This is a genomic window from Dyadobacter sp. CY326, from assembly GCF_021390515.1.
Classification (GTDB): domain Bacteria; phylum Bacteroidota; class Bacteroidia; order Cytophagales; family Spirosomataceae; genus Dyadobacter.
Genome location: NZ_JAJUXI010000014.1, coordinates 1 through 57671, shown reverse-complemented (window position 1 = coordinate 57671; position 57671 = coordinate 1). Strand labels below are relative to the sequence as shown.

The window sequence follows — 57671 nt, the reverse complement described above, 5'->3', positions numbered from 1 at the left end:
CCTTACTTTTATTGAAAAGCTGATTCGTTACGCCAACAAAGCACAAGGTGGCGGCGTGGTTGATTTGTTTAGTCATTCAGGTGGCGGGGCTGAAATTGCAAAACCAAAAGCGCCCGATGTTATGGCTTGGGACGATCTTGCAAAACTTCGTTATGAGCAGGAAGTCGTCGGTTTCTATATTTCGGGCCACCCGCTGGATACATTCCGGGTGGAGCTGGACAATTTCTGCAATTGCACGGTCGATAAGGTGATGGAGATTGGGGAGAATGAAAAAGCTCCGAAATATTTTGGAAAGGAAATCAGTGTGGGCGGCATTGTTACGAGTGCGCAGGAGCGCATGTCGCGCAATGGCAGCTTGTTTATGATCTTCAAAATCGAGGATTACCGCGGCTCGATGGAAATGCTTTTGGGCGGAGAAGATTATATCCGGTTTAAAAATTACTTGCAGATTGGGCAATTCCTTTACATCAAAGGCAAAGTGCAAAATCGCTGGAAACAAGAAGATCAATTTGAATTCAAAATTTCTCAGATTCAACTGCTTACCGAGATCCGCGAGAAAATGTGCCGGAAGATTCGCATTAACCTGACCTTGGACCAGATCGATGCGCAATTCATCCATTTATTGAACGAAACCTTTGGGAATCACCCTGGTGCGTGCGCCGTTAATATGACTGTTATTGACCCCGAAACGCATTTGGAAGTGGAAATGGTGTCCCGCGGTTACAGGGTTGCGCCAACCAACGAATTGTTTAAAGTGCTTAATGGATTTCATGGCGTGAAATTCTTTCTAAACTGACCGGATGACAAGGAAATCAGGAACTTTTAGATAGCAATAATCCTTATTACATCAGATTTATAAAATAACATTAGACATTTTTTCAACATGGGAAAAGCACTTGAAATTACCGATAGCACCTTTGAAGACCTTATTCAGGGAGACAAACCAGTACTTGTAGACTTTTGGGCTGAGTGGTGCGGTCCTTGTAAAATGATCGGACCGGTTGTAGAACAATTGGCTGGCGAATACGAGGGCAAAGCAGTTATTGGTAAAATGGATGTGGATATGAATTCGGCTGTGCCAGCAAAATTTGGCATTCGCAGTATCCCCACATTGATGATTTTTAAAGGCGGACAATTAGTAGACAAAGTTGTAGGCGTTGTGCCAAAAACAACTTTGGAAGATAAATTAAATGCGCAGATCGAAGCTACGGTTTAAATTTTTGCCGGCAAATAATTGAGAGCCTCCGTTCGGAGGCTTTTTTTGTGACTACTTTATAAATGGTATATAATTGTATACTTTTATAATTAGTCACGCACTATGAAATATTCAGAGTTTCATCGTTTGATACGGCGAAATGGGTGGTTGCTTGCCAGAACGCGCGGCAGTCATTGCATTTATAAGAAAGGAAACACAACTTATGCGGTTGCCAATCACGGTTCCAAAGAGATGCCCGAACCTACACGGTTGGCGGCAATCAAGATCATGGGTTTAGATAAAAAACAAGATGAAAATCATTAAGGTAGTCATTGCTCGAAGCAAAGATTTTTTTGGGGCTCATTCCGAAAATGTAAGAGGAATTAATGGCGGCGGAGAGACGATTAAGGAAGTAAAGGAATCGATTTTGGAATGCATTGAAATTATCAAAACTTTTGACGAAAAAAACATTCCTGCCGCATTAAAAGGAGAATACGAAATTGAATGGAAACTGGATGTCGGAAGTTTCTTGACATATTATAAAGGCATTTTCAGCCAAACCGGCATAGCACGTTTAACCGGGATTAACGAGAAGCAACTCAATCACTATGCTTCTGGTTTGAAAAAGCCCCGCCCAGCGCAAGCTAGGCGGATCGAAGCTGCATTGCACCAACTGGGCAGTGAGTTGTTGGCGCTTAAATTATAGCGCGTTTGATCATTCATTAATCTCAATCACAAACTTGGCCTCGAAGGAATCGCCTGCGGCGAGTTTCATAATTCCTTCCTTCGTTTCAAAATTCTGATCCGAATCTGCGTTGTCGGCTAAGCCTAGCCAGGGCTCAATGCAGACGAAGTCGCCGGCGGGCTTTGCCCAAATTCCCAGATATTTGAAATCATCGTAATGCACGGTGATAACTTGTGGAGATTTTGTGCTGCGGAGGCTTACTTGTTTGGAAACTAAGTGTTTGAAAATCAGCGCGTCGTTGTCAAACAAATGTCTGTTCAAATGCAGGACATTAGTGTTTTCTAAAATTGGTTTTGTAGTTTTACCTACTAAGCCGTCTTTTTCCAAAAGCCACGTAGAGTCATTTTCGACTGCGTAAAATTCAAGATAATAATCTTCATAGGCTTCGTCGTCATGGAGCGGACATTGGAACGCCGGGTGCCCTCCCAATGAGAACAACATTTCCGTGTCCCCATGATTAATTACCTTATGATCAACGACTAATTTGTTTGCATCCAGTCTGTAAGTGATCAGAAATTCGAATTCGAATGGATAAATCTTCAATGTTTTGTCGCTGAATTTCAGTCCGAATGTGAGACTATCATCCGTCTCCCCCACAAATTTCACATCAGTGTTATTGCGGATAATGCCGTGACGCGGAACTTCGTATTGCTGGCCTTTATATTTGACAAACCCATTTTTAATCGCGCCAATGACCGGAAATAAAACGGGCGCATGGCTGGGCCAAATGCTCGGATCAGCATTCCATAGAAAATCTTTTCCTGTAACGGTTGATTGGATCTGGGTAAGTTCGGCACCAGTTTCCCGGACAGCAACTTTCAAATATTGGTTTTCAATCGAATGGTTCATTGTTATGCTTCGTTTAAAACTGCTAAAATAATTTCACAAGCCTCTCTAATCTGCGTTTCTGAAATGATTAACGGCGGTGCGATGCGCATGGCATTGTCGCAAAACAAAAACCAGTCCGTAACCAAGCCGCGCTCAATGCAACGGTCAATCGTGTGTTTCAATTTTTCGAAAGATTGCATTTCTGCCGCGAGCATCAAACCTCTTCCCCGGAATTCTTTAATCGCAGGATGCACCAATAATGACTTGAAAAGTGCTCCTTTTTGAATGGCTGAGCCCGGCAAATCTTCTTCCAGTGTGACTTGCAATGCGGCAAGTGAGGAAGCGCAACTGACGGGATGACCGCCGAAAGTGGTGATATGACCCAGGATTGGGTTGTTTTTAAAAACAGCCATGATTTCCTGAGAAGCCATAAATGCGCCAATCGGCATGCCGCCGCCCATTCCTTTGGCACTCAACAAAATATCCGGATAAATGCCAAACTGCTCAAACGCCCAGAACGATCCGGTGCGGCCGTAACCTGTTTGGATTTCATCAAAAATCAGCAAAGCACCAACTTCCGTGCATTTATGTCGCAAAGCAGGAAAATAATCTTCGGAAGGAACGCGAACGCCGGATTCTCCACCGATAACTTCAATGACGACTGCGGCAGTTTTATCGGTAATTCTTTCAAGATCAGGTAAATAGCCGTGATTAATGTGTGTTACGCCCGGCAAGAGCGGACGAAAGTTTCGCTTAAAAAACTCAGCTCCTGCCAGACTAAGCGCACCCTGCGTCGCTCCGTGATATGCATTGAAACAGGATACAAACCCGTCACGTCCGGTAAAACGCTTTGCCAGTTTCATCGCTCCTTCAACTGCCTCTGTGCCTGAATTGGTAAAATAAACATTGTTAATCAGACCATAGGGAGACGGATGTGGCGATTGGAGATTGAGCGTTTTGGTTAATGCTTTGGCCAATTGCACTTGCGCACTTTGCACATATTCGCCGTAAACGAGCAGGTGCATGTGTTTGTCCAATTGCTCATGAACTGCCGCAAGCACCTTCGGATGCCTATGCCCAACATTACTTACGGCAATGCCGGAAATCAGGTCCATATAACTTTTCCCGTCAGGACTATACATGTAAATGCCCTCAGCTTTCTCAATTTCTAATGCAAGCGGATATTCTGAGGTTTGTGCTAGGTGGTCGAAAAAGTGCTGGCGATGTGATATATGCATTCTAAAAGATAAATACTTTTGAAAAGTATTTTATTTATTGAATTGGTAAAATGTATTAAACTTTATATTTCGAAAAACACTGCACTGCCACCAACCCAGGTGAAGTCCTTGTTGTAGCGCACACCGATCATCTCACCGCGACTCAGTCTGCTCAGTCCGATAAGGAGTTCCGGTTTATCACCATTGTCGTTCCAGCCGTACATCATGCGGATTTCACATTTGACCAGGCCGTCCGGTGCTTGAATTACTGGCGCATAGACAACTTTTTTCTGCAAAATGTAATTTTCCGGATCGGGCAGGGAGGTTAGATCGGATTCCTTGATATGCAACTGCACACCTGCGCCTGCAAATGAAAATAAGGGTTTGAGCACATAATTTTCCAAGTCTTGCGGAAAATCACCATTGTAATCACTCACAAATCTCGTTTCTGGAATGTATTCACTTTTGAGAAACGGGATAGAAAATTTGCTGATCCTGAAAAACCAGTTTGGATGCCCAACCCAAGCCACATTTACGTCGTCGGTGAAATGATAACTCGTTTGCAGATCCGGATAATTGAGCAAATCATCAAAAATCAGGCGGTTATAGATGCGTTTTACCTGGATTTTTCGGCCGTCTTTTTCATAATAAAGCGTCCTACCTTCTTTGATTAATTTGGTGTAACAAACCGCTTTAATGCCCAGCATTGCTTCTGTTACTGCAAAATCAATTCTTGTCTTTTGTTTCTCCGGAAAGATTTCAAGCAGGATAACATTCTCGGGATTTTCATCGGCAATGATCAGTTCTTTCAGCTTTTGAATGTAGGCTTCATATGACTCCGATCCAAAACCATAATGAAACTGCTTAGGAATGTCGAAGTGCTTTTTGAACAATTCAGAAAGATAGGCTTGATAACCAAATACAGAAGGAAATCCTTGCAGCTCAATGAGTTGTGGCGTGAAATCGCCCGCCTCGTCTTTGCAAATGGCATAATCAATGGCCAGAAACGATGTGTGACCGTTTTCATTCGGCACGCTTTGGCCAGCGGGAACAGCTCTTTCCGTATTTGAAATGAATTTGGGAAAACGCAATGTCTTTATAATCTCCTTCGAAGCAATGTTAATTTTTTCCAACAAATCTTTTGGCACAAAAACGGGTGTTTCCGCAACGCGAAAATCCAGTTGTCCCGGGAAATCTTCTTCGAACGAATTGACAAACGCTTTGTATTTGCTGTCTGTGAAAGAGCTGTTGAATGCTTCTCGCGCTTGCTTATGCATAGGCAGGCTGAAAATATTTGGTCAATGCATTTTTAAGAAAGGCGGGAATAACCACCGACTCGGTCATCATGATTTTATCGGGATCATTCAAATTTGCGATCATGTCATTGTATTTTGCTTCGCCATGGTTGGCAATGATGCCTGCTTTTTTATCCTCTCGTAAAAAGTAACGCAGCATGCCTTCCGCATCGGCTTCCGGGTGAAACTGCGTTCCAACAATCTCTTTTGAAAACCGAATGGCCATCACAGCTCGCTCCAAACGAACATGAGGCCTTATTTTTTCGAGACAAAGCAGTTTGGCACCCATATTGTCCATCGCAAATTGGTTGGGTTGCGTAACCTGAAAATCGCGCGAATCGACAATCCAAAAAGGATCAGCCAATGCATTAAGCATTGCATCTTTCCTTCCGGAGGCCGTTTTGTGCACAGGAAATGTGCCAAACGACGTCTTTCTTCGTTTGCTCACACCAGCAAGTTGCCAGTGAATGCACGCCATCTGAAACGAATGGCAGATCAGAAAAAGATGCTTTTTTGTCTTGTTATGGCGGTTTAGATTGAACTGGAAAATTTGATCTAAAAAACCAAAAAACCGCTTTTCCCACGCTTCACCAACAGGCGACGGATTTCCCGGGCCGCCAGTAGAAATATAGGCATCGAAGTCCATTCCGGGCACTTCAAGTTTTTGTCTCACATCAAAAATAGTGTAAGTCACGGCCACAGATTCCCGCTCACCAAATGCTGTCACAATCTTTTTAATGCAACGCATTCCCTCATTTTCAAAGCCGTCGTACATGTCCAGAATTGCAATCCGGAAATGCTTTTTGTTATCATTCATTTTATTGAGGCCGTCCGTTAGGAGCTAACCATTAACTGATTATGTATCAAACCAAGGTAAAGTGATTTAACAACCTGGTGGGCTATTAGTTCGTGCCGCGCCGAAAATATAAACATTAAACGAGGCCGATTTTGGTTTCAGCCACAATATAGTCCACCACCGCGCTCATACTGCCAGTTTGTTCAAAAACAGCCAGTTGCCGGTCAGCGCCCGTTCCCATTTCCATAATCTGATGAATGTAATCCACCTCTTTCCTGCTGCCCAGGTCATCAATCACGTCGTCAATGAATTCAAGCAATTCTCCGACAAGATGTTTGTATTCAACTTCTTCCTGTTTTCCAAAGTCTATGAGCTTGCCATGAATTCCGTAGCGCGCAGCACGCCATTTATTTTCATTGATCAGCATGCGGTGATACGGCCTGAATGTCAAGTTCATGCGATGCAATTTGTGAATTTTCGCGACAAGCGCCTGCATGATGGCGGCCAGACAAATGGTCTCATCCGTACGCATGGGCACGTCGCACATGCGGAATTCAATGGTGTCAAAAAATGGGTGAACGCGAATGTCCCACCAGATTTTTTTGCCATTGTCAATGCATTTTGTTTTTACCAGCAGGCTCACATATTCATCATATTCGGCCGCGCTCGAAAAGGAGTCGGGAATTCCGGTTCTTGGGAATTTATCAAAAACCTTTGACCGATAGGATTTGAAACCCGTATTTCGACCGCACCAGAAAGGCGAATTTGTAGACAATGCATAAATATGCGGCAAAAAATACCGGACCGCATTCATGATTTGAATGGCCTCATCGCGGTTTTCAATGCCAACGTGCACGTGCAACCCAAATATCAAATTGCCTCGCGCAACGTCGCGCATTTCGTCAATGATCTCGTCGTAGCGCGGATCAGGCGTGATGAGCTGCTCCACCCAGTCCGCAAAAGGATGCGTTCCGGCAGCTGCAACTTGCAGATTCTGCTTCTCAGCCAGATCCAGGATCATTTTGCGCAAATAAGTAACCTCCTCGCGTGCCTCCTGAATGTTGTGACAAATGTTTGTGCCGACTTCTACAACGGCTTGATGCATTTCGGCTTTCACCCGTTCTTTCAGGGTAATTTTTCCATCCTCGACGAGCTTGGACATGTGCGACCGCAGATTCCGTGTAACCGGATCAATGGTCTGAAATTCTTCCTCAATCCCCAGCGTGAAAGTGGCCATAAGTGCGCGTAAACGAATTAATTAAGGTTTTTTAAGTTTGGAATTTGCTGCTGGAAATTTTGTCGCAGCAGCCTTTTTGGTCGGAATTTTAGGCTCCGGCTCGCTTGGAACGGGTTCCGCGCCTTTGTCTTCGACCAATTTCGATGTTTTCTTAGGTGTAACCGTTTTGACCTTGACTTCCTTGGCAGCAGCAGGTGCAACAATTGGCTCGAAGACAGCAGGCGTCTCGATAGCAGCGGAAGACGTGATTGCTGCGTTCGTTGCAGCTGGAATGCCGAGTGCGTCCTTCACAAATGTTCCCCAAGTTAAGTTAGTCTGGCCAGGAATCGCACGCTGTGCGCGCTCGATCGCCATATTTGCGGCTGCTTCTACAACCCATTCGAAATTGTCACGGCCCACGGAATATATATCCGCGTCGGGAGCTGGATTGCAGAAATCGATCGCAATTGGAATGCCATCCCGCACAGCAAATTCCACTGTGTTGAAATCGTAGCCGAGCGCAATATTCAGTCTGAGCGTGTAATCCTTGATCGTTTCCAAAAGCTTTTCGCCAGCCTCACCTGTCGCCTTCATCTCTGCTGCATAGCGCAGATGATGCGGATTCCTAGGTTCGTAAGGCATGATCAGCACTTCTTTTTGACCAGTGCAATAGCAGCGGAAATAGTCTGTAAACTCGATCTCTTCTTGCAGCATCATCACCAACTGGCCCGTTTCCTCATGCTTATGCCACATATCGTGCGGGTTAACCACTTTGTAAACGCTTTTCCAGCCGCCGCCATCGTGCGGTTTCATGTATGCAGGAAAACCAATATATTGGAAAATCTCTTCCCAAGCCATTGGAAAAGCCAGGTTGCGGAATGACGTTTCCGACGTATTTTCTGGTCGCACTTTTGAAGGCAACAGAACCGTTTTTGGAACAGGAACGCCTATTTTTTCTGCCAATGCATTGTTAAAAAATTTTTCGTCGGCACTCCACCAAAAAGGATTATTGATGACAGCCGTGCCGGAAAGTGCGGCATTTTTCAGGAATGCTCTGTAAAACGGAACGTCTTGTGAAATTCTATCAATTATAACGGCATATTCTGTGGGGTCAGCCTGAACAACTTTGTCAATGGAGACTGCTTCCGCGATAAAACCGCTGTTTTTACTGTTGACTCTTTCAATAAATGCGTTCGGAAAAGTGTTTTCCATTCCAAACAAAATTCCAATCTTTTTCATAATGAGGTTTTTGTTTTGTTTTTATAAAATCCTGGATAAATAGTCAGGAAACATTTTATTCCAAAGCGGCCAGTCGTGTTTTTCCCAGCCGCGAATATCCAGCCAATGTTCAATGCCCTTTTCACCGAGGATCGTTGACATTTTCAAATTGCTATCGAGACAAATATCCCAATCCGAAGTGCCCAACACGATCTTCATATGGCCATAACGCCAGCCCTGCTCGTTGCGCATGAAGTCCATCGGATTATTGAAATAGACGGTGTCATCGTAAAATCCGTCTGTAAAGCTCCGGATGTCAAAAGCCCCGCTCATGCTGATCATGTAAGCAACTTGCTCGGGATGTTTGAATGCAAAATTAGCCGCGTGAAATCCGCCAAAACTACACCCGGCAACGCCTATTTTTTCCACATTGCACGATTGCCTGATAAATGGCACAAGCTCATTGTTCAAAAACTTGTCATATTGAATGTGATTCAACACGCGATATTGCGGGTTCAAATGCTTGGCATACCACGATTCGGCATCAATGGAATCGACACAATAAATCTTGTATTTCCCAGACTCAACCAGCCAGCGAGCCGCCTCGATCAGGCCCATATCCTTGGCCTGATAATATCTTCCGAGTGTTGTGGGGAAGAGTAAAATGGGATATCCCCAGCTTCCGTAGACGAGCATGTCCACTTCCCGGTCCAGGTGATGCGAATAATATTTGATATGCTTCTCTTCCAAACTGCACTGTTTAACGAAATACCATTGATATTGAAATATACAAAACAAATTATCGGAAGCAAATTATCGTGTTTGAATGTTCCTGTGCCCAAAAACGGCTTGCGACGATGCTTTTGAATTAAACTCAGGCTTTTATAACACTCCCGATTGCTCTAACTTGCGCGGCTTATTTATAAAATTATTCTCTTTTACATTTGACCGGGTCCCACGAATCTGTTTTGCAAATCACTAAAAATCTGTTTTCACTATCATTAGAAAGGGAAGTGGTTATTTCCATCATTCCGCCCATCAACTTTAATCCTGACATGGCTTACAAGCTCGTGCTTTTTAATGATGGACAGGATTTTGACCGGCTTCGTATGGAAGCGATTGCGGGAGAAATGCAGCTTGCAAATGAAGTTCCGCCGATGCTCATCGTCGGGATTCACGCAAATGATGAGCGGATTTTTGAATATGGCGTGGCTGCCGAAGCGGATTATGCAGGCCGGGGCAACAAAGCTGGCAGGACAACGAGCTTCGTAGTCAATGAATTGCTCCCGTCTCTTTTGACCGATTATCGAATTCAGGAAGGCATTGTGTATGCGGGTTTCTCGCTTGGTGGATTGATGGCGCTTGATGCAGTCTGGAACAATCCGGAAACCTTCTCAAAAGCAGGCGTTTTCTCCGGCTCGTTATGGTGGCGCAGGACTGCATTGAACGACGGATATCAGCATTATGACCGCATCATGCACGCACACATTGCCAGTTCAGCGAGAAAAAATGGTCTTGGATTCTGGTTTCAATGTGGCTCACTGGACGAATATGATGACCGCGATGGTGACGGCGTCATCGATTCCATTCAGGATACGCTAGAATGCATTGCGGAATTGGAAAAGAAAGGTTATGTCTGGAACCGGGACGTTTTTTACACGGAAATTGAAATGGGGGAGCATAATCCGGAAACCTGGTCAGCGGCTCTTCCCGCATTTTTCAAATGGGCATTAGCCGAATCACAACATTAGAATTTTGCTAAAAAAGCCATTGTGTCCACGGCGTCAGCATAATCATTCAAGGTTGGTTCCTGCGTTTTGCCAAATGCAATGAGGCCGGATGCGTTGAGCGGCGTGTCTGTAACCACACATTGAATCTTTTCCGCCTGTTCTTGTAACGGCTGCTCAATCTTCCCAATCGATTCATAAGTCTCATAATGCAGCACGCTGATGGCTGAAACGAGGGTTTTGCTTTCCGTCAGGATCAAAAAGCCGTTATCGAAATGCGGCACGCGGTTGACGAGAAATATAGACTTGTTGTATTCGTAATTGTTAAAGTATTTATGATGATGCAGATAGGTTTTATCCAGGTCTTGAATGGATTCGTAAAACTTGGTAAAATCATATCCAGCCGGCACGTAAAGCTTGGATACATTCCTGCATCCCAGGCCAAAATATTGCAGCACATCTCTTCCTAATGCACGCAATTCTTCAACACTTTCCTCACCCGAAAGCACCGCCACAGAAGTCCTGTTTTTGCGGATTATGTTTGGTTTTTTGGCAAAATAATAATGAAAATAACGCGCAGTGTTATCACTTCCCGTGGCAATGTAGGCGTCCGCATCATTGAGCCTTTCGACAAACTGAATATAATCGCCAAAAGCCGGTTCGATCTGCACAAGTGTATCCAGCAGCGCATGAATGAGAAACTGATCATCTGAGCTGGGTTTCGCCATTAAAATATGACCGCTCACCAGCACGGAAAGCGCGTCATGGAAGCCAACTGCAGGGATATTTCCAGCCATCACAACGCCAATTTTCTTGGAAGAACCGGGCTCCGGATATTGCGCTGCCCAGGCGGTCAGCTTGTCTGCATTTAAAAATTGCGTCGCAATCGCGCCCAGGGACCGGGCCACATTTTCAGGTGTAAACCAATTGTTTTTGCTGTTGGCGCGCGCGATCCATTCCGCAATTACGGGTTCGTTTTGAGGGTTTGTGATAAATTTTCCAAGATCTATAAATGCATTTATTCGCTCAATTCTTGATATCATTCTAACGGAACTGTAAAAAGTTAAATTACGGTATTCATTTTATTTTTCTGATTGTTGGGAAACTATAAATAGTTATATTTGTTACTCTAGACAGAAGAAATAGCAACAAATATAAACAATCCGGCGATATGGCTATAATGATAACCGATGAATGCATAAATTGTGGGGCGTGTGAGCCAGAATGCCCTAATACAGCAATTTATGAAGGAGGTGTAGAGTGGACTTGGGGGGACGGAACTAGTTTGGATGAGGTGGATTTTGGTGACGGAACCGTGGTTAGCGGTAAAGAAAAACAGTCGCCTGTTTCAGATGAATTTTATTACATTGTTTCCGACAAATGCACCGAGTGTGTTGGCTTCCACGAAGAACCTCAGTGTGCGGCTGTTTGCCCGGTAGATTGCTGCGTGCCTGATCCCGACAATGAAGAAGAACAAGATACATTACTTGCTAAAAAAGCATGGATGCACGGTGAATAGCACCTGCTGACCAAATAAGATTTTGCAGTTGATTGCAAGCCCCGCCACAAGCGGGGCTTTTTTTGTGCCTTTGCTACTCGGAATGTCATTATAATAATAAAATTTCTTATTAAATCCGCTACTTGCTCATTTATAAAATTTTGTATAAATGCGGTTATACAAAATTTAAATTTTGAATGATATTTTGCTCAAAGAGGATATTTATGTTTATAAAACAATAAAAAAGAGTAAAAAATAATGAAAATTGTGTTTTTTTGGATAATTTTTGGCTGGCATATTTGATTAATACAATTTATGTACAATATTTGATTCAACAATTCAGCCGGAAAGTAATATTAACTTAAACAGAATATAATTATGAAAAAAGTCTATTGCACAGTATTATCTTTGATGGTTCCTTTTTTGGGTTTTGCAAAGTCAGATGAGGAGAAAAAAGCTGCCAAAGCGGATACAATAGTTGTTACTGAGGCGAAGGACGAAGAAGAGGCCAAAGGTGCGTTTGCATTTTCCGGTTATCTTGATTCTTATTACATGGCGAATTTCAATAAACCTGCTTCCCGCTCTAACCTTGGCGCAAGGGGAACCGCACGCGTTTTCGACCGCAAATCAGGCCAGTTTTCTTTGGGATTGGTTCAGGCAAAAGTTGCTTACACCAATGCAAAGTCAGAAGCCGTTGTAGACCTTACATTCGGTCCTAATGCAGATTATGGTAACTACGGAAATTTGCTGAGCCCGCTCGACGGAACCAAAACCAGCACGGCACTTGCCATCAAACAGGCTTACTTCACTTACAAATTCACAGATAAGTTTTCCATGACTGCCGGACAGTTTGGAACGCATATCGGGTATGAGGTGATTGACGCGCCTGCTAACTTCAACTATTCGCTATCGAACTTGTTTAACAATGGCCCGTTTTACCATGCTGGTTTGAAAGCCACTTATGCATTCTCGGACAGAGCTTCCTTAATGGTTGGCGTTGTTAACAATGTGGATGCGCTAGGTGATAACAACCGCGCGAAAGGGATTATCAGCCAGCTTTATTTCAAGCCGGTAGAAAACTGGAATGTGTATCTTAACTACATCGGAAGCAACGAAGCAAACACTGACACGCTGGGTAAACAACCAGAAGGTCTTTACCAGGTTTTTGACTTGACGACGAGTTTCCAGATTACTGAGAAATTCCTTCTTGGTCTTAACGCCGCTTACGGAAGCCAAAAAGGAGATTACCAAGGTTATGGAGGTCCAGTTGACACGGAATCATGGGGTGGAGTTGCCGTGTATGCCAACACAGCGATCACTGACAATTTCGGAATCGGAGCGCGTTACGAGTATTTCAACAATGACAATGGAGTTCGTGGACTGTTGACCGCCGCAGGTCTCGGAACAAGCGTTAATTCTGTTACACTTACAGGTAACATCAGCCTTGCCGACGGACACATTCTTGTCAAGCCTGAATTCCGCCTGGATGCCTATCCAAAAGTTAACGGGGCCACGGAATTGCAGCAGTTTGAAGATTCGGACGGTGAATTCACAAAAAACAGCCAAACTACTTTCGGGCTTGCATTTATTTACAAATTTTAATCTTTTATAACATACCTTCTTAATCTACCTATAATAACAATTTACAAAAATGGAAAAACGTAATTTTATCCCACTGATTATCCTGCTCGCAATCAGCATCCTCGGTGCATTTATTCCCAACGTTCCGACGCAGATCGTTACCGAGGGCATTAATTCCGGAGACACAGCATGGCTGCTTGTATCCTCAGCGCTTGTTTTGCTGATGACTCCTGGTTTGGCCTATTTTTACGGCGGAATGGTGAACAACAAAAACGTTATCTCGACAATGCTTCAAAGCTTCATCGCAATGGGCGTTATCAGTGTTCTTTGGGTTGTTATAGGTTTCAGCATCGCATTTGGAGATGACATCGGCGGATTCATCGGAAATCCAATGACTCACTTCATGTTCAAAGGCGTTTTGGACGGCCCGGTTTGGGGAACAATTCCTTTCGCACTTTTCGCAATGTTCCAGATGAAGTTTGCGGTGATTACGCCTGCGCTTGTAACTGGTTCAATGGCTGAGCGTGTTAACTTCCGTTCTTACGTTTTGTTCATTATTTTGTTCTGTATATTCATTTATTCGCCACTTGCTCACATGACATGGCATGCGGATGGCATCCTTTTCAAAATGGGTGTGCTTGACTTCGCTGGTGGAACGGTTGTTCATATGTCTGCGGGCTGGGCTGCATTGGCTGGTGCACTTTATCTGAAAAGACGCAAGTCACTATTGGAAGATCACGTTTTGCCTCCTGCAAACATTCCATTTGTTCTTTTGGGAACAGGCTTACTTTGGTTCGGCTGGTTCGGTTTCAATGCAGGTTCTGCGCTTACAGCTTCTCCTTTGGCGGTTTCTGCTTTCGCCACTACAAATACTGCTGCAGGTGCTGCTGGTCTTTCATGGGTTTTGTTTGATGTTGCAAGAGGCAAAAAAGTTTCAGCGCTTGGTTTCTGTATCGGTGCAGTTGTAGGTCTTGTGGCAATCACGCCTGCTGCTGGTTTCGTAACAGTTCCTGCTTCCCTGTTCATTGGAACAATTGCTGCTGTAATCAGTAACTATGTTGCTCACCTGCGCACACGTTCTACATTGGATGATACATTGGACGTGTTCCCTTGCCACGGTGTAGGCGGTATGGTTGGTATGTTGATGACTGGCGTGTTCGCAACAAGCGGTGTTAACTCACTGGTTACGGATCAAGGTCTTGCTTTCGGCGAAACAACATTGTTTATCAATCACGTGATTGCTTTGGTGGGTGTGTCTGTTTTCGCCTTCGGAGGTTCATTGTTATTGCTTAAAATCACCGACCTTATTTTACCACTGCGTGTATCTGAATTGGATGAGAAAGCTGGACTGGATATCAGTCAGCACGATGAGTTTCTTGTAGAAGCGTAATTTTTCTCAACGTTGTATAAATGCAAAGTCCGCCTCGGGTAAAACCGGGGCGGACTTTTTTTATTGAGCAAATAAAAAGATTAGATCAAGACAGGCGCAAATTCTTCAACTTCTGTTACTTCCATCAAACCCGATTCATTAATGTAGCTATAACGCACTGCCTTGGTTTCATTGATCAATAAAGGATCATATTTCACAGCCACGCGCACATAATTATCGGTAAATCCAAGCATTTGTCCATTCTGGATTTCATCTTCAAACAGCACAAGGCCTCGCTTGTCAACTTGCTGCTCGTAGAAAAACCGCTTTTTCTTTTCTGAAAGAATATGCAGCATTTTCGAGCGATCCGCCCTAATATTTTTAGGGACAATTGGCCTGATGTTCAATGCAGCCGTATTTTCTCTCTCGGAATAAGTGAAAACGTGCAAGTAAGAAATATCAAGCTCATTCAGAAACTGATAACTTTCTTCAAACAATTGCTGTGTTTCGCCCGGGTGGCCCACAATGACATCAACGCCGATGCAGCATTCCGGCATTAAAGATTTTATTTTCAAAACCCGCTCTGCATATAACTCACGTTTATAACGACGCTTCATTAGTCCTAAAACAGCATTCGAACCCGATTGCAGCGGAATGTGAAAATGATGCGCGAAACGTTTTGATTTTGAGACAAATTCAATGATCTTATCCGTGAGCAAATTGGGCTCAATGGACGAAATACGGAATCGTAAAATGCCCTCAACCTCGTCCAATGCTTTCACCAGGTCTAAAAAAGTCTCTTTTCGCTCGCCGTTTTGCAAACCAAAATCGCCAATGTTGACACCCGTCAAAACAATTTCCTTCACATCTCTCGCCGCAATTTCCCGCGCAGCTTGCACAATTTTCGCGATGCTGTCCGACCGGCTCTTGCCTCTTGCCAATGGAATGGTGCAGTAGGAGCACGGATAATCGCAACCGTCCTGCACTTTCAGAAAAGTCCGTGTGCGATCATTGAGGGAGTAAGAGGTGTGATATTCAACCGCGTGATCAATGCTGGAAGCGATCACTTGTGCAGGTTGGCCCAGCGGCGTTTTCTCAAATGTGTCAATCAATTCAACCAGACGAAATTTTTCAGCCGCGCCCAAAACGGCGTCAACGCCCGGAATTTCGGAAATCTCTCTCGGCTTCAATTGCGCATAGCAGCCGATAATGGCCACATAACCATCCGCATTGATTTTTTGTGCTTCCCTTACGATTTTACGACATTTTTTGTCCGCGTTTTCCGTAACCGAGCAAGTGTTAATGATAAAAATATCAGGCGTTTCGTTAAATTCAACTTTTGTATATCCCTTTTGCTCAAACATTCGCCCGATTGACGACGTTTCGGAGTAATTCAGTTTACAGCCTAATGTATAAAAAGCGACTTTTTTCATTGTTTTCAAATATCCTGCAAAATTACATCTTTATTATCAACGCTTTAAATAATCGCTGAAAGAAGACTGTAAATATGCCTTGCCAAATTTCTCTTCGTCCGGACCGGGATTCCCTTTTCTCTCGATAATGTTCCCGCCAATGTTATCCCTTACCAAATATCCGGCTGGCTTCATCCAGCCCAAGCCATTATTAAATGCGAAATAGGCGAATGGAGTCCTGTTTTTGCCAAAAACATCATTGCTCCAAGTAAATGAACCAGAAGGAAGGTGCAACTGGTTCAATAATGTTGCCGCGAGATCGGTTTGCGATGACAGGGAATCAACTTTCGAGGCCTGCTTTTCCAACGCGCCGCCTAGCCATAGCATGGGAATTTTGAACTCAGCAGGTTTACTTTTATCGGTCTCGGGCAACGGATGTCCATGGTCTGCAATGATGATAACCAGCGTGTTATCCCACCAGGGTTTCAGTTTTGCTTTTCTGATGAATTCACCAATTGACGCATCTGTATAATGATGCGCATTCAAAAATAAATGTTCAGCGTCAGAGCCGGGAATTTCGGTTTTCACTGGCACTTCGAATGGCTCGTGGCTGCTTAATGTAAATAATGTTGAGAAAAACGGCTGCCTTTGGTTGTCCAGATCAGTCAGAAGACGGTTCAAAACAATGTGATCATGCGCGCCCCATTTCGAATTCATATTTTTTTTATCAAAATCATTTTTATCAATAATCTGATCGAAATCCTGTTGCAGGAAATAGGATTTCATGTTGGCAAACTCTGTTTCACCGCCATAATAAAAGGTTGTATGCCAGCCGTTTTGCCTGAAAACCTTTGGCAACGATGGCAGCGTCATGGTCTTTTTTGGAATTTTAATAATGGAATGCGTCGGCTGCGCCGGATAGCCGCTCAATATTGCGACCATTCCTTTGTCGCTGCGGTTGCCGCTGGCGTACACATTCGTAAAGAGCATTCCCTCTCTTGCAAGCTGATCAAATTGTGGCGTTACATTTTTGACACCATTCAAACCTCCCACAACTTTCGATGTAAAGCTTTCCCAAATGATTACAACCACATTTATTTTGCCCGATTTTACAATCAGGGTTGATGTTGAATCAGACTTGTAAAGCGAATGCGTCATCCGATCCGCTTCTTTTTCGTCAAAATACAGAAACGGGTTTTTCTTTGAATAGGTCGCATTCAGCAGGGAGCTCATGTAATTCCACGGCACATTGACTGCGGCGTAATTGGCAAAACTCTTGTCACTAAAAAACACGGCACTCTCGTTCATAGGCGCAAGCTGCAATCCACCGCGGATGGGAATGATCAAGCTGGCAGTTAGGATCAGAAAAACCGGGATTGTGTAAATGAAACTTGTCTTATCAAATGCAGCCGTGCTGCGCTTCACGATCGTTTGCAGCAACTTCAAAACCAGGAAAAACAGGCAGGCGAAAAGTAGCAGCAGCGGAACAACGGGAGCGGCGCCCATGGACGCAAACGCTTCGGTGGGCGTTGCCAGATAATGCAAAGAAGTGCCGTCAATCCGAAATCCCCACGCCTTGAACAGTTCCAGATCGGTTACGACCAATAACGTGATCACAAAGGCAATGACAGTGCTAAATATGGCAAGCGTTCTTCCATACCAGGCCCATTTCCTGGCCGTGAACACCATCAGTAAACCGGGGATCAAGAGAGTGTATGCCGCAAAGGAAATGTCCATTTGCAATCCGTGCATTGCGCTTTTTACCCAAAGCGCTGGCGGCAATTCGAGCGTTTTTTTGTAATGATAAGCAAGAAATATAATCCGGAAAAACTGGAAAAGAACAACCCAGCTGATTCCATAGAGGGCAATGAATTCTAATCTTTTACGCATTGATGTCTTGGTGAATTTACAAAGTTCCGAAAAATGCACCAACCGCCGTATTGAAAGGAGTCAAAAAATGAAAATGTCTCGCAGAATTGTTGTTCGTACCTTTAAATAAATAATTTTGGGGAGAATTAATATAAATCCGATTATAAAATGACATTTCGTTCCAAAGCTTTTGAGATTGCTCAAGGCCGGGTTGCTCCCTCACTTACTCCTCCATCAGAAAAAGTAGCCGACTTATATGGCAGCAATACATTCAGCGAAGATGTGATGAAAACATTGCTTTCCGCTGAGGCATATACGAAGATTTCCAACGCCATTCGATCAGGTTCGACGATTGACCGGGAAGTCGCTGACGAGGTTTCGGCGGCAATGAAATCGTGGGCAATTTCGAAAGGCGCGACGCATTATACGCACTGGTTTCAGCCGTTAACAGGCACAACCGCGGAAAAGCACGATTCATTTTTTGACCTGACCATTGACGGGAAAGCCGTTGAAAAATTTAAAGGAAGTGCATTGGTGCAACAAGAACCGGACGCTTCATCATTCCCAAGCGGAGGCCTGCGAGCCACATTTGAAGCGCGCGGTTACACGGGCTGGGACCCAAGCTCACCGGCTTTTTTGATGGATAATGGGGCGGGAGGGAAGACACTTTGCATTCCGTCTGTTTTCATTTCCTACACCGGCGAAGCATTGGATTACAAGGCTCCATTGTTGAAATCTTTGGTTATGCTGGACAAGGCGGCGACGTCTGTTTGCCAGTTTTTCAATCGCGATGTCGATAAAGTGACGCCCACCTTAGGCATTGAACAGGAATATTTTTTAGTTGATAAAGCTCTTTATTATGCTCGTCCTGACTTGCTTATGGCGGGCAGAACGGTTTTTGGACACAGTCCGGCGCGAGGCCAACAACTTGACGATCATTATTTCGGATCAATTTCACCGCGCGTAAATGCATTCATGGTCGATTTTGAATTTGAAGCATTGAAGCTGGGCATTCCCGTTCGAACACGGCATAACGAGGTTGCACCCGGACAATATGAATGTGCGCCGACATTTGAGGAAGTGAATCTGGCCATTGACCACAATGCATTGCTGATGGATTTGATGCAAAAAGTGGGAGATCGGCATAATTTCCAGGTTCTTTTTCACGAAAAACCATTTGCAGGAATCAATGGAAGCGGAAAGCATAACAACTGGTCGCTTTCTACGGACACAGGCATTAACCTCCTCGCTCCGACTTCCAAACCCAAGGAAAACCTGCGCTTTCTGACGTTTTTGATGAATGTTGTAAAAGCTGTTCACGATCACGCGGACCTTCTGCGCGCCTCCATTTCCTCTGCCGGAAACGAGCATCGGCTGGGAGCAAATGAGGCGCCTCCGTCCATTGTGTCCGTTTTTCTGGGAAATGAGCTGACCAATATGCTTGAAGAATTGGTTAATAAAGGTGAGATCACATTGGAAAAAGGTGAAAACTTCTATTACAAACTCGGCATAACCCGCATTCCCAATCTGCAACGTGACAACACGGACCGCAACCGCACGTCGCCGTTCTGTTTTACAGGAAACAAATTTGAATATCGCGCCGTAGGAAGTTCGCAAAACAGCGCTTCGCCAATGATCGTTTTGAACACCATTGTGGCAAATCAGTTATTAGAATTTAAAAAGGAAATGGACGAACGACTGGCCGCCGGCGAAGAAAAAAAGGTGGCGACGGTGGAAATTTTGAAACGCTATTTTACAGAGTCAAAAAACATTCTTTTTGAAGGAAACGGTTATTCGGATGAGTGGGTGGAAGAGGCAAAAAAGCGCGGACTTAGTAACATTCGCGAAACTTACGACGCCTTGTTTGCCTACACAACCGATCGCACAATCAGCGCATTCGAGCGGATGGGCGTGCTTACGTCACGCGAATTGCATGCTCGTTATGAAATTGAGCTCGAAAATTATGTGAAAAAATTGCAGATCGAGTCGCGTGTGATTGGAGATTTGGCATTGAATCACATTGTTTCCACCGTTGTAAAATATCAATTTAAACTGGCACAAACGGCAAGAGCGTTGACGGATTTGGAAATGCTTGAAGAAGCAGAGCCTATTAAGGAGATCATTAAAGATATTTCTTCCCATATTGTGGTGATCAAAAAACTCGTTCATGAAATGACGGAGCAGCGGAAAACCGCCAATAACATTGAGGATCTGTTTGAGAGGGCTAAAATGTATGGCTCGGAAGTAAAAGGGTTTTTTGAAGAGATCCGTTATCACGTTGATAAACTCGAATTATTGATTGACGACGAAGACTGGCCTTTGGCAAAATACCGTGAAATGTTATTTTTGGAATAATTTTAGAAGCGAGCGCTTTATTTAACAAACTATCAAAACTATGAATCCGGGATTTGATCCAGAAGAGATTGCGACACTGAAACAAGAATGTAAGGCGGAGCGATCAAGCTTTATACACGTTGACGACGAGTTGGAAGAGGATGATGAGGAGAACAATGAGCATGCGCATGTGCAGTTTGTGGGTTTCTACAAGGAGAAGGAATGCATTTACGACGCGCTGATTTACACATTGAGACTTCATCATTCGACATTGGTTTACGATGCTGCTTTGGAAAGGCTTAAAAAGGAAATGCCGGACTACATTTCTCTTGACGAACGCCCGGAAAATTATGTTGCTGACGAGGAAAAGGATGAGGAAGCAGAGTTGCTTCTGACCGAATTCATCGAGGAAATCGAAGAAAATGAAGAGATCACCGTTCGGGAGCACATTGAAACAGATGACGAGTTTGACTACGGCGTTGGTTTGGAAGTTGGCTTGAACAAGACAGAGATTAACGATAAGATTATCAACGATTTCATCCTCCGCTTCAACGCCGGTCGCATCCAGCTTGATCCAACACTTTATTCATTTTCCGGAAGCGAAGAGCAGGATTGACAATTTGGTTGCCCAGTGAAGTCCCGGAGGGGCGCAACATTGGTAGCAATGAAAACAATGGAACATTTTAATTTCCGGAGGGATGCAATAACATGCACGTCGCATCCCTCGGGAACTTTAACACGCTTTAATGCAAAAAACCGCCGAAAGGCGGTTTTTTGCATTTTATAGTACATTCTGCGGATATCAGATAACAGCAGATTTAACAGTCTTGATAATACGGGCTGCAACTTTATAAGGATCAGCAGCCGAGTTTGGACGACGATCTTCCAGGTAACCATTCCATCCTTTTGCGGGAACTGTAACCGGTATACGAATCGACGCACCGCGGTCAGAAACGCCGTAGCTGAAATCGTGGATAGAAGCAGTTTCGTGCTTTCCAGTCAAACGCAGGTGATTATCAGCGCCGTAAACTTCAATGTGTTCTTTAACAACCGGACGGAAAGATTCACAAATCTTGTCGAAAGTTTCTTTGCTGCCTGCTGTTCTCAAAGTTGAGTTTGAGAAGTTAGCGTGCATTCCGCTTCCGTTCCAGTCAAGTGTTCCGAGTGGTTTTGGATGCCAGTTGATAGAAACACCGTATTTCTCGCCAATTCTTTCCAAAAGATAACGTCCAAGCCAGATTTGGTCACCTGCTTCTTGTGCTCCTTTTGCAAAAATCTGGAATTCCCACTGACCGGCAGCAACTTCTGCATTGATCCCTTCAACATTCAAACCAGCTTCAAGACAAGCATCAAGGTGTTCTTCAACGATGTCTCTTCCGTATGCATTGCTTGCGCCTACTGAGCAGTAATATGGGCCTTGTGGTGCTGGATAACCATTTGCAGGGAATCCAAGCGGCTTGTTAGTTTCGTTATCCCAAAGGAAATATTCTTGTTCAAATCCGAACCAGAAGTCATTGTCGCCATCTTCGATCAAAGCACGACCATTAGATTCGTGAGGAGTTCCGTCAGAATTCAACACTTCGCACATTACTAGGAAGCCGTTTTTACGCTGCGGATCCGGAATAATATAAACAGGTTTCAGCAAGCAGTCAGAAGAACCGCCCGGAGCCTGCTCAGTGGATGAACCATCAAACGACCACATTGCGCAATCTTCCAGTTTTCCACTAAAATCGTTTTCAATTTTGGTTTTGCTGCGTAAACTTTGGGTCGGCTTGTAGCCATCCAACCAAATATATTCCAGCTTGGATTTTGACATAATAGTACTAGATAAAGTGGTGACGAATAATTATAACGGCACAATATTAATGCAAAAATGTATTTCCAAAAAATAAAACCTAAGAAATATTAACCTTACGCAGAATATTATTGTGTTTGTGGTAGTATTGTCAGTAAAAAATGCACTATTCCGATAAATGAGCCAGATTTGTAAATTAATGCTCGCTACGAAATATTTTGTAAAACCTGTAAAAATACGTTCGTTTGAAGGGCTGTGTGGTAAGAATTATTGTCAAAATGCAAAAAATGCGTGTTTTGAGCGGTGCAGAATAATATAAGGAAAACATGGCGTTTAATTACAAACAGGTCACTAATTTCAAGCCTATTTTGAAAATGACGACTGTTTTTTTATCTTATTGAAATTTTTTAACGCATGCATTTATTTTATCAGCCGAACGCCAATGTCTATGAATTGGATGAGGAAGAAGCCCGGCACAGCTCAAAGGTTTTACGCTTAAATTCGGGAGACATTATATATGTTACCAATGGCAAAGGCATTCTTCAAAAATGCGTTTTGAATATTCAGGGAAAAAAGACTGCTTACGAGGTTGTGGAATCAAAAACGATTGAACGGCGGCCGTTTGCTGTAAACCTCGCAATCGCGCCCACGCGCAAGGCCGAGCGCAATGAGTGGATGGTTGAAAAAATGACCGAGATAGGCGTGGAGCGCATCGATTTCATCATCACTGAACATACGAATGCCGACACGATAAACCGCGTCGTAAATCTCACGCGGCTCAACCGCATTGCAGCAGCTGCCATGAAGCAGTCGCAGCAATATTATTTACCGATGATTACGATCGGAAATAAATTCGAACAATATGTGAAAGGAGTGGGGGATTCTGTAAAATTAATTGCCTATGTTCCAGAACATAACAAGGTCGAGCACGTTTTCAGTAGGGTAAAAAAGGATGTAGGCACAACTTTATTAATAGGACCCGAAGGCGATTTCAGCGAGCGTGAAGTTTTGCTCGCGCAAGAGCTTGGTTTTGCAACCGTCTCTCTCGGCCCGACGCGGTTAAGGACAGAAACAGCAGCAGTGGCCGGTTGTCATGCAATAAATTTGGCACAAAATATTTTATAAACGCACCGAGGAATGAAGAGGACTGATGGGTTTTTGGAAAAGCTGGTTTGGTTATTTGTGTTGATGGCGATCGGCAATGCGTCTTTTGCGCAGTCGTCGCTTAAAATTGCTAAACTAAAATATGGCGGCGGAGGCGATTGGTATGCGAACAAAACTTCCCTGCCCAATCTGATTAAGTTTTGCAATGCAGAGTTGAAAATGAACATCAATCCAGTCGAGGATGTGGTGGAAGTGGGGAGCCCAGACATATTTGCGTATCCATTTGTACACATGACGGGCCATGGTAACGTGGTGTTCACCGATGCCGAAGCCCAGAATTTACGGAATTATCTTTTGTCCGGCGGATTTTTGCACATCGATGATAATTATGGTCTGGATCAGTTTATCCGAAGGGAGATGAAGAAAGTTTTTCCAGAGCTTTCCTTTGTAGAACTCCCTTATGATCACCAGGTTTATCGCATAAAGTATGTTTTTACCGAAGGCCTTCCGAAAGTGCATGAGCATGACGGCAAGCAGCCGCAGGGCTTCGGGTTGATCTGGCAGGGGCGACTGGTTTGCTATTATAGTTACGAAACGGACCTTGGAAATGGCTGGGAAGATCAAACGGTTTACAATGATCCCGAGGAAATGCGCAGGAAAGCACTGCAAATGGGCGCCAATTTACTCAGCTATGCTTTTATGATCCTGTAAAATTAATGTTGAGCTCGGGAATCGGGATGCCTAGGAAAATCGTAAATATGATGTATAAATATATTCCAAATTATTCTTCCGATTTTCGGTTTTCTTGACGCTTAGCCTTACTTTTGTGCAAAGTTTAATATCTTAAAATTTCTAATTGCTCCATGTATATAGTTCTTGCCGTTTTTGTTCTACATTGGTATTTATCACTGTTTTGTCAAACGTTTTTCCTGCACCGCTATTCTGCTCATAAAATGTTCATAATGAGCAAGCCATGGGAACGGTTCTTCTACTTACTGACATATCTTTCACAAGGTTCTTCCTACTTAAGCCCAAGAGCATACGCGATTTTACACCGCATGCACCACGCTTTCAGCGACACAGAACGCGATCCGCACTCGCCGCATCATACAAAAAACGTTTTTACGATGATGTGGGAAACGAAGAATATTTACAATGCTGTGTTGAGCCGCAAACGCGCTATCGAATCGCAATTCGAGCGGAATTATCCGGAATGGCGGTTTATTGAAAAACTCGGAGATTCGTGGCTTTCACGTTCCGGCTGGGCTCTATTGTACACAGCTTTTTACATTCTCGCTTACATTTATTTAGACATGCACTGGGCGTTCTTCTTCCTCTTGCCAATACATTTCTTAATGGGCCCGATTCACGGCGCAATCGTCAATTGGAGCGGTCATAAATACGGTTATCAGAATTTTGACAACGACGACAAGTCGAAAAATTCATTGATTTTCGACTTTCTGATGATGGGGGAATTGTTCCAAAACAATCACCACAAGAAACCAAATTCAATCAATTTCGGGTCAAGATGGTATGAAGTTGATCCAACCTACCCGGTGATCAAGATGCTCAACAAGATGAAGATTATCGAGATAAGAAAGAAAAATTAGAATATACAAATGATATTGAAAAGCCCTTTGGTCTGAAAAGATCAAAGGGCTTTTTAGTGCAGGCCACAAAAAACTTTGGCAGGTGTGAGAAACACCTGCCAAGTTTGCTTATTAACACCACAAAAAATGAAATCTCTTTTTGAATGCCGTTTCACCGGCATGTCCTTATTAAGACAATACAAATAAATCAGGCAATACTTAAAATGGCGTTAATTAAAAGTTAGAATTTGCTTAGAGCTTCAAAAAATTTACGATGAATGTCGTCCCCTTCGGCTCATTGGAGTGAATGTTGACAGAACCATTATGAAGCTTCACAATGCGCTCGACAAGAGACAGGCCGATTCCGTATCCCTTGATGTTTGCCGTGTTATCGCTGCGGTAAAAGGGTTGAAACACAAGACTTTGATCTTCTTTTGGAATGCCTTTTCCATTGTCTGAAAAGCTAAGTGTTAACTTCCTTTTCGCCGTTTTCAAGCCAACATTCACCGTGTTATTTTCCGAAAACTTGCACGCATTGTCCATCAGGTTGAGGAATGCGGTTTTGAGCAAAGTTGAGTTTCCAATCAATTCGAGCCAGGTGTCGTCTTCCGGTAGTTCTTCGAAATTGAGTTGAATGTTGTAAGCAGGATTGGCCTGTGCAAGATTAAGCCTGCAATCCAGCAGCAAGTCATCCACGCGAATGAGCTCTGTAAGCAGATCGCGCTGATCCTCACTTACTTTGGCAAGTTCCAATAATGTGTTGGAAAGTTGCGCCAGCTCCTGAATGTCTTCCAAAACGGATTTGATCGTAACTTGATAATCTTGCGAGCTGCGTTCTTTCAGCATGCTGACTTCCAGTTGCGAGCGAATTTTGGTCAACGGATTTTTAAGCTCATGCGAAACATTAGCAACAAAGATCTTCTGCATTTGAAATGCCGTTTCAATGCGATCAAGCAGATTATTGAACGTAGTCGTTAACCGGCCTATTTCGTCCTTTTGATTGGGAACATCAAGCCTTGTGTCCAATTTTTGAGGTAAAATTCCCTCCACAGCATTCATAACCTTTGAAATGGGCCGCAATGCACGTTTTGAGAAAACCCATCCCACGAGCGCGACAATGATGGTCACGATAAAGAACAGCACAGTAAGCAATGTGCTTAAATTTGAAAGATTGGCCTGCCCATACAGGTCTTTCGCGCCAAGCAAAACGACAGCTCTATTAAACGGATATTTGTAATAAAGTCCTACAACCTTGTAGTCGCCGTCAGTGTAGCGGATCTGTCCGGCTTTGCGGATTTCATCTAACCAATAATTGGAAACGTGAATCGATTTTGATTGCGGACTTGCGGGATTGCTGTAAATGAGCCGGTTTTTCTCGTCAAAAATGAATGTGTTCTCATCATAAATCAAATCCCGGTTTGTCTCATCCAATGCTTTCAAAACCTCCGTATTCACCTGCGGAACTTCCAGGAGCAACTCTGCCTGAGACTTCGCTTTCGACCTCAGGCGGTCATAGAAATCCTCGTTAACATTGTTGTAAGAGAAATAATAGATCGCCAGAAAAGTGATCAGAAGGATACCGCTAACCAGCAAGGAAAACTGAACCGTGAGTCTGGTGCGGATTTGCATGTTATTCTATTTTAAGCACATAACCCATGCCAAACTGGGTGTGGATGAGCTTAACCGGATAGTCCTTATCAATTTTTTTTCGAAGATAATTGACATAAACTTCAATTACATTGGTGCCCGTATCGAATCCGATATCCCAAACCTGCTCAGCGATCTCGACCTTGGAAATAACCCGTCCCTGATTCCGGATCAAGTAAACAAGCAAATTAAATTCGCGCGCCGTTAAATTGATTTTGTTGCCTGAGCGGTGAACGGTTTTGGCATCCAGAGAAACTTCCAGGTCTGCAAACTTTAAAATCTGCGCAGTGTGGGAAACCGTCGTGCCGCGCTTCGTTAATGCGCGAACTCGCGCTAGTAACTCCTTGAATTCGAATGGTTTGACTAGGTAATCATCTGCCCCTGCGTCCAGGCCTGTAACCTTATCATCGGTCGTTCCTAACGCTGTTAACATTAATATCGGTGTTTCATCGCCCCAAGTTCTGATCTCGCGGCACAGTTCAATGCCGTTGATTCCGGGAATGATGATGTCGCTGATTATGAGCTGATAATTGTTGTTTTTCGCCAGTTGCCTTCCTATTAGACCATCGTAAGCGATGTCCACTTCGTATCCATTTTCCTCCAATCCTTGCTTAATCGACTGCAAAGTCTTCGGCTCGTCTTCAATGAGTAACAATTTCATGCGATGGGAAGGAAAAGTTCAGAAACATCCTTCCAATCGGAAACACGTTTGAATGTATTGTTTTTCAAATTATGCGGAGCAGAAAAAAGCACGCCATTCCCTTTGAACGCGACAAGATTGCGCACCTGATCATCAATGAGATAATCAGATTGAATGATGCTTTTATAACCACAAAAAACCACATTGGTCCAGGGAATGAAAGGAAAATGCCTCTTTAACCAGGCGAACTTGTCATTAAACGAAGATGGAAATTCCATGCATGCGGTTGCCACAAAAATCTCATAAAAACCCGATAACTTATGAACCGTTTCCACCGCGCCGGGCATCACTTCAATGTCTGCAAAAAAACCTGGCGTGTCGATGATCTTATGGAGTTTATTGAGCTGTTTAGGATGCAAAAGTTCTCTTAACCCTTTGGCATAGAGGTCTTTCTCGGTGTATGTTGTTGCAAAATCATTGAGGACAACGTTGACGAGTTTCCTATGCGTGTCCGCCATGACATCGTCCATGTCCAAAGTGAGTCTGAGCATTAGAGTATGGTTCTGTGCGTGTCGAAATTTTCAAGATAGTCATTCACGCGTTTCAGAAAAAGTCCACCCAGCGAACCATCCACCACGCGGTGATCGTAAGAATGCGAGATGAACATTAAGCTCCGAATGCCAAGCAGGTCACCCTGAGGCGTTTCTATCACGGCTGGCTTCTTTTTAATTGCGCCGAAAGCCATGATCGCGACCTGCGGCTGGACGATGATTGGCGTTCCCATGAGGTTAGCAAATGCACCAATGTTAGAAACTGTGTAAGTGCCGCCTGCAAGATCATCCGCTTTAAGCTTGTTTTCACGAGCCCTTTTGGCAAGGTCATTCACTTTTCTGGCCAGACCCGGCAAGTCATATTGATCGGCGCGGTGAATGACTGGCACAATTAAATTTCCATCGGGCAATGCCACTGCCATTCCAATATTAATGTCCTTCTTTTTGATAATCTTATCGCCGTCAACCGAAATGTTGATCATAGGATAATCCTTGATCGCCTTCACCACTGCTTCGATCAATATGGGCGTAAATGTGATGCTGTCGCCCGTTTTCTTGCGATATTCCGCCTTCGTATGTTCCCGCCATTGCACCACTGGCGTCATGTCGGTTTCAATGAATGACGTCACGTGCGCTGAAATTCTCCTTGACTCGATCATGCGCTGAGAGATCATTTTGCGCATGCGGTCCATTTCAATGATCTCGTTGCTGCCATTCAATGATGTGGCAACAGGCAAAGCGGGCTCAACTTGCTTGTTCCGGTTATCAAGGAATGAAAAAATGTCGTTTTTAGTGACCCTGTTCTCTGCGCCGGTCCCGGGAATCGTGGCAAGTTCAGTTGGAGAGATATGCTCCTGACGGGCGATGCTCAAAACCAGCGGAGAATAAAAAATGTTACTCTCCGGGCTGTTTGCAGCATATTCCAAGACGGGTTCTGCTTTTTTTGAAAGCGCTTCCTCGTAATCTTTTTCCAAAAGCGCGGCTGTCGCTTCAACGTCAATCGCTTCCGGAACATTATTTATCTTAATGTCGGGCTGACCGTTGGCCGGCGGGTTATTTGGCTGGACTGCCTCAGCATTTACATTATCTTCAACTTCAATGCGCGCAACAGGGCTGCCGATGGGCACCACTTCGCTCTCCTTAACAAGCCATTCCGCGAGCACGCCAGAAAACGGGCAAGGCACTTCCGTGTCCACCTTATCCGTTGCCACTTCTAATATCGAATCGTCGATTGAAACCTTGTCACCGGCCTTTGCGAGCAGGTGAAGCACGGTGCATTCCATTATACTTTCCCCCATGGGAGGCATTACCATTTCAACTATTTTCATAACTGGTATCTTTCGTCGGCGGCAATAATAAGCATGCCATGTCTCTAATTTATGCTCACGATCAGCCCTTTACAGCAAGATTTGTCTTCAAAATTGTCTTTCGCAACAAATTCAATGCATAGGAGGAAGTAAGCTCGATATTGATTTTGCGGTTGTTGCGTAAGGTAAGCAATTGTGTGAAAGTCTCCTCCTGCGTAGCGCAAGCGATCCAGACAGTTCCAACCGGTTTTTCCGGCGTGCCTCCATCTGGACCCGCAATGCCGGTCGTTGAAATTGCGAATGTCGTGTTCAAGACTTTTCTCGCTCCCTCCGCCATTTCGCGTGCAGTTTGTTCACTCACCGCTCCGTGTGCGTCCAATGTTACTTTTGAAACACCTAACACATTCATTTTGACATCATTGCTGTAACTCACAACCGATCCTTCAAAATAACGCGAGGCGCCGGGAATGTTTGTAATTTGATTGGCCACAAAGCCACCCGTGCAACTTTCTGCGGTGCCCACTGTCGCGCCGTGCTGCATTAACAACGACCCGATTACGGTTTCGAGTTCATCATTGTCGTATCCAAAAACGAAATCCTCAATGTATGGCATTAAAAGTGCAACTTGTTCTTCCAGTTGCTTGTCAAGTAATTCCAGATCTGATCCTGTCCCTGTCAAACGCAGCTTAACCTGTCCGAAATGGGGCAGATAAGCGAGCTTGATGTGTTCGGGCAGGACATCTTCCCAAGGCGCAATCGTCTCAGCCAGAAAGGATTCGCCAATGCCAATTGTTCTAACTGATTTATGTTTAATGGTTGTCGTTACAAATTTCTCCTTCAATCTGGGGAGAATTTCAAACTCCATCAGGCTCTTCATTTCATACGGAACACCCGGCAGTGAAACGTAAACCACATTGTCTTTTTCAAACCACATCCCCGGGGCGGTTCCCCACAAGTTTGGAATGTAGGTACAATTTTTTGGCAAAGCAGCTTGCTGGATGTTCAGCTCAGTCATTGCACGGCCGCGTTTCTCAAAAAAGCTCGTAACCAAGGCCAGCGCATCCTGATTGATTTCCAGCTCGGTGTTAAAATATTCGCAGAAAGTATGCTTTGTAATGTCATCTCGCGTGGGCCCGAGGCCGCCCGTAACGATCACAACGTCAACCCGCTGAGCTGCTGCGGCAAAGGCGTCGAGTATATCTTGTTTGTTGTCACCAACGGAAGTCTTGCGAACAGGCCGGATGCCAATATCAGTGAGTTGTGAGCCAATCCATTGCGTATTTGTATCCGTAATTTGTCCAAAAAGAATTTCATCACCGATCGTTAAAATTTCAGCCCGAATAATGGGAACCATAGTGTTGAATTGGTTGAATGAGACCGTTAATTTCCCAAAAATAAGTAAAATTAATCGTTATTGAGTACGTTTAAGCATAGTCAGAATTTAACAAATACAATCACAATGAATCACAAAATCTTAGCAATAATATTATTTTCAATATTGTTTAGCAGCCGTTCTCAGGCGCAGTTTAATTTAGGAAAAGTGCTTGATAAGGTGAGTGGAAAGTCGGGCAGTTTGGGTGAGAATGAAATTGTTTCCGGGTTGAAAGAAGCATTGAATGTTGGCGTAAGCAATGGTTCTTCGGAGGCTTCGAAAGTAGATGGTTTCTTCAAAAATGAATTGATCAAAATTGCTGTGCCGCCGGAAGCACAGAAAGTCGCTGAGACATTGCGGAAGATGGGATTGGGAGACCAGGTTGATAAATTTACGCTTTCCCTAAACCGCGCCGCGGAAGACGCTGCGAAGAAATCAAAGCCGATTTTTTTCAAAGCCATCACTTCCATGACCGTCCCTGATGCCCTTGGAATTTTGAAAGGCCAGGATGACGCTGCCACGCAATATTTGAAAAAGTCGACGAATGATGAGCTGTATAAAACATTCTTCCCCGTGGTGGACTCTACATTGAATTTGAACAAAGCGACAGATTACTATAAAGAGATCGTGGACACCTATAACAAAATTCCGTTGGTCAAAAAGGTGAATCCGGATTTGAAAGGATACGCAACGCAGAAAACCATTGACGGACTTTATGTGCTGATTGCGCAGGAAGAAAAGAAGATTCGCGAAGATCCGGGTGCACGTGTAACCGACCTTTTGAAAAAAGTGTTTAGCCAGGCAGGTAAGTGATCTTTTAGAACTATAAGTTTCTTCAAATGGTTACTTTTGTCTAAATATTAACACCTTTATGAAAAAATCGGAAATACATTTTACCGTTGAATTAGACGACAAGAACATACCTGAGAAGATCTTTTGGAATGCCACTGACAATCCCAATGAAGGCATTAATGACACCCGCGCGATTGCAATTGGCGTGTGGGATCATTATCACAGAGGCACATTGAAAATTGACCTTTGGACAAAGGATATGGAGGTTTTTGAAATGAAACGCTTCTACATTGAGCTTATGAGCGGCATTGCCGACACGCTGCTTACTGCAACAAATGACAGTGTAATGGCAGACGCCATCGAAGGCGTTTGCGAAACGCTAAGTAAAAAATTGGACGAGGAAATGAAGGCGGCGAAATAGCCTTATTTTTCCAACTCTGCCTGATCTTTTTTAGGTAAGCTCTTCACAATCAAATCGTAAGAGTCTTTTACCCAGCCAAACAAGGTTTCACTTGGAATGCTTCCCGTTACGTGAACCGTGTTCCAATGCTTCTTATTCATATGATATCCGGGCTTTACGTCCGGATATTTTTCTCTTAACTCTTCTGCCTTTCCGGGATCGCATTTCGCATTGAATTGATGCGAGGCCGTGTCCATTGGTGTTAGCAAAAAAACTTTTCCTTTAACTTTAAACACCAGTGTATCCGGTCCAAATGGAAGTTCTTCTGTTACACCGGGTAATTTCAAGCAATATTCACGCAGCGATTCGAGGTTCATCTTGTCAGTGCTCTTACGATCATTACGATTAGACAAATAAGGAACATGACGATGGAAATGCGGTTGATTCCATGCATCATGCGCAAATTAAATGAATTGGGAGCATTGGGGTCCCTCTTTTTAAAAACCCGGATAAAGTAATTGAACACTTCACCCAATTGAAAATATCTTTTCATAACCTTTGATTATTTTTTCCCTGCATTCAACCCTGCTACACCAAAATCTCTCTTTCCTCCGGCTCTATCCACCGGCCATCTTCACGAATCAATTCAATCAGCTCGTCGACAGCTTTTGCAGCAGTGACTGACCTTTTTATAACTTCCTGACCACGATACAAAGCAATTTTATCTTTCCCCATGCCCACATATCCATAATCCGCATCCGCCATCTCGCCAGGGCCGTTCACAATGCAGCCCATAATGCCGATTTTCACGCCTTTTAAATGTTCGGTGTGTTTGCGGATCATTGCGGTGGTTTCCTGCAAGTCAAAAAGTGTTCTCCCGCACGAAGGACAGGAAATATATTCCGTTTTCGACATTCTCGTTCTCGCCGCCTGCAAAATCCCGAAACCAATGCTGTTGAACGCGGCCGCCGACTTTATTTTTTCTGCCGCACTTGCTGCTTCCGGAAACGCTGGTTTTAAAAGTATGCCGTCGCCGAAGCCATCAATCAATAATCCGCCAATATCCGTTGCCGAATACAATGTTAGCGCATCACCAAGACCAGACCCGTAGGTGCTCTCAATGATTACCGGCAGCTTAATGCCTTTCTCGACCAACTTGTAGAAGAACCGCCGCATCTCGGGCATCGCGTGGCTGTTGTCTGTATGCAATAAAAGCACAATGTTGCTTTCGTTGCGAATGCTTGCTAAAAATGCATCATCCAGCTCGTGAATGGTGCCTTTTATGAAATTCAATATGCTGGAGACTTCACTTTTTTCAGTCGATATCCAGTGCGATACGCTCAGAACCGGAAACTTGTTGACGCGGTTGCGATTTGTTAGCCATTGTTCATAATCCAAAATCTCCCTTAATCCATTGGGCAGCATGAATGGAATCGCTTTTTTCCCTGAATAAATAAAATCAGCTCCCTGGTCATTCATGGCCCATTTGTCCGGCACGGGAAGGAAAAAATGACCGATGCTTTTCAAATCGTCCAGTTGTGTGACTTCAATGCTGGAATAATCGGCGATGACCCGGGGCACATTCAAATGGCCAATGTTATAGACCTCATTCGTGTCGCGTTTTGTGTATTGAAAGGGATTAATGGGACAAATCTCAACCGGTTCAATGTGGTTGTGCGGCACGCGATTCGTATAGCGCTGGATTAGCGCGCGTGCCACAGGTGCTTCTTTCTCAGGCGCTTCTGTCAGCGAAACCCGCACTGTGTCACCCAGACCGTCTTCCAGCAATGTGCCGATCCCGACCGCCGATTTAATTCTGCCGTCTTCCGCTTCGCCTGCTTCCGTTACGCCCAAATGCAGCGGATAGGGTTTCAATCCTCCTTCATCGAGACGCTGCACGAGCAAGCGATAGGCTTCTACCATCACCTGCGTGTTGCTGGATTTCATCGAGAGGGCAATGTTGAAATAATTAAATTCCTCGCAAATTCGGAGAAACTCCAATGCAGATTCGACCATCCCGAGGGGCGTGTCGCCATAACGGCTTAAAATCCGGTCCGAAAGCGAGCCGTGGTTGGTTCCAATACGCATGGCAGTGCCATATTCCTTGCATATGCGCACCAACGGGATGAATTTTTCACGAATCCGTTCCAGTTCGGCGGCATAAGAAGCATCTGTATAATCAATCACTTCAAAGCGCTTGCGATCGGCATAATTTCCAGGATTAATCCGGACTTTTTCGACAATCCTAGCGGCTAATTCTGCTGCGTTAGGCGTAAAATGTATGTCTGCAATCAGTGGAACATTGATTCCGAGCTTTCGCAAACCGTTTCTGATATTTTCAAGATTTTGGGCTTCCTTGACACTCGGCGCGGTGATGCGAACATACTCACATCCCGAATCCACCATTCTAATCACCTCATCAATAGAGCCTTGTGTATCCATCGTATCCACCGTCGTCATCGACTGAACGCGAATCGGGTAGTCAGAGCCCATGGGGAGATCTCCGATATTGATTGTGATGGTTTTGCGTCTTTCGTATGCTGTCAGAGAAGGACAGTAAAGGTTTGTTGTTTTTTCAGAAGCTGTTATTACTGCCATGGAGTCGTCATTAATTTGGCAAAGGTCTTAAAAGTAAAACAGAATCGGAATTACATTCGTGCATTTTCGCGGATCAGTTTTCGATCCTTGTGCCTGAGTCTACGGTGATGATATAGCTTTTGCCTCCTTCTTTTTCAATGGCTTTTGCGACTTCTTCCGCCCTCGTCGGCGCGTATACAAACATGCAGCCGCCACCGCCTGAGCCATTGATTTTCCCGCCCAATGCACCTGCCGACAATGCGGCATTCATCATGCGTTCGATTTTGGGTGTTGAAGTTCTTTTGTGATCGCGGAGATTTTTGTAATGTTTATAAAGCAGGTTGCCAAAATGCTTGTCAAGCGCCTCATTAACAGGACTATTGATGCTCTGCGTTAACAATGCTTTACCTTCAATAAGAATGTCACGATCTTCCAGATTGGCTTTTAACAAGCTAAGTTCGTCTGCTGTCAGTAGATTTTTGTAATCTTCAAATTGTTCGTAAGGCGTTGTAAAAATGGAGAAGCCAGGATCAAAAGCAGTTACTTTTCTAATCACATCTTCCATTCCGTAACGGCAGCGCGCCAGAATTCCCAATGTGTCTTTTGCTTCCAAAGAATCGCCGAGCACGAATGTCCCCAATGTTGGCGTAAGCGCCTCCACATGAATGGCCGGAGTGGATTCCAGGTAAATCACATTGCCAATTGCCGTCGAATAATGGTCCATCATGCCGCCGGGCTCGCCAAATTCCAGCACTTCGGCCGCATTAGCGGTCTCACCCAGTTCTTTTTGCGAAAACCCGACCGGATTATCGCTCATTTTATCCAAAAAATGAGCCCAGGAAACAATGAGCGCGGATGAACTGGAAGTGCCCGAATTAATGGGAATGTTTCCGTGGATGACGCATTCAAAACCTTTTGAAAACATTAAACCTTTTCGCTTCAAAACATTGATTGTGCTGCGGAAATAATCCCGCTGCACAACATATGGAAATGTGTCATTTAAAGAAAATTCTTCCTTCTGACCCAAATCGGGCAGGTGAAGGACGATCTTGTCATCATTGCGGAAGCCGCCGTCAATGCTGATCCTGCGTGAAATGGCTGCTGCAATGACAGGTAATCCAAGATAATCCTGATGTTCACCAAAAAAACAAATACGGCCCGGGGTCGAGATCTTCATGAACTACCAGCTTTTCTTTTTATGACCAACGAGGCCGAAATAAAGGATAAATAAATACAATGGAACCAGGATCCAGTAGGCCTGTTGTGTGCTTCCGATGGAATCCGCAATGCCTCCATAAATCAATGGCAAAACAGCGCCTCCGGAAATCCCCATTACTAATAATGCGGATGCGATCTTTGTAAATCTACCCAGACCGCTAAGTGCCAACGGCCACAATGCCGGCCAGATCACCGCATTGGCAAAACCTAAAACTGCAATGCACATAACCGACGTGAAGCCGGTCGTCAGAATTGCGGCAACAGTTACGGCAACGCCAAGCACGGCAGAGAAGATCATGTAGGCCTGTTGTGAAACAAATTTTGGAATCAGCACGATGCCGAGCACGTAACCAAACATCATTCCGCCCAATGTGTAAGCGCCAAAAACCCTTGCCTCATCCTCCGGAATACCCAAAGACACGCCGTAATTGATGATTGTGTCGGCTGCGATCACTTCCACGCCTACATAGCAAAACAATGCCAGCACACCTAAAACAAGATTCGGATATTGAAAAACAGAAGTTTTTTGAACTGTAACTGAATTGATTGCAGACGGTTCGTCTTCATCTTCGCTTACTTCAACCAAGCCTTTTGAAAGACGGATGATGATGGCGAGCACAACCAAAACGCCGGTCAGGATCAGGTAAGGGACAACCACTTTATCGAGCTCTTCCTTTGGATCCATGGAAGATGTCGCGCCCGCAAGCAATAATTTCCCAATGATGATCTGGCTGATAATCCCGGCTCCCTTGTTCGCGATGCCCATGATGCTGATGCGCTGCGCAGCACTTTCGCGCGGCCCAAGCAATGTTGCATAAGGATTTGAAGCCGTTTGCAAAACCGTCAATCCGATTCCGATTGTGAATAATCCAACCAAGAACACGGGATAGGAAGCCATTTCAGCGGCAGGAATGAATATCAATGTTCCGGCGGCCATGACAAGCAAAGCCAGTGACATTCCGTTTTTAAAACCTGTCTTTTTGACAACATAAGAACAGGGGATCGCCATGATCGTGTAGGAAATGAAAAAGGCGAATGTTACCAGGTAAGAACTGGTGTTATCAAGGGAAAATGCTTTTTTGAAAAAGGTTATCAGCGTCCCGTTCACCCATGTAATGAACCCCATCACGAAAAATAGTACGCCGATAATAAAGAGAGGGCCTAGGTAGCTTTTTTTGTTATCCATTTAGGTTGAAATTAATTGGTCAGGGTTATTATAGGTTAAAAATGTTTTTGAATGTTAATATTCGTCATTGCGACCGAATATGCGCTTGTTGGTTTTCCATTTTCCTCTTGTGAAATCCGGAATTTCAATGGGTGCGCTGCCCTTTGCAATGGATTGCTCGGATAACGGGCTGATCGCGCTCCATGTGGCGGCGTCGTACACGTCAATGGGCGGTGCGGTTTTTCTTTTAATTGATTCAATAAAACCTCTCAACACAAAATAATCGATGCCGCCATGTCCTGCGCTTTCCGCTTCCTTGGCTTGCTTTTTCCAAAGGGGATGGTCATACTTTTGTAAATATGCCTTGTCAGGCTCTGCGGTGTGTTCCTTCGGCGAAACGCCTTCTATATAAATGCTGTCGCCGTCGTTCATCCAGATCCCGTTCGTTCCCTGTGCACGGAATGCGAGCGAGTAGGGGCGGGGAGAATTTGTATCATGGATTAAAACGATGTTTTCACCATTATGACATTGAATTACAGTTGTTACAATGTCACCCAACTTGAAATTTACCTTCGCATTCGGGTGGTCTTTGCTGCCGTGATCGACGATGTATTTGTGTAAACCTCTTGATTTCGTGGATGTTGAAGTTAGATAGGAAAATGCATTTCCGCGGTTAATGTCCAGCCAATGTGCAACCGGGCCCAGTCCGTGGGTTGGATAAATGTCACCATTTCGGTCCACTGAATGCTGGGTGCGCCATTTTGCTTCGGAATAACCCTTTTCACCAAACTCAACGCCGACTCCTCCGTCGCTTTTGCCATTATTCAGCTTAATTGCGCGCAAATCGTGCTGGTAACCGCAATGTGCGTAAGTCATTTCACCGAACATGCCTTCGCGCACCATTCTTAAAATCGCCATCACATCCCTGCGGTAACACACGTTTTCCAGAATCATGCAATGTGACCCGGTTTTTTCAAATGTGTCCACCAGATCCCAGGATTCCTGCAATGTCACCGTTGCTGAGACTTCAACCGCCGCATATTTGCCAGCACGCATTGCAGCCAACGTCATGGGAACGTGCCATTGCCAGGGCGTGGCAATCAATATGCCGTCCAGATCGTCGCGTTTAACCAGATTCAGAAAATCCTCATCCCCTTTGCCATAAACAGCGGGCGCTTTTCTGCCTGCTTTCTTGATTTTGTCGAGAGATGCGTTTATGGCCGCAGGATCAATGTCACAAATTGCATTCACTTCAACATCCTGCCTGAACAGCGCCTGCTCCAAATGACTGCGACCGCGAAGTCCGACGCCGATGAAACCAAGCCGCACTTTGTCGGCAACTCTTTCTTCTCCCGAATACAATGTGGGCACGATTCCCATCGCGGGTCCGGCCATCGCTGCTTTCTGAATAAAATCGCGTCTGTTCATGAAGCGCGGCAATTAAATGTTAAATAAGGATTAGGACAGTCGTGAGGCACTAGGCTTTTCAAGATCGCAATTTACACGCAATAACCATATTTTATAATTTTTTTTATTAACTAAAAAACACAGTATTCCAGAAACGTGTAGATGAAAATTGAGAAGATTGAACAAATTGGATTTTGAAAGCGTTAACCCCAAACAGGCAACTTCAGTCGAGCATTGCGTCCTGGCTCGAAGGCTTTAAGTGTGTTGGGCACATACTTTGTAACGACATTTAAAGCAAAAGTTTTAATTAGAAATTTAAAATATGGCTCAAAAAGTGGCGGTGTTCCGAAAGGAACATTTTAATGCGGCGCATCGTCTGCACAATCCGGAGTGGTCGGCGGAAAAAAATGAAACCATCTTCGGCAAGTGCAACAATCCCAACTTTCACGGGCACAATTACGAACTGATTGTGCAGGTGACGGGTGAAGTCGATCCGGAAACTGGTTATGTGTTGGATATGAAGGTGTTAAGTTCTGTTTTAAAGGAATTTGTGCTGGATCGTTTTGATCATAAAAACCTGAATCTGGATGTGCCGGAATTCCTTTCCCTAAATCCCTCCGCGGAAAATATCGCGATCGTTATTTATTCAATATTGAGACCTAAAATTGATTCAGGGCTTGACCTGAAAGTCAGATTATATGAAACAGAACGGAACTTTGTCGAATATCCAGTCGACTGAAATGGTTGAGGTTGAGGAAATTGGAAACGATCATGTATTTTCTTCGATCGAAACGCCTATGCGTGCAGATGCTTTCGCAATGGACGACGATCTTAAAATTGAGTTGATTGAAAAGCATTTCCGTCACATTATGGAAATCATGGGTCTGGATTTGACCGATGACAGCCTCAAAGGCACACCCAAGCGTGTCGCGAAAATGTACATTACAGAGGTTTTTAGCGGCCTTGATCCCAAGAACAAGCCAGCGATTACGCTTTTTGAAAATAAATACAAATACGACCAGATGCTGGTCGAGAAAGACATTTCCGTGTTCTCCAACTGCGAACACCATTTTGTGCCCATTTACGGCAAAGCGCACGTTGCGTATATTTCTAGCGGGAAGGTGATTGGTTTGTCTAAATTAAACCGCATTGTAGAATATTTCTCAAAACGCCCCCAGGTTCAGGAAAGGCTGACCGTTCAGATCGCCAATGAGTTGAAAGAGGCTTTACAAACCGAAGACGTGGCAGTCGTGATCGATGCCCAGCACATGTGCGTGCAATCCAGAGGAATCCGCGATTCAGGCAGTTCAACCGTGACTGCATTTTACGGCGGTAAGTTTCTGGAAGAGGTTACCAAGAAGGAGTTTTTGAGTTATTTGGGGATGTGAGCTTTGCCCCCAAACCCCCTGGTAGGGGGCTTTTGTTTCTGGCGTATGAAAAGAGGACTTGGCTCATAGCCAAGTCCTCTTTTCATATCTGCCAAGAAGCCCCCTCCCAGGGGGTTGGGGGTCAAACCGTTGGCCCCAAGCGCTCTAACAACGCTTTTGTTGCCTTAATGCCTTCGAATTCAGACAATTTGCTTCCTTCGTATTCGATTCCGGCAATGCCTTTGAAGCCTGCGTCTTTTACAATTTTTAGGATTTTTGTGTAATCCGTTTCAATGCAGTTTCCTTTTTCATCGAAGTCATAAGTTTTCGCACTTACGCCTTTTGCGAAAGGCATCAATTCTTTTGTTCCCTGATATCTGTCGTAAGATTCTGCGCAGCCGCCGTCTTTTCTGGTGATGCAGAAGTTGCCGAAGTCTGGAAGTGTTCCTACATTTTTCAGGTTAACCTGCTTCATGACGCCTGACAACCATTGGCCATTGGAGGATGATCCGCCGTGGTTTTCTACGATGACATTAATGCCGGTTTTCGCAGCGAATTCTCCCAATTTCCCTAATCCTTCAACCGCAGATTTTGCGATTTCTTCAAAACTTCCTTTGCCGAATGCATTAACCCGAATGGTTTTGCAACCCAAATATTTTGCCGCTTCAACCCATTTGTAGTGGTTTTCAACGGCTTTGTTACGCACTGCTGCGTCCAATTCTCCTAGTCCGCCTTCACCGTCGATCATGATCAGGTGCGCGGTAACGCCATTGTCCTTTTGTCTTTTGATCAAATCATTGAGATACGTTTTGTCCTCAGCTTTGTCTTTGAAAAATTGATTTACATATTCAACAATAGAGATGCCGAATTCATTTTTGGCCAATGCAGGGAAGTCCAGGTTGGTCAGTTCTTTTTTGAAAAGTGCTTTGTGCAGCGACCATTCTGCCAGGGAAATGTCAAACCAAAGTTTTTTGGCGGGTTCTGCCATTAAGAGATCAGAAAAAGCAGTTGCAGCAAATGCAGTTGCGCCAGCTTTTTTGAGGAAATCGCGACGAGAAAAGTACATTGTGGTTAGAATTTAGATATATGTTTATTAAGGAATGTGAATTCGTGCTTCGTTGTAAAGTTTCTCATTTTTCACCAAACTTGTCGCATCCCATTCAATATCCTTGATGAATGCATGCTGGCGAACGGGACAATCCGCAATCCGACAAAAATAGCAACATTGATAAAGGCACGGGTCAGCATGAACGAATATTTCCGTTTCGCCCGTATGGCTTTCTTTAAGGATATTTTCAAAATTGTGAATTGTCTCGTGCACTTTTTGCAATTCCCAATAGTAAGGCAGCGTCAAGTGGCAGTCAATGTGCAAATCAGAGCCGTATTGCTGCACGCGGAGATTATGAACATCAATCCAATCATCCTTTTTGTTTTGCTTCAATGTCTGCACCACTTTGTCCAGCACTGCATCGTCGACCGCGTCCATTAATCCTGCAACGGACTTCCTTACAAGCAGGAAACCATTGTAAGCGAGGAATATACCGAAAAGCAAAGATGCAACGCTGTCAATCCAAACGTAACCTGTGAGCAGAATAAGGCCGACGCTGAAAATGAGCACAAGACTGCTGATGCTGTCCGTCATCAAGTGCCTGCCATCGGCCACAAGCGCCAGGGAATTGGCTTTTTTGCCTTCAACCAGCAGTTTATAACCAATGGCCGTGTTTACGAAAATGGTGAATGCAATAAAACCGGAACCTTCTAAAAGATTTTGAATCGGCGTGGGCTCCATGATCCGGTTGACGGCCTCAATGATGATAAAAAGCGAAGCGATCATGATCAATGCGCCTTCGAAGCCTGCGGAGAAAAACTCGATTTTGCCATGCCCGTAAGGATGGTTCCGGTCCTTGGGCTGGGCGGAAAGATAGATGCTGTAAAACGCAAAACCGCTCGCTATGACATTGATAATGGATTCAAGCGCGTCGCTCAGGATTGCATTGGATGAGGTGAGATAATAAGCGAAAAACTTCAACCCCGTCAGCAGGATGCTGGCCACAAAAGACAGCAGTATGAGTCGTTGTTTAAGCTTATTTTGGTTTATTTGCATTGGAGATTTGAAATTCAAGAGTCAAAAATACTAAGAAAATGCGGGTTATAACCACAGAAAATAATTGGAAAACGCTTTCAGCCGAAACTGTTTACGAAAATGCATGGGTGGAAGTGAGTCACCGCGATGTGATCAATCCGTCAGGAAATAAGGGCATTTATGGCTTGGTGAAATTCAAAAATCAGGCCATTGGCATCGTGCCTTTGGATGCAGACGGAAACATTTATCTGGTCGGTCAATATCGTTATGCCATTGATGAATATTCCTGGGAAATTCCGGAAGGCGGTGGCGCGTTGGATGCCGATCCGCTCGATGCTGCCAAACGCGAATTAAAGGAAGAAACCGGCCTTATCGCCAATAAATGGACTAAACTTGCCCGCATTCACACTTCCAATTCTGCAACGAATGAAGAAGGTTTTTTATTTATAGCCGAAGAACTCACACAACAAAATGCTGAGCCAGAAGATACGGAAGATCTGCAAGTGCGTAAAGTTTCGTTGCAGGAAGCAGTTAACATGGTTATGCGTTCCGAAATTACAGATTCGCTGTCTGTATGCGCGATTTTAATGACCGCCAGATTGAAGGGAATCTGATATGCTTGAATCGCTTTTTTATGGCTTGCTTACCGGAATTGCCCTGTGCCTCACATTCGGAACCGTGTTTTTTTCATTGTTCCAAAACAGCGTCGACAATGGTTATAGAACGGGTGTTAAGATCGCTTTTGGCGTTTTCGTATGTGATATCGTTTTCGTCTTTTTCGCTATTTACGGAACAGCGTTGCTGCCCGACATTCCCGATTTCAAAAAATGGATGGCTGGTGCTGGCGTCTTTTTTCTGATTGCGCTGGGGCTTACCAACATTATCAAAGGCCAACCGAAAATTGCTTATCCAAAAACAAGCCTTGGCAACCTGCTATATTATTTCACAACCGGTTTTCTACTCAATGGCCTTAACCCTGTCAATTTCATAAGCTGGGTGACCATTGCGTCCTATATCAGAACGAATTTGCATTACAATAATAATCAGGTGCTGGTCTTCTTTGGCGCGAGTGTGATTGCAGTTTTTCTGGTTGAATGTGGCATTGCAGTGTTTGCGCACAGGCTCAAACGCGTTTTTACGCCAAAAGTGGTCACGATATTTAACAAAGTGACAGGCGTCGTTTTCATCCTGATCGCCTGTCAGATTGCTTATGTCAATTTCATTCGCTGACCGGGGGCGCAGCTTTTACGTAACCATTTTTTTCCAAAAAGCCCGTCCAGTCGTCAATCAGGAAGTTCTTGAAAACGCGTGGGAATTTGTGCTGACCGCCCATTTTTCCTTTTGACTGCATCCAGCCGTAAAATGCTTTATTTGGCAAAACGGTCACAATAATTTCTTTCAAGGCGTGTCGACGCTCGACTGCGTAATCATCGTTCAGCTCAGCTAGTTTCGCGTCCAGTTCTAATTTCAGCTTGGCTTCATCCACATTCTGTTCATCGACGCCGATATACCAATGATGCGCAAACATGGAGCCATATTCTACGCCGCAAACGGTGAATTCCTTGATCGTCAGCCCCATTTCATCGGAAACAATATCGATGGCTTTATTCATATTATCCACCGAAAGATGCTCTCCGCAAAGGCTCAAATAATGCTTCGTGCGGCCTGTAATAGCAATTTCGCCTTTGGCTTTATCAATGAATTTGACGGTGTCGCCGATCAAGTAACGCCATGCTCCTGCACAGGTTGACAGCAGCAAAGCATATTCCTTCCCTTCCTCCACCTGATCGACCATCAGCGTTTCCGGATTGGCTTGCAATGTGCCTTCCGAATCAAAATTTTCCTCATTAAAAGGAATAAATTCAAAGAAAATGCCATTGTCGCTCACCAGTTCCATCCCCTGCGCGCCAGGACGCGTTTGATATGCGATAAATCCCTCAGAAGCAAGATATGTATTGATGTAGATCAGAGGCCGAGCAAGCAACTTTTCAAATCCCTTTCTGTAAGGCTCAAAGGAGACGCCGCCGTGGGCAAAAACCTGCAAATTTGGCCAGATGTCGTGAATGGTGCTGACATTGTAATGCGCAATGATCTTTTCCATCAAAAGCTGGATCCAGGCGGGAACGCCGACGATAAATCCAATGTCCCATTCATGCGCTTGCTTTGTGATCTCTTCAAGTTTCAGTCCCCAGTCTTTTTGCGCTGCGATTTTCTCACCCGGTTTATAATAGGGACGAAACCAGTAAGGAATCTGTTTTGCTGTAATGCCGCTCAGGTCGCCTTCAAAATGTTTGTCGTGATTGTTGAGGTTTGTGCTGCCTCCAAGCATCAGGAAGCCTTTTTCATACAAGTCGTTTGGTAAATCTTTGTAATGGCCGAGCGACAGGATTTGACGAATGCTCGTTTTTTGAATGGCCCGGGACATTGCTTTTGTTACCGGAATATGCTTGGTCGCTGCCTCGGAAGTCCCTGAGCTCAGCGCATAATATTTGATTTGTCCCGGCCAGCAAATGTCCTTTTCGCCTTCAAGCGAACGGTGCCACCATTCATTGAATATTTTATTGTAATCGTAAACCGGAACTGTCTTCTTATAAAGCTCGTAGAAAGCGCCTTTTTCACCAAAAAGAATGGAAGAAAGCAACTCATCAAAATTATATTTCTCTCCAAATTCCGTGTAGCGGGCTTTGGCCAGAAGCTTCGCCAAAGTCTTTTTTTGCTGAATGTGAAGGCTTGCTTTTCTGCGGTTAGCAACAATGTTGCTGATATGAATTCCCTTTTTTAACAAACTTCCTACTAATGCCATAGCTGAATTTTAAAATTATAAATCCCAGGTCGAAAGCTGCTTTACGGCCTCATACGCTGTCAGATCATATTGACACGGGACAACAGAAATATAATTGTTATCCAGCGCCCAGACATCGGTATCCTCTTTTTCAGTATCAAAATTAACAAAATCACCTGCCATCCAAAGATAACCGCGGCCCGTGGGATCAACGCGGTAATCAAATTTTTCCTGCCATTTGGCATGTGCTTGCCGGCAAACTTTAACTCCCTTAATCGGCAAATCAGACTTCCCGGGAATGTTCACATTCAGTGCAATGCCGTTCGGAATGCCGTTTTTCAATGCCTCTTCCGTGATGGATTTTACAAATGGAACTGCATGATCGAAATCTGCATCTTCGCGATAATCTGTCAGTGAAAAACCGATCGCCGGAATCCCCTCAATGGCTGCTTCAATTGCCGCTGACATGGTTCCGGAGTAAAGCACGCTTATAGAACTGTTGCTGCCGTGATTGATTCCGCTTACGACCAGGTCGGGTTTGCGGTCCTGCAACACATAGTTTTTTGCCAGTTTTACACAATCCGCTGGTGTTCCGGAGCATTCATATTCCACAACTTCCTTAAAAATATGCGTCGAATAAAGCCTTAATGGTTCTCCAATGGTGATTGCATGTCCCATGCCCGATTGCGGACTATTCGGCGCAACAACAATCACTTCCCCAATGGTCTGCATCACTTCCACTAACGTCCGGATTCCTTTGGACGTAATTCCGTCATCATTTGTAACTAAAATAAGCGGTTTCATATATTTCTACTTGTCAGCCTTCGTCATCGGATCATTATTGGGAGACCTAGGGTGATGAAGTAATGTGGTTTTTAGGTTGAAAAAAGATTTATTTGCGGACATTAAAGGCCAAAATTAAGCAATATGCCAGCATTTTCAATTAAGCATGCCACAGTTGAAGACATTCCGCTGATCATTAAAATCCAGGAACAAACCTGGGAACCGACTTACAGAGAAATACTTACAAAAGAGCAGATTGATTTTATGTTTGAAAAAATATATTCTGCCGATTCCCTGAAAAAGCAGTTCACCGAGGAGCAGCATCACTTTCTGATTTTGTTGAATGATGGCATTCCGGAAGGTTTTTCATCCGTTTCAGCGGACGAACCGGAAACCTTTAAGTTACATAAAATCTACGTACTTCCGTCAACGCAGGGAACGGGTGCAGGCAAATTCCTGCTTGCAGCAACGGAAGATTACGTCAAAGAAACGGGCGGGAAAAAGCTGCTGTTGAACGTCAACCGCTACAATAAGGCCAAAGGATTTTACGAAAAAATGGGATTCGTGACCATCGGTGAGAAAGACATTCCTATTGGCCCTTACTGGATGAATGATTATATTCTGGAAAAAGAACTGAGCTGATGATCAAACCTGCTCAGTTCTTTGCGCCAATTTCATCTTTTTAAGATTTTTCTTCTGGCTTTTCAGTCCTTGCAACGGATGGTAATGGTTGCTGTTGCTCACATAATAACCCGTTCCATCATACGTGCGCTTATTCGGATGCGCTTTGCATTCGGGTGAGCAAGCGCCTTCCATTTCTTCGCCGCATTGATGACAAACAGGAACATGCGTGTTGCATTCTGCATTGGCGCAGTTGATCATGCGGTCACAAGGTTCGTTACAAATGAAGCATCTCGAAATAACGGTCGGATTCACTTTATTGACTTCCACAGCAATGCGGTTGTCGAAAACGTAACATTTACCATCAAAATTTTCTCCGCCTTCTTCCAAACCGTAACGAATGATGCCGCCATGCAATTGGTAAACGTCCTCAAAACCTTGTTCCAGTAAATATGCGCTCGCTTTTTCGCACTTAATGCCACCGGTGCAATACGTTACGATCTTCTTTTTCTTCAAATGCTCTATCTCGTGAATGTGCTCCGGCAGCTCGCGCAGGTTGTGCATATCAAATGTAATCGCACCCTTAAATTTGCCCAGCTCATGCTCATAATCTGAGCGCATATCGACCAGGACAACATCCGGATCATTGATAATTTGCTTGAATTCAGCTGGTTCCAAATGTTTTCCTGTGCGCACGAGCGGGTCTACGCCGAGGTCGGAATTAACGATCTCATCCTTTACCCGAACGTGTAATTTCTGGAAAGCGACTTTGTCATGCTCTTCAACCTTAAAGTGCACATCTTTAAATCGGGGATCTGAGCGCACATAGTTCATGTAAGCCTCGCAATCTTCCGGCGTTCCCGAAACGGTCCCATTCAAACCTTCCGGCGCAATGATGATGCGTCCAAGCAAATTGTGCTGGACACAAAACAAATGATGCTCGTCACGGTAAGTTTCCGTGTCGGCAATAGGGGCATAGTAATAATATAAAATAACCTTGAAGGGCTTCATTTCGGCAAAATTTAATGCATTCGGGGGAGAAAAGAATTTATTTTACGCAGCGCTTTCCTCCAAATCAGGTGCAAATATACAAAGAACGATACTTTATCTAAAACCAAAAAAATGCACTTTTCATCTCCGCAACCATTGGGTCTTTTTCTATATTTTTACGGCCAGCATCCCAATCCTAAACTTGATTTTTAAATTATGCACATTGCGATCATTGGAAACATCGGCGCCGGAAAAACCACACTGACCCAAATGCTGGGCGAATATTTCAAATGGGACGTCATGTACGAAGCCGTTGAAGGGAATCCTTACCTGGCTGATTTTTACCAGGATATGGATCGCTGGGCATTCAATCTGCAAATTTTTTTCCTGAATAACCGCTTTGCGCAGGTTCAGAAAATCAAGGAAACGACTTACGCAACCGTCATTCAGGACAGGACGATTTATGAGGATGCATTTATTTTTGCGAGGAACCTGCACGAATCGGGGGTGATGACAGAGCGTGATTACCAGACTTATCTTCTGCTTTTCGAGTCCATTATCAGAACGGTTTCCCAGCCCGATTTGCTGCTTTACCTCAAAGCGGACATCCCAAAACTGGTTTCCCAAATCAAAAAGCGGGGGAGGGATTTTGAAGCAGAGATTTCAACCGATTATCTGGAAAGTCTGAACCGCTATTACGAAGATTTTGTCAAAAATTACGATCATGGCAAGATCATTGAAATCGACGTGAACCATATGGATTTTGCTTCCAATCCCGATGATTTCAACTTTATCGTTTCTAAACTTAATAAGGAGCTCTTTTATATTTGATTTCCGTCAAAGCACACAGGCTAGGGCTTTATTCAGGAGCACGTTGGCCTTGTTTCCGAACGTGTAAATCTTTCTTTCTTCCGGCAAAATCACCTCGATTTTGACCGTCTCTTTCATATTTTCAAGCTCCTGCGGCGTCACCGGTGACGAGAGCATGAATGATCTGTTCCAAAAGTTGCGATCCGACATGGTCGTAAAAAGCGAGAAGACGCTTTTTTTGGTCGTAAAGCGGATCTCGGTGAACATTTGTACGTGGAAGATAAGCTCGACATTCTCATTGTGGTAAGTGAAGATCTTCTCCTCACCAGTGCGCGAAAGGGATAAAAACTCCTTCTTGCCAACGAGCTGAACAATTTGATAATATTCCTTTTTATTGGTGGAGCGGCTCACTTTTTCCAAACATTGCGCTTGCGAAACAAGCTGGCAAGCAAAAAATAATCCAACTCCAAGCAGAGCAATCGATTTCATGCGGTAGTCCTTCACACGATTAAGAAAATCAGGGGTCGTTCAATAGATTGCTAAATATAGGGTTATTTTTTAATTCGATGTGACAGAACTCATGTAAACAAACGCTCATGGCGTAACAAGAAAAAACCTGCACTGAAAATCAGCGCAGGTTTGTGACCAGGAGGAGAGTCGAACTCCCATACCCGAAGGCACTACCCCCTCAAAGTAGCGTGTCTACCAATTTCACCACCTGGCCGAGGATTTTGCAAAAGTACAATTAAAATAATACGCTGCAAGGACAGGGAAATGTTTTTTGGCAAACAATAATTCTGCCGCTTATTTGGCTTCTGATTACTACTTTTGAAAACTGTTACAATATCATTTAGTCAATCGCACATGAAAAAAGTTGATGTCAACGTCATCTATTACGGTAAGCCATACCAAACCATCATATCCATTTTATCCTTGCTCAAAGTCAGTGGACAATACATTAATTCCATTTTCATCACGGTTGAGGACAAGCAGCCTTTCGGGCACTATGGTGATGTTTACAAGGTGATTAAAGCCATTCAGCCTATCATTCCCATTGATTTATATTATCCCAAATCTTTCTACAATCTCGAAATTCTGGATTACGACCGCGTGAAGAACGATGCGGATTATCGCTGGTCTGTTCCTTATCAATATGCCTTGGAGCACACGAAAATGCAGTGGCTTTTCATCATGCATAATGACATGGTTTTTCATCGCGATATGATCGGCGATATGCTTCCCACTTTTGAAGCGGATGGTGAAATGGCCGGCACGGGTTCGATAGGACAATGCTGGTCCTGCCCTGCGAATAAGGCGCAACTTTGTGGAGGTCAGGTTTTTATGAAATACATTCCCAGTGCAGAGGAAGCGATTGCCGTGCATGAGCAATATGAAACGCCGCGCCAAAAGCGCGATCTGGAAATCCTGCGATCAGGCCGAATCCATCCGCTTCCCGAATGCAGGCTGAATGAATATGCGTGCATGATTAACATTGATGCATATCGAAAAACCACATTGCCGTTTGGGGATAATGGTTGCTTTGGCGGAAACTGGGAATTTACGGCTGATCTTGGGACGGGCTGGTTTCACCAAATGGTTAACCAGGGGCATAAATTCAAGCATTTTGTGTTGGAAGATTATGCAAAGCACTCCTCATTCAATCCGATCGGGCAGGGGATCATGGCTTATTCCAATCAGGACAATTATGTTTTGAGTGAGAAAAATGCTTTGCAATATCTGATTGACAATTATAAAACGGATGCGGCGCTTGACTTTAAAACCTCGATTACAGCAGGATTAAGAGAACGGAAATATCGTCTGCGGGACTTCCGACGCAGTGTGATTCCGACGGCAAAGAAAATTGTCAAAAAGATTATCCGCTAGACCGCGTTTAATATGCGTGTCTCTGATCTGCCGCAAGCAGCTTGTGATAACTAACGTATGACACCATAAGCACCGCAAGCACGATCAACGGGAATATTGATCCGAATCCAAAACCATCTACAACAGTTACGCTAATGCTGGCGCAGAAGAAGTCAAACACAAAGCCGGCATAAGCCCATTCTTTCAGTCTGGCCGGAAATTTTGGTAAAATCAGGGCCAATGCTCCCGCCACTTTAAATGCAGTGATCATCGGTCCAAAGTAATCGGGATAACCGAGGTGTCTGATGCCATCAACCGCCATTTGAGTCTGGGAAGTGAGGGCTGGCATAACGCCTTCGAAGAGGAAAATAAGGGTTGTGGCAATCCAGAAGATGATACGGGTCGTTTTCATGATCTTGTCGTTTGGTGATTTGGTTGTTTTGTTTATACAAATTTACCAACCATATCAGAGCGCGATGCAGTGCAAATAAGACGAATAGGAGGGTGCTTTGTGCCAAAATTCAGCGCGCCATTCTTTTGCGGATCGCCTGCTTGTCCGCCTTGGTCTTCGCAAGGTCAAGCGCGTTCAAGAAATGCTGCACCGACTTTGCTTTATCAATGTGCTCATAAAGTTCGCCGAGCAATCCGTGAAAAAAATGATTATCATGCAAATCCAGCTTTTCCGCTTCCGCAATGGCAATGTGTTCGCCCTTTGTTTTGGCAAGCGCATAAGTGCGGTTTAGTGCCGCAATAGGCGAAAACTCGATTTCAAGCAGCTGGTCATAAAGCGCTAAAATTTGGCTCCATTTTTCAATGCTGTCCGGATGTTGCGTGTGCCAAGCCGCTATGCCGGCTTCGAGGTGATATTTTGACAATGTTTCGCCTTGTGCGGCCATTTTTAGGAAATAACCGCCTTTGCTGATCAGGTCCAGATTCCAGAGATTTGCGTCCTGCTCCTCATACAACACGACCGCTCCGCTGCTGCTGATGCGGGCGTCAAACCGCGATGCGTGGAAGCACATTAAAGCCAGCAATGCATTCACCCGCGGCTTGTTGGTCGCTTCATTTTCGATTAACATGGAGCATAGGCGCATGGCTTCCAGGCACAGGTCTTTCCGCAAAGTTTTGTTTTGACTTACAGAATAATAACCTTCATTAAACAGCAAATAAATCGTCATTAAGACCTGATCCAGCCGCTGGTCGATTTCCAAAGGAGCGGGCAGTTCAATGCGGATATTTTCGTCGCGCAGTTTTTCCTTGGCCCTGAACAGCCGCTTGTTAATGGTCACTTTATTGCTTACAAATGCCGTCGCAATTTCATCGATTCCAAAACCGCAAAGAATCCGAAGGGCTAGGCCAATCTGAGATTCGCGCGAAATGGCCGGATGGCAAACTGCAAACATCATTTGCAGCTGGCTATCATTGATATTTTGGGGGGAAAGGTCAATTTCATCATTTAATGAAAATGGATTTTCTTCCAAAGCAGGCATTACTTTTTCCCTGAAAATCGCATCCCGGTGCAAGTGATTTTTTGCCTTGTTTTTGGCTGTGTTGTAAAGCCATCCCACCGGATTCGGCGGGAGGCCTTCAATGCCCCAGGCCTGCATCGCAACCTGGAATGTTTCACTGGCAATGTCCTCGGCAACTTCCATTTCCCGGAAACCAAAATGCCTGCAAAGCACCGACACGATTTTTCGATATTCCGTCCTGAATAAATGCGGGATGATTGTTCCGTGATCCAATGCTTAATTCGATTCGTGGACAGAGATGATTTTACGAACTTCCACACTATTGCCTTCGCCCCTGAGAATTGGACAGGCCTGGGCCATTGTTACAGCGTCATCGAAGTTTTCTGCTTTGATGATAATGAAACCTGCAATTGACTCTTTAACCTCCACAAACGGCCCGTCTGTAATCACATCATTGGGTTTCAGAACTTTGCCTTCAACTGACAAGCCTTTGCCGCCACTGAACTTGTTTTGTGCCGCAATGCCGCTCACCCAGTCGTGATATTGTTTCATGTATTCCTGCATTTGTTCAGGTGAAGGCTGGGCTCCTTTTGTAAGCAAGTCAAGGCGCATGAGAATGATGTATTCTTCCATAATGTTTTTAAAAAAGTTAAAGTGAATGATTTGAAATTTATATCTGCATTACAAATGACATTTGCCTAACTGGACAAGGTCGTGAAAGTTTTTTGCAGATTTTTGGTTAAGGATTTCAATGCTTGCTGCTTGTGTTAGAAAAGCTGTTGAAATAAAGGCATAAAAAAAACGGCTGCGAAAATTGTATCGCAGCCGTTTTTTAAAATCTCAATCTCACCTTGTTTTAAAGAATCTCAAATTCATTTTCTGATCTCCGTAGGACACTTTTAAGAAGTAATGTCCATCGCCCAGGCCGGTTACATTAAGCGGAATGTTATTTTTTCCTGCCTGAATGTTCGTTTGGATCGTGTTCATTTTCACACCGGTTATGCTGTAAGTTTCCACTTTTGCTTTACCAGCTGTTTTCGAAACGAATTCAACATGCACAACATCGCGAACCGGGTTAGGAGCAACAACTGTTTCGCTGATTGCATCATAACGCACGGTGATGATCCTGCTTGTCAGGAATGAGCCGTCTTCGTCGATCATTTTCAACTGATAATAATTGTTGCCAAAAAGCGGCGTCGCGTCCAGGAATTTATATTCTCCCAGTCTCTGATCCGACAATGGCATTGCACCGATCACGGAGCCAATTTTCATCTGGTTATCGAAGCGGATGATTTCAAATCCTTTTCCGTCTTTTTCCTCTGCAACATTCCATGACAACTCCACACCATCATTGACAGGCGTTCCGTCAAATCTTGAAATATGGATTGGAAGTGGAGCACCAACTCTGAACGCCATTGTCTGTTCCGTAGATTTGCAGGAACCGCCTTCAATCGCCAATGTATAATCTCCGTCAGCAAGCGCAGCATAAGTGATTTTTGGACGGTCACTTTGCAGGTTTACACGCGCAGAACGCATCATGTTCGACCCTTTCATGATTTTCCAATCAATGCTGGCAACGTTTTCACCATGGAAATTGAACACAAGTTCCGTGCTCTTCGCATCAGTAATCGATTTCAGGTTTGGACCGAATGCACATGGCAGGCGGCTGTCAGTTGAGGCGATTTCGAAATCTTGTGAACTAACGCCCGATACGCAATCGCCACCTTCGACTTCCAACGTGTAATTTTTGCCAAGATTCTGCTCAGGATAAGTGATTTGCACGCTGTTCGCAATCAAGCCTCCTGTTGTACCGCTGGCGACTGTGTTGTTGCCTTTTTTGAGTCTCCAAGTCACGCTGGCAATATTGGTTCCAACGATTGTCAAAGTCAAAGCAGTTGTAGACACATTTGTTATCGTTGCGATTGTTGGTCCGCCAACGCAGATTGGAGGCGTCACATTGAAGTTTGCAGAACTGATTGTAGAAACGCAATCTCCACCCTCAATTTCAAGCGTGTAAGCGCCCACAGCCAGTGTTCCGAATGTGATGGAAGCAGAGTTTGCGCTCAAATTGCCTGTTGTTCCGTTGGCAACCGTTGTGCCGCCTTGTTTGATTCTCCACGTTAATGTTGAAACGCCTGAGCCATTGAAAGCAACTGTCAAGCCTGTCGGCGAAACATTCGTTACGCTAGAAACAGTCGGTCCGCTTGCGCAGTTAGGCAGGGAAGTTGTGAATGTTCTTGTGCTGACCGTCGATACGCAGTCGCCGCCTTCGATTTCCAAAGTATAACTTCCAGCCCCGATTGCCTGATATGTAATGTTAACCAGTGCCGAAGTCAATGCGCCTGTTTTGCCGGAACGAACAACCGTGCCGCCTGATTTGATTCTCCAAGTGATGTTTGGAACACCGTTTCCGTCGAATTGGAAGCGTAAGCCAGAGTCTGTAACGTTTGTAATGGCAAGCAGCGTTGGGCCTCCCGGGCAGTTTGCAGCAGACACGCTGAAATTGGAAGTGCTTATGGTTGATGTGCAATTTCCGCCTTCGATTTCCAGCGTATAAGCGCCAGCAGCCAAAGCGCCGAATGTAATGGAAGCGGAATTTGTCGCCAAATTTCCGGTTGTTCCGTTAGCAACTGTTGTGCCGCCTTGTTTGATTCTCCATGTCAATGTCGAAACGCCTGAGCCATTGAAATCGACTGTTAAGCTTGTCGAAGTGATATTCTTTACGTTAGAAATCGTTGGTCCGCCGGGGCAATTGGTTTGCGCGGTTGCAAATGTTTTGGAACTAACAGATGAAATACAATCTCCACCTTCAATTTCCAACGTGTAAGTGCCGCCTGGAAGTGCAGCAAACGAAATGTTTACAAGCGATGAAGTCAATGCGCCGGTGTTTCCCGAACGAATCACCGAACCGCCGGATTTCACTCTCCAAACGATATTAGGAACACCATTTCCATCAAATTGAAAACGTAAGCCAGTTTGCGTGATGTTTGTGATATCACCCAATGTAGGTCCGCCAGGGCAAGTGCCCGGAATGATGCTGAAATTTGAAGTGCTCACCGAAGAGCTGCAATCACCGCCCTCAATTTCCAAAGCATATGCGCCAACTGCAAGAATGCCAAATGAAATATTGGCTGAGTTGGAAGTCAGGTTGCCTGTTTTGCCATTTGCAACAACGGCGCCGCCCGCTTTTATACGCCATGTAAGATTTGGAATTCCAGATCCGTTAAAGTCAACAGTTAAGCCAGTTGGTGAAACATTTCTAACATTAGAAATTGTCGGACCATTTGCGCAGTTAGGTTGCGAAACGGAAAATGACTTCGAGCTGACAGAAGAAGCACATTCACCGCCTTCGATTTCCAATGTATAGTTTCCGGCAGAAAGTGTCGAGAACGAAATGTCAACATTGGTAGAACCCAGATTTCCAGTCCGGCCGTTGCGAACAACTGTGCCGCCTGATTTAATGCGCCAATCAATGTTTGGGACGCCGTTTCCGGTGAATGCAAAGCGAAGGGCTGTTTGAGAAATATTGCTGATTGTTTCCAGCGTAGGACCGCCAGGACAGTTTGGCTCAGGATCAACAACGGAGTCAGGATTCTTCGGAAGTTCATTCCAGAAGCAGCTCAAAACCTCGTTGTAATTCAATGTGAACCCCATATTAGGATTCATCGAGCTTCCATTTTCACCTTCTATGGTCTGGCGAATCAAGCCCATTGAAATCGCATCGCGACTGTAAGTGTTCGTCTCACGGTGAAAATTCACGCGCAGCAAACCATCTTTAATAATCGCATATTGGAACGTTTTTACATTATCACCACCGATATATGTCCCTAGTCGCAGTCCGTCCGTGATGGGTTTTCCGTTACACGGGATCATGTTTCCTTGTTGGGCGCCAAGATAATTGTTGCCCATTGTGCTTGGATCAATCGAATTGACGCAAGAATTGACAATCCGGTTTCCATTTTCATCGTTTGGGAACCTGTTGTTGTCCATGTGCAACAGGATGGCCGTATTATCAAATGCCTGCGATTTGCGGCTTTGATCCGGGTTTCCGTCCCATCTGATGTAGATTCTGTTTTCGTGGATGATCGTGTAAACCGGTCTTCCGCCTACATTGCCCAGTAATTCGTCGTGAGTCCAGGTTCTTCCCCCGCAGTTAACCTGCGTTGCTAGGGCAAACTGATTTTTCTGCAACTCGTCATCCGGGGTTGCCGCCATCATAAGACTCAGCAACCCGCTCGCATACACTAGCTTCTGTAAAAATTTCATCAATGTAAATCAGGTTAAAGTTGAGAATTAAAATAAATGGCTGTGACATTTCTGTCACAGCCATTGTATGCCTTATTCTTACTTGGATTTGAAGAATCTTAGGTTCATTTCCTGAACTCCGTAATGAACTTTAATGAAGTAATGACCGTCCGTTAAACCAGTTACGTTAAGCGAGACTTTGTTGAGTCCCTCTGTAATCGTTGGCTGAACCGCATTTACTTTCACACCACTGATATTGAATGTTTCAAGTTTTCCTTGCCCGGCGATTTTCGAATAGAACTCTATGTTCACGACATCTTTAACAGGGTTAGGAGAAACAATGACCTTATCGATCACCTCATAACGGGCTTTAACTATTTCACTTTTTGAGTAAGTGCCATTTTTATCGACCACATTCAGCTGATAGTGATTGACTCCGAAAAGTGGTGTTTTATCAATAAACCTATATTCGCCAATCAGCTGATCCGAAGAAGGAATGTTACCGATCACGGTGGATGTTTTTAAGTTGCCGTTGTGACGGATCACCTCAAACCCACTTCCATCTTGTTGCTCAGGAGCAGTCCATGCCAACTCCACGCCTTCATTTGCAGGAACAGCCTCAAATCTCGCAACAGGAACTGGAAGCACGCTTCCTCCGATCTGAAAGCTCATTGTCTGCGCCTCAGATCTGCAGGCGCCTCCTTCAATTGCAAGTGTGTAAGACCCGGGTGCAAGCGCCGCGTAAGTAATTGTTGGACGGTCGCTCGTTAACTGAACACGCGCCGAACGGACCACAGTAGCGCCTTGAAGGATTTTCCAATCAATGCTGGCAACATTCTCTCCGTGGAAGTTGAACGTGAGCTCGGTCGCTTTTGGATCAGTTATAGATTTCAACAATGGTCCGAACGCACATGCTGGACGGCTGTCTGTTGAAGTTACATTGAAGTTTGAAGTGCTGACAGACGAAGTGCAACTGCCACCTTCGATTTCCAATGTATAACTTCCTGTTGCCAGCGCTGCAAATGTAATGGAAGCAGAGTTTGAGCTCAAAGTTCCCGTTTTGCCGTTTGCAACCGTGTTAGCGCCTTGTTTGATTCTCCACGTAACGCTCGAAACGCCTGCGCCGTTAAAGTCAACCGTTAGACCTGTTGAAGATACATTCTTAATGCTTGAAATAGTCGGTCCCGAAGCACAGTTGGTTGAGCCGATCGAGAATGTTTTGGAGCTTACCGAAGAAACACAATCGCCGCCTTCGATTTCCAATGTATAATTTCCACCGTTCAACGTAGCGAATGAAATGTCAACAAGTGAAGAAGTCAAGCCAGGGGTTTTTCCATTGCGGACAACCTCGGAACCCGATTTGATTCTCCATGTAATGTTAGGAACACCGTTTCCGTCAAATTGGAAGCGAAGACCAGATGCCGAAATGTTAGCGATCATTCCAAGCGTTGGTCCGCCAGGACATGTGCCTGGGTTAACTGTAAAGTTGGAAGCGCTTACCGAAGAAACGCAATCACCGCCTTCAATTTCGAGCGAATAAGTGCCTGCGCCCAGACTTGCAAATGTTATTGTAGCAGAGTTTGAACCAAGATTACCCGTTTTGCCATTTCTGACAACATTGCCATTTTGTTTTACACGCCATGTAAGGTTTGGAATGCCCGAACCATTGAAATCAACCGTTAGGCTCGTGCCGGAAATGTTCTTGATGGTCGTGATTGCTGGTCCGCTGGAACAGTTAGGCTGCGATACTGAGAAGTTAGATGTGCTAACAGACGAAGTACAATTTCCGCCTTCGATTTCCAATGTATAATTGCCGGAGCCCAATGCAGAGAATGTAATGGAAGCAGAGTTTGAGCTCAAAGTTCCTGTTTTGCCATTCGCAACCGTATTAGCGCCTTGTTTGATTCTCCACGTAACGCTTGAAACGCCTACGCCGTTAAAATCAACCGTTAGACCTGTTGAAGATACATTCTTAATGCTTGAAATAGTCGGTCCCGAAGCACAGTTGGTTGAGCCGATCGAGAATGTTTTGGAGCTTACCGAAGAAACGCAATCGCCGCCTTCAATTTCCAATGTATAATTTCCACCGTTCAATGCAGCGAATGAAATGTCAACAAGTGAAGAAGTCAAGCCAGGTGTTTTTCCGTTGCGGACAACCTCAGAACCGGATTTGATTCTCCATGTAATGTTAGGAACACCGTTTCCGTCAAATTGGAAGCGAAGACCAGATACCGAAATGTTAGCGATCATCCCAAGCGTTGGTCCGCCAGGACATGTGCCTGGGTTAACTGTAAAGTTGGAAGCGCTTACCGAAGAAACGCAATCACCGCCTTCAATTTCCAGCGAATAAGTGCCCGCGCCCAGAGTTGCAAATGTTATTGTAGCAGAGTTTGAGCCAAGATTACCCGTTTTGCCGTTTCTGACAACATTGCCATTTTGTTTTACGCGCCATGTAAGGTTAGGAATGCCCGAACCATTGAAATCAACTGTCAGGCTCGTGCCGGAAATGTTCTTGATGGTCGTAATTGCGGGTCCGCTGGAACAGTTAGGCTGCGATACTGAGAAGTTAGAAGTGCTGACAGAAGAAGTACAGTTTCCGCCTTCGATTTCCAATGTATAATTGCCGGAGCCCAATGCGGAGAATGTAATGGAAGCAGAGTTTGAGCTCAAAGTTCCTGTTTTGCCATTTGCAACCGTGCTAGCGCCTTGTTTGATTCTCCACGTAACGCTCGAAACGCCTGCGCCGTTAAAGTCAACCGTTAGACCTGTTGAAGATACATTCTTAATGCTTGAA

General features: G+C 44.5%; 55 protein-coding genes and 1 tRNA gene (1 of these 56 running past the window's edge). 22 read left to right on the top strand and 34 right to left on the bottom strand.

Going from position 1 to position 57671, the window contains the following annotated elements:
* The 4 genes from dnaE to LZG73_RS24455 form a co-directional block, all read left to right on the top strand.
* Positions 1-796 carry the end of a DNA polymerase III subunit alpha gene (gene dnaE, locus LZG73_RS24465; protein WP_233855346.1) on the top strand. It extends 2843 nt beyond the left edge of the window, so the window shows 796 of its 3639 coding nt (coding positions 2844-3639); the start codon falls outside the window, past its left edge; its stop codon occupies positions 794-796.
* Positions 797-883: 87 nt separating this feature from the next.
* Positions 884-1216, top strand: a complete 333-nt coding sequence (gene trxA / locus LZG73_RS24460) for a thioredoxin (RefSeq protein ID WP_233855344.1) — start codon at positions 884-886, stop codon at positions 1214-1216.
* A 102-nt stretch (positions 1217-1318) separates the two neighbouring features.
* A complete protein-coding gene (locus LZG73_RS25745) occupies positions 1319-1519 on the top strand; it encodes a type II toxin-antitoxin system HicA family toxin (RefSeq protein ID WP_409014361.1) in 201 nt (66 codons plus the stop codon).
* On the top strand, positions 1506-1901 hold the full coding sequence (locus LZG73_RS24455; RefSeq protein ID WP_233855342.1) for a type II toxin-antitoxin system HicB family antitoxin: 396 nt from the start codon (positions 1506-1508) through the stop codon (positions 1899-1901). The genes LZG73_RS25745 and LZG73_RS24455 overlap by 14 nt, the downstream gene beginning before the upstream one ends.
* A 9-nt stretch (positions 1902-1910) precedes the next feature.
* Here LZG73_RS24455 and LZG73_RS24450 read toward each other — a convergent pair whose 3' ends face one another.
* The 7 genes from LZG73_RS24450 to LZG73_RS24420 form a co-directional block, all read right to left on the bottom strand.
* Positions 1911-2789, bottom strand: a complete 879-nt coding sequence (locus tag LZG73_RS24450; protein WP_233855340.1) for an aldose 1-epimerase family protein — start codon at positions 2787-2789, stop codon at positions 1911-1913.
* Between the two features lie 2 nt (positions 2790-2791).
* Positions 2792-4006, bottom strand: a complete 1215-nt coding sequence (locus tag LZG73_RS24445; RefSeq protein ID WP_233855338.1) for an aspartate aminotransferase family protein — start codon at positions 4004-4006, stop codon at positions 2792-2794.
* 62 nt (positions 4007-4068) lie between these two features.
* The gene (locus LZG73_RS24440) at positions 4069-5262 is read right to left on the bottom strand and encodes a hypothetical protein (RefSeq protein WP_233855336.1); all 1194 of its coding nucleotides are present in this window, start codon (positions 5260-5262) and stop codon (positions 4069-4071) included.
* Positions 5255-6097 carry a type 1 glutamine amidotransferase gene (locus LZG73_RS24435; protein WP_233855334.1) on the bottom strand — a complete coding sequence of 281 codons (843 nt, stop codon included), beginning with the start codon at positions 6095-6097 and terminating at the stop codon, positions 5255-5257. The genes LZG73_RS24440 and LZG73_RS24435 overlap by 8 nt, the downstream gene beginning before the upstream one ends.
* Positions 6098-6212: 115 nt before the next feature.
* A complete protein-coding gene (locus tag LZG73_RS24430; RefSeq protein WP_233855332.1) occupies positions 6213-7313 on the bottom strand; it encodes a carboxylate-amine ligase in 1101 nt (366 codons plus the stop codon).
* 21 nt (positions 7314-7334) lie between these two features.
* The gene (locus LZG73_RS24425; protein WP_233855330.1) at positions 7335-8531 is read right to left on the bottom strand and encodes a RimK family alpha-L-glutamate ligase; all 1197 of its coding nucleotides are present in this window, start codon (positions 8529-8531) and stop codon (positions 7335-7337) included.
* A gap of 21 nt (positions 8532-8552) precedes the next feature.
* Entirely contained in the window at positions 8553-9260 is a 708-nt protein-coding gene (locus LZG73_RS24420; RefSeq protein ID WP_233855328.1) for an esterase family protein, read from the bottom strand.
* A 218-nt stretch (positions 9261-9478) separates the two neighbouring features.
* Here LZG73_RS24420 and LZG73_RS24415 point away from each other — a divergent pair, with 218 nt between their 5' ends.
* Complete coding sequence (locus LZG73_RS24415) at positions 9479-10261, top strand: esterase family protein (protein ID WP_233855326.1); 783 nt, start codon at positions 9479-9481, stop codon at positions 10259-10261.
* Here the strand turns inward: LZG73_RS24415 and LZG73_RS24410 are convergent.
* Positions 10258-11280 (bottom strand): acyl-CoA reductase, encoded by a 1023-nt coding sequence (locus LZG73_RS24410; protein ID WP_233855324.1) that lies wholly within the window; start codon positions 11278-11280, stop codon positions 10258-10260. The genes LZG73_RS24415 and LZG73_RS24410 overlap by 4 nt on opposite strands.
* Positions 11281-11408: 128 nt before the next feature.
* On the opposite strand from LZG73_RS24410, the gene LZG73_RS24405 reads away from it, so the two are divergent.
* The 3 genes from LZG73_RS24405 to LZG73_RS24395 all read left to right on the top strand — a co-directional run bounded on the left by LZG73_RS24405 (position 11409) and on the right by LZG73_RS24395 (position 14706).
* A complete protein-coding gene (locus LZG73_RS24405) occupies positions 11409-11756 on the top strand; it encodes a 4Fe-4S binding protein (protein ID WP_233855322.1) in 348 nt (115 codons plus the stop codon).
* A gap of 357 nt (positions 11757-12113) precedes the next feature.
* Complete coding sequence (locus tag LZG73_RS24400) at positions 12114-13337, top strand: porin (RefSeq protein ID WP_409014360.1); 1224 nt, start codon at positions 12114-12116, stop codon at positions 13335-13337.
* A 49-nt stretch (positions 13338-13386) separates the two neighbouring features.
* On the top strand, positions 13387-14706 hold the full coding sequence (locus LZG73_RS24395) for an ammonium transporter (RefSeq protein WP_233855320.1): 1320 nt from the start codon (positions 13387-13389) through the stop codon (positions 14704-14706).
* Between the two features lie 80 nt (positions 14707-14786).
* Here the strand turns inward: LZG73_RS24395 and mtaB are convergent, their stop codons facing one another.
* Complete coding sequence (mtaB, locus tag LZG73_RS24390; RefSeq protein WP_233855318.1) at positions 14787-16118, bottom strand: tRNA (N(6)-L-threonylcarbamoyladenosine(37)-C(2))-methylthiotransferase MtaB; 1332 nt, start codon at positions 16116-16118, stop codon at positions 14787-14789.
* A gap of 36 nt (positions 16119-16154) precedes the next feature.
* Positions 16155-17987: an LTA synthase family protein gene (locus LZG73_RS24385; protein WP_233855316.1), complete on the bottom strand. Its 1833-nt coding sequence runs from the start codon at positions 17985-17987 to the stop codon at positions 16155-16157.
* A 147-nt stretch (positions 17988-18134) separates the two neighbouring features.
* Between LZG73_RS24385 and LZG73_RS24380 the strand changes: the two genes are divergently transcribed.
* Both LZG73_RS24380 and LZG73_RS24375 read left to right on the top strand, forming a co-directional pair.
* On the top strand, positions 18135-20321 hold the full coding sequence (locus tag LZG73_RS24380) for a glutamine synthetase III (protein WP_233855315.1): 2187 nt from the start codon (positions 18135-18137) through the stop codon (positions 20319-20321).
* Between the two features lie 40 nt (positions 20322-20361).
* Positions 20362-20916, top strand: a complete 555-nt coding sequence (locus LZG73_RS24375) for a hypothetical protein (protein ID WP_233855314.1) — start codon at positions 20362-20364, stop codon at positions 20914-20916.
* A 186-nt stretch (positions 20917-21102) separates the two neighbouring features.
* Here the strand turns inward: LZG73_RS24375 and LZG73_RS24370 are convergent, their stop codons facing one another.
* Positions 21103-22116, bottom strand: coding sequence for a glutamine synthetase beta-grasp domain-containing protein (locus LZG73_RS24370; protein WP_233855313.1), 1014 nt, complete (start codon positions 22114-22116; stop codon positions 21103-21105).
* A gap of 393 nt (positions 22117-22509) precedes the next feature.
* On the opposite strand from LZG73_RS24370, the gene LZG73_RS24365 reads away from it, so the two are divergent.
* The 3 genes from LZG73_RS24365 to LZG73_RS24355 all read left to right on the top strand — a co-directional run bounded on the left by LZG73_RS24365 (position 22510) and on the right by LZG73_RS24355 (position 24809).
* Positions 22510-23220 carry a 16S rRNA (uracil(1498)-N(3))-methyltransferase gene (locus LZG73_RS24365; RefSeq protein WP_233855312.1) on the top strand — a complete coding sequence of 237 codons (711 nt, stop codon included), beginning with the start codon at positions 22510-22512 and terminating at the stop codon, positions 23218-23220.
* A 63-nt stretch (positions 23221-23283) separates the two neighbouring features.
* Positions 23284-23910 carry a DUF4159 domain-containing protein gene (locus LZG73_RS24360; RefSeq protein ID WP_409014365.1) on the top strand — a complete coding sequence of 209 codons (627 nt, stop codon included), beginning with the start codon at positions 23284-23286 and terminating at the stop codon, positions 23908-23910.
* A gap of 152 nt (positions 23911-24062) precedes the next feature.
* On the top strand, positions 24063-24809 hold the full coding sequence (locus LZG73_RS24355; protein ID WP_233855311.1) for an acyl-CoA desaturase: 747 nt from the start codon (positions 24063-24065) through the stop codon (positions 24807-24809).
* Positions 24810-25040: 231 nt separating this feature from the next.
* On the opposite strand, the gene LZG73_RS24350 is transcribed toward LZG73_RS24355, so the two are convergent.
* From LZG73_RS24350 to LZG73_RS24330, 5 genes are all read right to left on the bottom strand, one after another.
* Positions 25041-26417, bottom strand: a complete 1377-nt coding sequence (locus LZG73_RS24350) for a HAMP domain-containing sensor histidine kinase (RefSeq protein WP_233855310.1) — start codon at positions 26415-26417, stop codon at positions 25041-25043.
* Position 26418: 1 nt separating this feature from the next.
* Positions 26419-27096 carry a response regulator transcription factor gene (locus LZG73_RS24345; protein WP_233855309.1) on the bottom strand — a complete coding sequence of 226 codons (678 nt, stop codon included), beginning with the start codon at positions 27094-27096 and terminating at the stop codon, positions 26419-26421.
* A complete protein-coding gene (locus LZG73_RS24340) occupies positions 27093-27626 on the bottom strand; it encodes a 5' nucleotidase, NT5C type (RefSeq protein WP_233855307.1) in 534 nt (177 codons plus the stop codon). The genes LZG73_RS24345 and LZG73_RS24340 overlap by 4 nt, the downstream gene beginning before the upstream one ends.
* Positions 27626-28954: a dihydrolipoamide acetyltransferase family protein gene (locus LZG73_RS24335; protein ID WP_233855305.1), complete on the bottom strand. Its 1329-nt coding sequence runs from the start codon at positions 28952-28954 to the stop codon at positions 27626-27628. The genes LZG73_RS24340 and LZG73_RS24335 overlap by 1 nt, the downstream gene beginning before the upstream one ends.
* Positions 28955-29015: 61 nt before the next feature.
* Entirely contained in the window at positions 29016-30287 is a 1272-nt protein-coding gene (locus LZG73_RS24330; RefSeq protein ID WP_233855303.1) for a competence/damage-inducible protein A, read from the bottom strand.
* A gap of 105 nt (positions 30288-30392) precedes the next feature.
* Here LZG73_RS24330 and LZG73_RS24325 point away from each other — a divergent pair, with 105 nt between their 5' ends.
* Positions 30393-31118, top strand: a complete 726-nt coding sequence (locus LZG73_RS24325) for a DUF4197 domain-containing protein (RefSeq protein ID WP_233855301.1) — start codon at positions 30393-30395, stop codon at positions 31116-31118.
* Between the two features lie 58 nt (positions 31119-31176).
* A complete protein-coding gene (gene gldC / locus LZG73_RS24320; protein ID WP_233855300.1) occupies positions 31177-31518 on the top strand; it encodes a gliding motility protein GldC in 342 nt (113 codons plus the stop codon).
* Between the two features lie 2 nt (positions 31519-31520).
* Here the strand turns inward: gldC and LZG73_RS24315 are convergent, their stop codons facing one another.
* The 6 genes from LZG73_RS24315 to LZG73_RS24290 form a co-directional block, all read right to left on the bottom strand.
* On the bottom strand, positions 31521-31874 hold the full coding sequence (locus LZG73_RS24315; RefSeq protein WP_233855299.1) for an MmcQ/YjbR family DNA-binding protein: 354 nt from the start codon (positions 31872-31874) through the stop codon (positions 31521-31523).
* A complete protein-coding gene (locus LZG73_RS24310; protein WP_233855298.1) occupies positions 31871-32050 on the bottom strand; it encodes a DUF6728 family protein in 180 nt (59 codons plus the stop codon). The genes LZG73_RS24315 and LZG73_RS24310 overlap by 4 nt, the downstream gene beginning before the upstream one ends.
* Positions 32051-32085: 35 nt before the next feature.
* Positions 32086-34095, bottom strand: a complete 2010-nt coding sequence (gene ispG / locus LZG73_RS24305) for a (E)-4-hydroxy-3-methylbut-2-enyl-diphosphate synthase (protein ID WP_233855297.1) — start codon at positions 34093-34095, stop codon at positions 32086-32088.
* A 73-nt stretch (positions 34096-34168) separates the two neighbouring features.
* Positions 34169-35251 carry a galactokinase family protein gene (locus LZG73_RS24300; protein WP_233855296.1) on the bottom strand — a complete coding sequence of 361 codons (1083 nt, stop codon included), beginning with the start codon at positions 35249-35251 and terminating at the stop codon, positions 34169-34171.
* 3 nt (positions 35252-35254) lie between these two features.
* On the bottom strand, positions 35255-36478 hold the full coding sequence (locus LZG73_RS24295) for a sugar MFS transporter (protein WP_233855295.1): 1224 nt from the start codon (positions 36476-36478) through the stop codon (positions 35255-35257).
* A gap of 54 nt (positions 36479-36532) precedes the next feature.
* Positions 36533-37837 carry a Gfo/Idh/MocA family protein gene (locus LZG73_RS24290; protein WP_409014364.1) on the bottom strand — a complete coding sequence of 435 codons (1305 nt, stop codon included), beginning with the start codon at positions 37835-37837 and terminating at the stop codon, positions 36533-36535.
* A gap of 349 nt (positions 37838-38186) precedes the next feature.
* Between LZG73_RS24290 and LZG73_RS24285 the strand changes: the two genes are divergently transcribed.
* Together LZG73_RS24285 and folE are read left to right on the top strand one after the other, a co-directional pair.
* Positions 38187-38603 (top strand): 6-carboxytetrahydropterin synthase, encoded by a 417-nt coding sequence (locus LZG73_RS24285; protein ID WP_233855293.1) that lies wholly within the window; start codon positions 38187-38189, stop codon positions 38601-38603.
* Complete coding sequence (folE, locus tag LZG73_RS24280) at positions 38563-39252, top strand: GTP cyclohydrolase I FolE (RefSeq protein ID WP_233855292.1); 690 nt, start codon at positions 38563-38565, stop codon at positions 39250-39252. Before LZG73_RS24285 ends, folE begins: the two co-directional genes overlap by 41 nt.
* A gap of 121 nt (positions 39253-39373) precedes the next feature.
* Here folE and LZG73_RS24275 read toward each other — a convergent pair whose 3' ends face one another.
* Both LZG73_RS24275 and LZG73_RS24270 read right to left on the bottom strand, forming a co-directional pair.
* The gene (locus LZG73_RS24275) at positions 39374-40297 is read right to left on the bottom strand and encodes a sugar phosphate isomerase/epimerase (protein WP_233855291.1); all 924 of its coding nucleotides are present in this window, start codon (positions 40295-40297) and stop codon (positions 39374-39376) included.
* 27 nt (positions 40298-40324) lie between these two features.
* A complete protein-coding gene (locus tag LZG73_RS24270; protein WP_233855290.1) occupies positions 40325-41335 on the bottom strand; it encodes a cation diffusion facilitator family transporter in 1011 nt (336 codons plus the stop codon).
* A 38-nt stretch (positions 41336-41373) separates the two neighbouring features.
* Here LZG73_RS24270 and LZG73_RS24265 point away from each other — a divergent pair, with 38 nt between their 5' ends.
* Both LZG73_RS24265 and LZG73_RS24260 read left to right on the top strand, forming a co-directional pair.
* A complete protein-coding gene (locus tag LZG73_RS24265; protein ID WP_233855289.1) occupies positions 41374-41928 on the top strand; it encodes an NUDIX hydrolase in 555 nt (184 codons plus the stop codon).
* A gap of 1 nt (position 41929) precedes the next feature.
* Positions 41930-42544, top strand: coding sequence for a LysE family translocator (locus tag LZG73_RS24260; protein ID WP_233855288.1), 615 nt, complete (start codon positions 41930-41932; stop codon positions 42542-42544).
* Here the strand turns inward: LZG73_RS24260 and LZG73_RS24255 are convergent.
* Positions 42534-44117: a GH3 auxin-responsive promoter family protein gene (locus LZG73_RS24255; RefSeq protein WP_233855287.1), complete on the bottom strand. Its 1584-nt coding sequence runs from the start codon at positions 44115-44117 to the stop codon at positions 42534-42536. The two genes, LZG73_RS24260 and LZG73_RS24255, sit on opposite strands and share 11 nt — an antisense overlap.
* Positions 44118-44132: 15 nt before the next feature.
* Positions 44133-44900, bottom strand: a complete 768-nt coding sequence (gene surE / locus LZG73_RS24250; protein ID WP_233855286.1) for a 5'/3'-nucleotidase SurE — start codon at positions 44898-44900, stop codon at positions 44133-44135.
* A 123-nt stretch (positions 44901-45023) separates the two neighbouring features.
* Here surE and LZG73_RS24245 point away from each other — a divergent pair, with 123 nt between their 5' ends.
* On the top strand, positions 45024-45521 hold the full coding sequence (locus LZG73_RS24245; protein ID WP_233855285.1) for a GNAT family N-acetyltransferase: 498 nt from the start codon (positions 45024-45026) through the stop codon (positions 45519-45521).
* A 3-nt stretch (positions 45522-45524) separates the two neighbouring features.
* Here LZG73_RS24245 and LZG73_RS24240 read toward each other — a convergent pair whose 3' ends face one another.
* Positions 45525-46511, bottom strand: a complete 987-nt coding sequence (locus tag LZG73_RS24240) for a rhodanese-related sulfurtransferase (protein ID WP_233855284.1) — start codon at positions 46509-46511, stop codon at positions 45525-45527.
* Positions 46512-46706: 195 nt separating this feature from the next.
* Between LZG73_RS24240 and LZG73_RS24235 the strand changes: the two genes are divergently transcribed.
* Positions 46707-47321 carry a deoxynucleoside kinase gene (locus LZG73_RS24235; protein WP_233855283.1) on the top strand — a complete coding sequence of 205 codons (615 nt, stop codon included), beginning with the start codon at positions 46707-46709 and terminating at the stop codon, positions 47319-47321.
* Positions 47322-47327: 6 nt separating this feature from the next.
* Here the strand turns inward: LZG73_RS24235 and LZG73_RS24230 are convergent, their stop codons facing one another.
* Both LZG73_RS24230 and LZG73_RS24225 read right to left on the bottom strand, forming a co-directional pair.
* Positions 47328-47789 carry a hypothetical protein gene (locus LZG73_RS24230; RefSeq protein WP_233855282.1) on the bottom strand — a complete coding sequence of 154 codons (462 nt, stop codon included), beginning with the start codon at positions 47787-47789 and terminating at the stop codon, positions 47328-47330.
* Between the two features lie 153 nt (positions 47790-47942).
* Positions 47943-48024: transfer RNA gene (locus tag LZG73_RS24225), tRNA-Leu, on the bottom strand.
* 140 nt (positions 48025-48164) lie between these two features.
* On the opposite strand from LZG73_RS24225, the gene LZG73_RS24220 reads away from it, so the two are divergent.
* A complete protein-coding gene (locus LZG73_RS24220) occupies positions 48165-49184 on the top strand; it encodes a hypothetical protein (protein WP_233855281.1) in 1020 nt (339 codons plus the stop codon).
* Positions 49185-49191: 7 nt separating this feature from the next.
* Here LZG73_RS24220 and LZG73_RS24215 read toward each other — a convergent pair whose 3' ends face one another.
* The 5 genes from LZG73_RS24215 to LZG73_RS24195 form a co-directional block, all read right to left on the bottom strand.
* Entirely contained in the window at positions 49192-49575 is a 384-nt protein-coding gene (locus LZG73_RS24215) for a DoxX family protein (RefSeq protein ID WP_233855280.1), read from the bottom strand.
* A gap of 109 nt (positions 49576-49684) precedes the next feature.
* A complete protein-coding gene (locus tag LZG73_RS24210) occupies positions 49685-50905 on the bottom strand; it encodes an RNA polymerase sigma factor (RefSeq protein WP_233855279.1) in 1221 nt (406 codons plus the stop codon).
* A 3-nt stretch (positions 50906-50908) separates the two neighbouring features.
* On the bottom strand, positions 50909-51265 hold the full coding sequence (locus LZG73_RS24205; protein WP_233855278.1) for a YciI family protein: 357 nt from the start codon (positions 51263-51265) through the stop codon (positions 50909-50911).
* A gap of 213 nt (positions 51266-51478) precedes the next feature.
* Positions 51479-54898 (bottom strand): T9SS type A sorting domain-containing protein, encoded by a 3420-nt coding sequence (locus LZG73_RS24200; protein WP_233855277.1) that lies wholly within the window; start codon positions 54896-54898, stop codon positions 51479-51481.
* Between the two features lie 78 nt (positions 54899-54976).
* Positions 54977-57671, bottom strand: a 2695-nt coding sequence (locus tag LZG73_RS24195) for a T9SS type A sorting domain-containing protein (protein WP_233855275.1), incomplete at its 5' end; no start/stop codon positions are given.

Excerpts from the sequence above, each read along its gene's own strand:
- LZG73_RS24435 (WP_233855334.1), bottom strand. The coding sequence starts at position 6,097 with ATGAATGATAACAAAAAGCATTTCCGGATTGCAATTCTGGACATGTAC.
- LZG73_RS24255 (WP_233855287.1), bottom strand. The coding sequence starts at position 44,117 with ATGGCATTAGTAGGAAGTTTGTTAAAAAAGGGAATTCATATCAGCAAC.
- LZG73_RS24275 (WP_233855291.1), bottom strand. The coding sequence starts at position 40,297 with ATGTACTTTTCTCGTCGCGATTTCCTCAAAAAAGCTGGCGCAACTGCA.
- LZG73_RS24430 (WP_233855332.1), bottom strand. The coding sequence starts at position 7,313 with ATGGCCACTTTCACGCTGGGGATTGAGGAAGAATTTCAGACCATTGAT.
- LZG73_RS24335 (WP_233855305.1), bottom strand. The coding sequence starts at position 28,954 with ATGAAAATAGTTGAAATGGTAATGCCTCCCATGGGGGAAAGTATAATG.
- LZG73_RS24345 (WP_233855309.1), bottom strand. The coding sequence starts at position 27,096 with ATGAAATTGTTACTCATTGAAGACGAGCCGAAGACTTTGCAGTCGATT.
- LZG73_RS24330 (WP_233855303.1), bottom strand. The coding sequence starts at position 30,287 with ATGGTTCCCATTATTCGGGCTGAAATTTTAACGATCGGTGATGAAATT.
- mtaB (WP_233855318.1), bottom strand. The coding sequence starts at position 16,118 with ATGAAAAAAGTCGCTTTTTATACATTAGGCTGTAAACTGAATTACTCC.
- LZG73_RS24440 (WP_233855336.1), bottom strand. The coding sequence starts at position 5,262 with ATGCATAAGCAAGCGCGAGAAGCATTCAACAGCTCTTTCACAGACAGC.
- LZG73_RS25745 (WP_409014361.1), top strand. The coding sequence starts at position 1,319 with ATGAAATATTCAGAGTTTCATCGTTTGATACGGCGAAATGGGTGGTTG.
- LZG73_RS24300 (WP_233855296.1), bottom strand. The coding sequence starts at position 35,251 with ATGAAGATCTCGACCCCGGGCCGTATTTGTTTTTTTGGTGAACATCAG.
- LZG73_RS24220 (WP_233855281.1), top strand. The coding sequence starts at position 48,165 with ATGAAAAAAGTTGATGTCAACGTCATCTATTACGGTAAGCCATACCAA.
- LZG73_RS24315 (WP_233855299.1), bottom strand. The coding sequence starts at position 31,874 with ATGAACCTCGAATCGCTGCGTGAATATTGCTTGAAATTACCCGGTGTA.
- LZG73_RS24310 (WP_233855298.1), bottom strand. The coding sequence starts at position 32,050 with ATGAAAAGATATTTTCAATTGGGTGAAGTGTTCAATTACTTTATCCGG.
- LZG73_RS24450 (WP_233855340.1), bottom strand. The coding sequence starts at position 2,789 with ATGAACCATTCGATTGAAAACCAATATTTGAAAGTTGCTGTCCGGGAA.
- LZG73_RS24240 (WP_233855284.1), bottom strand. The coding sequence starts at position 46,511 with ATGAAGCCCTTCAAGGTTATTTTATATTATTACTATGCCCCTATTGCC.
- LZG73_RS24235 (WP_233855283.1), top strand. The coding sequence starts at position 46,707 with ATGCACATTGCGATCATTGGAAACATCGGCGCCGGAAAAACCACACTG.
- ispG (WP_233855297.1), bottom strand. The coding sequence starts at position 34,095 with ATGGCAGTAATAACAGCTTCTGAAAAAACAACAAACCTTTACTGTCCT.
- LZG73_RS24380 (WP_233855315.1), top strand. The coding sequence starts at position 18,135 with ATGACATTTCGTTCCAAAGCTTTTGAGATTGCTCAAGGCCGGGTTGCT.
- LZG73_RS24200 (WP_233855277.1), bottom strand. The coding sequence starts at position 54,898 with ATGAAATTTTTACAGAAGCTAGTGTATGCGAGCGGGTTGCTGAGTCTT.
- gldC (WP_233855300.1), top strand. The coding sequence starts at position 31,177 with ATGAAAAAATCGGAAATACATTTTACCGTTGAATTAGACGACAAGAAC.
- LZG73_RS24350 (WP_233855310.1), bottom strand. The coding sequence starts at position 26,417 with ATGCAAATCCGCACCAGACTCACGGTTCAGTTTTCCTTGCTGGTTAGC.
- LZG73_RS24445 (WP_233855338.1), bottom strand. The coding sequence starts at position 4,006 with ATGCATATATCACATCGCCAGCACTTTTTCGACCACCTAGCACAAACC.
- LZG73_RS24285 (WP_233855293.1), top strand. The coding sequence starts at position 38,187 with ATGGCTCAAAAAGTGGCGGTGTTCCGAAAGGAACATTTTAATGCGGCG.
- surE (WP_233855286.1), bottom strand. The coding sequence starts at position 44,900 with ATGAAACCGCTTATTTTAGTTACAAATGATGACGGAATTACGTCCAAA.
- LZG73_RS24360 (WP_409014365.1), top strand. The coding sequence starts at position 23,284 with ATGGCGATCGGCAATGCGTCTTTTGCGCAGTCGTCGCTTAAAATTGCT.
- LZG73_RS24400 (WP_409014360.1), top strand. The coding sequence starts at position 12,114 with ATGAAAAAAGTCTATTGCACAGTATTATCTTTGATGGTTCCTTTTTTG.
- LZG73_RS24425 (WP_233855330.1), bottom strand. The coding sequence starts at position 8,531 with ATGAAAAAGATTGGAATTTTGTTTGGAATGGAAAACACTTTTCCGAAC.
- LZG73_RS24455 (WP_233855342.1), top strand. The coding sequence starts at position 1,506 with ATGAAAATCATTAAGGTAGTCATTGCTCGAAGCAAAGATTTTTTTGGG.
- folE (WP_233855292.1), top strand. The coding sequence starts at position 38,563 with ATGAAACAGAACGGAACTTTGTCGAATATCCAGTCGACTGAAATGGTT.
- LZG73_RS24295 (WP_233855295.1), bottom strand. The coding sequence starts at position 36,478 with ATGGATAACAAAAAAAGCTACCTAGGCCCTCTCTTTATTATCGGCGTA.
- LZG73_RS24230 (WP_233855282.1), bottom strand. The coding sequence starts at position 47,789 with ATGAAATCGATTGCTCTGCTTGGAGTTGGATTATTTTTTGCTTGCCAG.
- LZG73_RS24215 (WP_233855280.1), bottom strand. The coding sequence starts at position 49,575 with ATGAAAACGACCCGTATCATCTTCTGGATTGCCACAACCCTTATTTTC.
- LZG73_RS24395 (WP_233855320.1), top strand. The coding sequence starts at position 13,387 with ATGGAAAAACGTAATTTTATCCCACTGATTATCCTGCTCGCAATCAGC.
- trxA (WP_233855344.1), top strand. The coding sequence starts at position 884 with ATGGGAAAAGCACTTGAAATTACCGATAGCACCTTTGAAGACCTTATT.
- LZG73_RS24365 (WP_233855312.1), top strand. The coding sequence starts at position 22,510 with ATGCATTTATTTTATCAGCCGAACGCCAATGTCTATGAATTGGATGAG.
- LZG73_RS24340 (WP_233855307.1), bottom strand. The coding sequence starts at position 27,626 with ATGCTCAGACTCACTTTGGACATGGACGATGTCATGGCGGACACGCAT.
- LZG73_RS24290 (WP_409014364.1), bottom strand. The coding sequence starts at position 37,837 with ATGGGAATCGTGCCCACATTGTATTCGGGAGAAGAAAGAGTTGCCGAC.
- LZG73_RS24385 (WP_233855316.1), bottom strand. The coding sequence starts at position 17,987 with ATGCGTAAAAGATTAGAATTCATTGCCCTCTATGGAATCAGCTGGGTT.
- LZG73_RS24355 (WP_233855311.1), top strand. The coding sequence starts at position 24,063 with ATGTATATAGTTCTTGCCGTTTTTGTTCTACATTGGTATTTATCACTG.
- LZG73_RS24370 (WP_233855313.1), bottom strand. The coding sequence starts at position 22,116 with ATGTCAAAATCCAAGCTGGAATATATTTGGTTGGATGGCTACAAGCCG.
- LZG73_RS24245 (WP_233855285.1), top strand. The coding sequence starts at position 45,024 with ATGCCAGCATTTTCAATTAAGCATGCCACAGTTGAAGACATTCCGCTG.
- LZG73_RS24260 (WP_233855288.1), top strand. The coding sequence starts at position 41,930 with ATGCTTGAATCGCTTTTTTATGGCTTGCTTACCGGAATTGCCCTGTGC.
- LZG73_RS24375 (WP_233855314.1), top strand. The coding sequence starts at position 20,362 with ATGAATCCGGGATTTGATCCAGAAGAGATTGCGACACTGAAACAAGAA.
- LZG73_RS24205 (WP_233855278.1), bottom strand. The coding sequence starts at position 51,265 with ATGGAAGAATACATCATTCTCATGCGCCTTGACTTGCTTACAAAAGGA.
- LZG73_RS24405 (WP_233855322.1), top strand. The coding sequence starts at position 11,409 with ATGGCTATAATGATAACCGATGAATGCATAAATTGTGGGGCGTGTGAG.
- LZG73_RS24270 (WP_233855290.1), bottom strand. The coding sequence starts at position 41,335 with ATGCAAATAAACCAAAATAAGCTTAAACAACGACTCATACTGCTGTCT.
- LZG73_RS24410 (WP_233855324.1), bottom strand. The coding sequence starts at position 11,280 with ATGATATCAAGAATTGAGCGAATAAATGCATTTATAGATCTTGGAAAA.
- LZG73_RS24265 (WP_233855289.1), top strand. The coding sequence starts at position 41,374 with ATGCGGGTTATAACCACAGAAAATAATTGGAAAACGCTTTCAGCCGAA.
- LZG73_RS24325 (WP_233855301.1), top strand. The coding sequence starts at position 30,393 with ATGAATCACAAAATCTTAGCAATAATATTATTTTCAATATTGTTTAGC.